This is a genomic window from Pseudomonas sp. R43(2017) (genome assembly GCF_002112345.1).
Taxonomy (GTDB): Bacteria; Pseudomonadota; Gammaproteobacteria; order Pseudomonadales; family Pseudomonadaceae; genus Aquipseudomonas; species Aquipseudomonas kribbensis.
In genome coordinates, this window is the sequence record NZ_NEHJ01000008.1 from 229,346 (window position 1) to 284,660 (window position 55,315).

Annotated in this window: 52 protein-coding genes, 4 tRNA genes and 1 pseudogene (1 of these 57 only partly in view); 32 read left to right on the plus strand and 25 right to left on the minus strand. The window is 60.6% G+C overall.

Features of this window, described 5'->3' with window-relative positions; genetic code table 11:
• Positions 1-180: pseudogene (locus CAG02_RS22510) on the minus strand (AAA family ATPase); its annotated part reaches 954 nt to the left of the window's first position; the annotation flags it as partial.
• 543 nt (positions 181-723) lie between these two features.
• Between CAG02_RS22510 and CAG02_RS22515 the strand changes: the two are divergent.
• Entirely contained in the window at positions 724-996 is a 273-nt protein-coding gene (locus CAG02_RS22515; RefSeq protein WP_085712585.1) for a hypothetical protein, read from the plus strand.
• A 61-nt stretch (positions 997-1,057) separates the two neighbouring features.
• On the opposite strand, the gene ampC is transcribed toward CAG02_RS22515, so the two are convergent.
• Entirely contained in the window at positions 1,058-2,224 is a 1,167-nt protein-coding gene (gene ampC / locus CAG02_RS22520) for a class C beta-lactamase (RefSeq protein ID WP_085712496.1), read from the minus strand.
• A gap of 160 nt (positions 2,225-2,384) precedes the next feature.
• Here ampC and CAG02_RS22525 point away from each other — a divergent pair, with 160 nt between their 5' ends.
• Entirely contained in the window at positions 2,385-3,260 is an 876-nt protein-coding gene (locus CAG02_RS22525; RefSeq protein ID WP_085712495.1) for a LysR family transcriptional regulator, read from the plus strand.
• On the opposite strand, the gene gudD is transcribed toward CAG02_RS22525, so the two are convergent.
• Both gudD and CAG02_RS22535 read right to left on the minus strand, forming a co-directional pair.
• On the minus strand, positions 3,257-4,600 hold the full coding sequence (gudD, locus tag CAG02_RS22530; protein WP_085712494.1) for a glucarate dehydratase: 1,344 nt from the start codon (positions 4,598-4,600) through the stop codon (positions 3,257-3,259). The two genes, CAG02_RS22525 and gudD, sit on opposite strands and share 4 nt — an antisense overlap.
• Positions 4,601-4,614: 14 nt before the next feature.
• The gene (locus CAG02_RS22535) at positions 4,615-5,961 is read right to left on the minus strand and encodes an MFS transporter (RefSeq protein ID WP_085712493.1); all 1,347 of its coding nucleotides are present in this window, start codon (positions 5,959-5,961) and stop codon (positions 4,615-4,617) included.
• Between the two features lie 366 nt (positions 5,962-6,327).
• Between CAG02_RS22535 and CAG02_RS22540 the strand changes: the two genes are divergently transcribed.
• Complete coding sequence (locus CAG02_RS22540) at positions 6,328-7,044, plus strand: FadR/GntR family transcriptional regulator (protein WP_085712492.1); 717 nt, start codon at positions 6,328-6,330, stop codon at positions 7,042-7,044.
• A gap of 9 nt (positions 7,045-7,053) precedes the next feature.
• Here the strand turns inward: CAG02_RS22540 and CAG02_RS22545 are convergent, their stop codons facing one another.
• On the minus strand, positions 7,054-7,947 hold the full coding sequence (locus CAG02_RS22545) for a DMT family transporter (RefSeq protein ID WP_256576934.1): 894 nt from the start codon (positions 7,945-7,947) through the stop codon (positions 7,054-7,056).
• 101 nt (positions 7,948-8,048) lie between these two features.
• Here CAG02_RS22545 and CAG02_RS22550 point away from each other — a divergent pair, with 101 nt between their 5' ends.
• On the plus strand, positions 8,049-8,912 hold the full coding sequence (locus tag CAG02_RS22550; RefSeq protein ID WP_085712490.1) for a LysR family transcriptional regulator: 864 nt from the start codon (positions 8,049-8,051) through the stop codon (positions 8,910-8,912).
• Between the two features lie 6 nt (positions 8,913-8,918).
• On the opposite strand, the gene yegQ is transcribed toward CAG02_RS22550, so the two are convergent.
• A complete protein-coding gene (gene yegQ, locus CAG02_RS22555) occupies positions 8,919-10,247 on the minus strand; it encodes a tRNA 5-hydroxyuridine modification protein YegQ (RefSeq protein WP_085712489.1) in 1,329 nt (442 codons plus the stop codon).
• Between the two features lie 156 nt (positions 10,248-10,403).
• On the opposite strand from yegQ, the gene CAG02_RS22560 reads away from it, so the two are divergent.
• The gene (locus tag CAG02_RS22560; RefSeq protein ID WP_085712488.1) at positions 10,404-11,465 is read left to right on the plus strand and encodes an AI-2E family transporter; all 1,062 of its coding nucleotides are present in this window, start codon (positions 10,404-10,406) and stop codon (positions 11,463-11,465) included.
• On the opposite strand, the gene CAG02_RS22565 is transcribed toward CAG02_RS22560, so the two are convergent.
• From CAG02_RS22565 to CAG02_RS22575, 3 genes are all read right to left on the minus strand, one after another.
• Positions 11,462-11,644: a hypothetical protein gene (locus tag CAG02_RS22565; RefSeq protein WP_085712487.1), complete on the minus strand. Its 183-nt coding sequence runs from the start codon at positions 11,642-11,644 to the stop codon at positions 11,462-11,464. The genes CAG02_RS22560 and CAG02_RS22565 overlap by 4 nt on opposite strands.
• A 102-nt stretch (positions 11,645-11,746) precedes the next feature.
• Entirely contained in the window at positions 11,747-11,941 is a 195-nt protein-coding gene (locus tag CAG02_RS22570; RefSeq protein ID WP_085712486.1) for a hypothetical protein, read from the minus strand.
• 244 nt (positions 11,942-12,185) lie between these two features.
• Entirely contained in the window at positions 12,186-12,530 is a 345-nt protein-coding gene (locus CAG02_RS22575) for a hypothetical protein (protein WP_025108898.1), read from the minus strand.
• 254 nt (positions 12,531-12,784) lie between these two features.
• Here CAG02_RS22575 and CAG02_RS22580 point away from each other — a divergent pair, with 254 nt between their 5' ends.
• Positions 12,785-13,603, plus strand: coding sequence for a shikimate 5-dehydrogenase (locus CAG02_RS22580; protein WP_085712485.1), 819 nt, complete (start codon positions 12,785-12,787; stop codon positions 13,601-13,603).
• 85 nt (positions 13,604-13,688) lie between these two features.
• On the plus strand, positions 13,689-14,207 hold the full coding sequence (locus CAG02_RS22585; RefSeq protein WP_085712484.1) for a cupin domain-containing protein: 519 nt from the start codon (positions 13,689-13,691) through the stop codon (positions 14,205-14,207).
• Positions 14,208-14,223: 16 nt separating this feature from the next.
• Here the strand turns inward: CAG02_RS22585 and CAG02_RS22590 are convergent, their stop codons facing one another.
• Positions 14,224-14,871: a YceH family protein gene (locus CAG02_RS22590; RefSeq protein WP_085712483.1), complete on the minus strand. Its 648-nt coding sequence runs from the start codon at positions 14,869-14,871 to the stop codon at positions 14,224-14,226.
• A 124-nt stretch (positions 14,872-14,995) separates the two neighbouring features.
• Between CAG02_RS22590 and CAG02_RS22595 the strand changes: the two genes are divergently transcribed.
• On the plus strand, positions 14,996-15,505 hold the full coding sequence (locus CAG02_RS22595; protein WP_065259353.1) for a DUF1993 family protein: 510 nt from the start codon (positions 14,996-14,998) through the stop codon (positions 15,503-15,505).
• Between the two features lie 64 nt (positions 15,506-15,569).
• Here CAG02_RS22595 and sstT read toward each other — a convergent pair whose 3' ends face one another.
• A complete protein-coding gene (gene sstT, locus CAG02_RS22600) occupies positions 15,570-16,802 on the minus strand; it encodes a serine/threonine transporter SstT (protein WP_085712482.1) in 1,233 nt (410 codons plus the stop codon).
• A 336-nt stretch (positions 16,803-17,138) separates the two neighbouring features.
• Between sstT and CAG02_RS22605 the strand changes: the two genes are divergently transcribed.
• On the plus strand, positions 17,139-18,299 hold the full coding sequence (locus CAG02_RS22605; RefSeq protein ID WP_085712481.1) for an MFS transporter: 1,161 nt from the start codon (positions 17,139-17,141) through the stop codon (positions 18,297-18,299).
• Here the strand turns inward: CAG02_RS22605 and nhaR are convergent.
• On the minus strand, positions 18,296-19,195 hold the full coding sequence (nhaR, locus tag CAG02_RS22610) for a transcriptional activator NhaR (RefSeq protein WP_085712480.1): 900 nt from the start codon (positions 19,193-19,195) through the stop codon (positions 18,296-18,298). The genes CAG02_RS22605 and nhaR overlap by 4 nt on opposite strands.
• 144 nt (positions 19,196-19,339) lie before the next feature.
• Between nhaR and CAG02_RS22615 the strand changes: the two genes are divergently transcribed.
• A complete protein-coding gene (locus tag CAG02_RS22615) occupies positions 19,340-19,582 on the plus strand; it encodes a hypothetical protein (protein ID WP_085712479.1) in 243 nt (80 codons plus the stop codon).
• Between the two features lie 28 nt (positions 19,583-19,610).
• Positions 19,611-20,360 carry a TerC family protein gene (locus CAG02_RS22620; RefSeq protein ID WP_085712478.1) on the plus strand — a complete coding sequence of 250 codons (750 nt, stop codon included), beginning with the start codon at positions 19,611-19,613 and terminating at the stop codon, positions 20,358-20,360.
• Between the two features lie 73 nt (positions 20,361-20,433).
• Here CAG02_RS22620 and CAG02_RS22625 read toward each other — a convergent pair whose 3' ends face one another.
• A complete protein-coding gene (locus CAG02_RS22625; protein WP_167443780.1) occupies positions 20,434-20,601 on the minus strand; it encodes a hypothetical protein in 168 nt (55 codons plus the stop codon).
• Positions 20,602-20,832: 231 nt separating this feature from the next.
• Between CAG02_RS22625 and CAG02_RS22630 the strand changes: the two genes are divergently transcribed.
• The gene (locus CAG02_RS22630; protein ID WP_085712476.1) at positions 20,833-21,504 is read left to right on the plus strand and encodes a peptidase C39 family protein; all 672 of its coding nucleotides are present in this window, start codon (positions 20,833-20,835) and stop codon (positions 21,502-21,504) included.
• Between the two features lie 97 nt (positions 21,505-21,601).
• Complete coding sequence (locus CAG02_RS22635) at positions 21,602-21,808, plus strand: hypothetical protein (protein WP_085712475.1); 207 nt, start codon at positions 21,602-21,604, stop codon at positions 21,806-21,808.
• 54 nt (positions 21,809-21,862) lie between these two features.
• Here CAG02_RS22635 and pbpG read toward each other — a convergent pair whose 3' ends face one another.
• Positions 21,863-22,801, minus strand: a complete 939-nt coding sequence (gene pbpG / locus CAG02_RS22640) for a D-alanyl-D-alanine endopeptidase (RefSeq protein ID WP_085712474.1) — start codon at positions 22,799-22,801, stop codon at positions 21,863-21,865.
• 228 nt (positions 22,802-23,029) lie between these two features.
• The gene (gene folD / locus CAG02_RS22645) at positions 23,030-23,884 is read right to left on the minus strand and encodes a bifunctional methylenetetrahydrofolate dehydrogenase/methenyltetrahydrofolate cyclohydrolase FolD (protein ID WP_085712473.1); all 855 of its coding nucleotides are present in this window, start codon (positions 23,882-23,884) and stop codon (positions 23,030-23,032) included.
• Between the two features lie 274 nt (positions 23,885-24,158).
• On the opposite strand from folD, the gene CAG02_RS22650 reads away from it, so the two are divergent.
• The 10 genes from CAG02_RS22650 (at position 24,159) to CAG02_RS22695 (ending at position 33,558) form a co-directional block, all read left to right on the plus strand.
• Positions 24,159-24,235, plus strand: a tRNA-Arg gene (locus tag CAG02_RS22650).
• A 32-nt stretch (positions 24,236-24,267) separates the two neighbouring features.
• Positions 24,268-24,343: transfer RNA gene (locus CAG02_RS22655), tRNA-His, on the plus strand.
• Positions 24,344-24,401: 58 nt separating this feature from the next.
• Positions 24,402-24,486, plus strand: a tRNA-Leu gene (locus CAG02_RS22660).
• Between the two features lie 76 nt (positions 24,487-24,562).
• Positions 24,563-24,638: transfer RNA gene (locus tag CAG02_RS22665), tRNA-His, on the plus strand.
• A 400-nt stretch (positions 24,639-25,038) separates the two neighbouring features.
• A complete protein-coding gene (gene tig, locus CAG02_RS22670; RefSeq protein ID WP_085712472.1) occupies positions 25,039-26,349 on the plus strand; it encodes a trigger factor in 1,311 nt (436 codons plus the stop codon).
• Positions 26,350-26,441: 92 nt separating this feature from the next.
• Positions 26,442-27,077, plus strand: a complete 636-nt coding sequence (clpP, locus tag CAG02_RS22675; RefSeq protein ID WP_053161532.1) for an ATP-dependent Clp endopeptidase proteolytic subunit ClpP — start codon at positions 26,442-26,444, stop codon at positions 27,075-27,077.
• 112 nt (positions 27,078-27,189) lie between these two features.
• A complete protein-coding gene (gene clpX / locus CAG02_RS22680; protein ID WP_016775335.1) occupies positions 27,190-28,473 on the plus strand; it encodes an ATP-dependent Clp protease ATP-binding subunit ClpX in 1,284 nt (427 codons plus the stop codon).
• Positions 28,474-28,636: 163 nt separating this feature from the next.
• A complete protein-coding gene (gene lon, locus CAG02_RS22685) occupies positions 28,637-31,033 on the plus strand; it encodes an endopeptidase La (protein WP_085712471.1) in 2,397 nt (798 codons plus the stop codon).
• Between the two features lie 147 nt (positions 31,034-31,180).
• Positions 31,181-31,453, plus strand: a complete 273-nt coding sequence (locus tag CAG02_RS22690) for an HU family DNA-binding protein (protein ID WP_002552737.1) — start codon at positions 31,181-31,183, stop codon at positions 31,451-31,453.
• A gap of 233 nt (positions 31,454-31,686) precedes the next feature.
• Positions 31,687-33,558 (plus strand): SurA N-terminal domain-containing protein, encoded by a 1,872-nt coding sequence (locus tag CAG02_RS22695; RefSeq protein WP_085712470.1) that lies wholly within the window; start codon positions 31,687-31,689, stop codon positions 33,556-33,558.
• Between the two features lie 60 nt (positions 33,559-33,618).
• On the opposite strand, the gene CAG02_RS22700 is transcribed toward CAG02_RS22695, so the two are convergent.
• Positions 33,619-34,824: an MFS transporter gene (locus tag CAG02_RS22700; RefSeq protein ID WP_085712469.1), complete on the minus strand. Its 1,206-nt coding sequence runs from the start codon at positions 34,822-34,824 to the stop codon at positions 33,619-33,621.
• Between the two features lie 121 nt (positions 34,825-34,945).
• Between CAG02_RS22700 and CAG02_RS22705 the strand changes: the two genes are divergently transcribed.
• The 3 genes from CAG02_RS22705 to CAG02_RS29845 all read left to right on the plus strand — a co-directional run bounded on the left by CAG02_RS22705 (position 34,946) and on the right by CAG02_RS29845 (position 37,121).
• Positions 34,946-35,845 (plus strand): LysR family transcriptional regulator, encoded by a 900-nt coding sequence (locus CAG02_RS22705; RefSeq protein ID WP_085712468.1) that lies wholly within the window; start codon positions 34,946-34,948, stop codon positions 35,843-35,845.
• Positions 35,846-35,937: 92 nt separating this feature from the next.
• A complete protein-coding gene (locus CAG02_RS22710) occupies positions 35,938-36,810 on the plus strand; it encodes a DUF2242 domain-containing protein (protein WP_085712467.1) in 873 nt (290 codons plus the stop codon).
• 161 nt (positions 36,811-36,971) lie between these two features.
• Positions 36,972-37,121, plus strand: coding sequence for a hypothetical protein (locus CAG02_RS29845; RefSeq protein ID WP_170929600.1), 150 nt, complete (start codon positions 36,972-36,974; stop codon positions 37,119-37,121).
• Between the two features lie 4 nt (positions 37,122-37,125).
• Here CAG02_RS29845 and CAG02_RS22715 read toward each other — a convergent pair whose 3' ends face one another.
• Positions 37,126-38,166, minus strand: coding sequence for an AraC family transcriptional regulator (locus CAG02_RS22715; protein WP_085712466.1), 1,041 nt, complete (start codon positions 38,164-38,166; stop codon positions 37,126-37,128).
• Between the two features lie 3 nt (positions 38,167-38,169).
• A complete protein-coding gene (locus tag CAG02_RS22720) occupies positions 38,170-39,300 on the minus strand; it encodes a carbon-nitrogen hydrolase family protein (protein WP_085712465.1) in 1,131 nt (376 codons plus the stop codon).
• Positions 39,301-39,505: 205 nt separating this feature from the next.
• On the opposite strand from CAG02_RS22720, the gene CAG02_RS22725 reads away from it, so the two are divergent.
• Entirely contained in the window at positions 39,506-41,542 is a 2,037-nt protein-coding gene (locus tag CAG02_RS22725) for an NADPH-dependent 2,4-dienoyl-CoA reductase (RefSeq protein ID WP_085712464.1), read from the plus strand.
• Between the two features lie 174 nt (positions 41,543-41,716).
• Positions 41,717-42,631, plus strand: coding sequence for a 1-aminocyclopropane-1-carboxylate deaminase/D-cysteine desulfhydrase (locus tag CAG02_RS22730; RefSeq protein ID WP_085712463.1), 915 nt, complete (start codon positions 41,717-41,719; stop codon positions 42,629-42,631).
• Here CAG02_RS22730 and CAG02_RS22735 read toward each other — a convergent pair.
• The 3 genes from CAG02_RS22735 to CAG02_RS22745 form a co-directional block, all read right to left on the minus strand.
• On the minus strand, positions 42,622-43,176 hold the full coding sequence (locus CAG02_RS22735) for a cytochrome b (RefSeq protein WP_085712462.1): 555 nt from the start codon (positions 43,174-43,176) through the stop codon (positions 42,622-42,624). The genes CAG02_RS22730 and CAG02_RS22735 overlap by 10 nt on opposite strands.
• A 190-nt stretch (positions 43,177-43,366) precedes the next feature.
• The gene (phnX, locus tag CAG02_RS22740) at positions 43,367-44,194 is read right to left on the minus strand and encodes a phosphonoacetaldehyde hydrolase (protein WP_085712461.1); all 828 of its coding nucleotides are present in this window, start codon (positions 44,192-44,194) and stop codon (positions 43,367-43,369) included.
• Between the two features lie 57 nt (positions 44,195-44,251).
• Positions 44,252-45,361 carry a 2-aminoethylphosphonate--pyruvate transaminase gene (locus CAG02_RS22745; RefSeq protein WP_085712460.1) on the minus strand — a complete coding sequence of 370 codons (1,110 nt, stop codon included), beginning with the start codon at positions 45,359-45,361 and terminating at the stop codon, positions 44,252-44,254.
• A gap of 113 nt (positions 45,362-45,474) precedes the next feature.
• Here CAG02_RS22745 and CAG02_RS22750 point away from each other — a divergent pair, with 113 nt between their 5' ends.
• A complete protein-coding gene (locus tag CAG02_RS22750) occupies positions 45,475-46,335 on the plus strand; it encodes a LysR substrate-binding domain-containing protein (RefSeq protein WP_085712459.1) in 861 nt (286 codons plus the stop codon).
• 103 nt (positions 46,336-46,438) lie between these two features.
• Here CAG02_RS22750 and CAG02_RS22755 read toward each other — a convergent pair whose 3' ends face one another.
• On the minus strand, positions 46,439-47,311 hold the full coding sequence (locus CAG02_RS22755; RefSeq protein ID WP_064380790.1) for a LysR family transcriptional regulator: 873 nt from the start codon (positions 47,309-47,311) through the stop codon (positions 46,439-46,441).
• Positions 47,312-47,600: 289 nt separating this feature from the next.
• Between CAG02_RS22755 and CAG02_RS22760 the strand changes: the two genes are divergently transcribed.
• Positions 47,601-48,926 carry an MFS transporter gene (locus CAG02_RS22760; RefSeq protein ID WP_085712458.1) on the plus strand — a complete coding sequence of 442 codons (1,326 nt, stop codon included), beginning with the start codon at positions 47,601-47,603 and terminating at the stop codon, positions 48,924-48,926.
• Positions 48,927-48,991: 65 nt separating this feature from the next.
• The gene (locus CAG02_RS22765) at positions 48,992-50,389 is read left to right on the plus strand and encodes an FAD-dependent oxidoreductase (protein WP_139831905.1); all 1,398 of its coding nucleotides are present in this window, start codon (positions 48,992-48,994) and stop codon (positions 50,387-50,389) included.
• A gap of 3 nt (positions 50,390-50,392) precedes the next feature.
• Here the strand turns inward: CAG02_RS22765 and CAG02_RS22770 are convergent, their stop codons facing one another.
• Entirely contained in the window at positions 50,393-51,799 is a 1,407-nt protein-coding gene (locus tag CAG02_RS22770) for a type VI secretion system Vgr family protein (protein WP_085712456.1), read from the minus strand.
• 219 nt (positions 51,800-52,018) lie between these two features.
• Here CAG02_RS22770 and CAG02_RS22775 point away from each other — a divergent pair, with 219 nt between their 5' ends.
• Entirely contained in the window at positions 52,019-52,723 is a 705-nt protein-coding gene (locus CAG02_RS22775; protein ID WP_085712455.1) for a YebC/PmpR family DNA-binding transcriptional regulator, read from the plus strand.
• Between the two features lie 57 nt (positions 52,724-52,780).
• Here the strand turns inward: CAG02_RS22775 and CAG02_RS22780 are convergent, their stop codons facing one another.
• Together CAG02_RS22780 and zapE are read right to left on the minus strand one after the other, a co-directional pair.
• Positions 52,781-54,094: a protein kinase gene (locus CAG02_RS22780; protein WP_085712454.1), complete on the minus strand. Its 1,314-nt coding sequence runs from the start codon at positions 54,092-54,094 to the stop codon at positions 52,781-52,783.
• Between the two features lie 64 nt (positions 54,095-54,158).
• Entirely contained in the window at positions 54,159-55,289 is a 1,131-nt protein-coding gene (gene zapE, locus CAG02_RS22785) for a cell division protein ZapE (RefSeq protein ID WP_085712453.1), read from the minus strand.
• Positions 55,290-55,315 lie beyond the last annotated feature (26 nt).

Sequence of the window (55,315 nt, forward strand, 5' to 3'; positions counted from 1 at the left end):
AATTCTCGCTATCAGCCAGCTCAGGCAGGTGGTGAGCGCTTTCAGCAGAGTGGTTTTGCCTTCGCCATTGATTCCCACGAATACGGTGACGCGGGAAGGGGATCCGGAAAGAGGAGCCAAATGAACGGTGATGTCATTGAACCGACCGACATTTGTGAGTTTGAGGCTGTTGATCTTCACTAATCCCCCTCTGTTTTTCAGTCGCTCAGATGTTTGGCGAAAGTCATCTCATCCGCGATAACCGGGTAATGCGATGCAGTTTAGATGCATCTCTTTCAGCCGGTCACCTTTGAGAATCATTGCTGAATGTGCCCGGAAATTTACGCGGTAACACCCTTCAAAACCGTCGGACGTTTCCTTCAAAGCGCGGTGGCGTTGGTGAACTGGTGGCTTGAGTCGTACGCCGATAACCTCATTGGGCCGCTGCAAAATCAGCGGTCGGATGTGGAAGTCCGGTGAATCCCGAAAGCGCATGTGCGCCTGTAAACACTTGTTGGCGCCTTTTATGCCAACATTGTTTGCTTATGGCAGCTATGCGCAGGAGCACTCTTGAGTGCACCGGGTTTTTTCGGGGTCCCGGACTTCCACACCTGCGCAAAGCTGCCACCCTCTCGTGGAAGGGAGCTCGGCAGTTTTTTCTCTAACTGCACGAGATCTTCACATATGAAAAAATTTGATTCGAACGGACCCGAAACTTCCGCGAACCCAGAGTCCCCCGAACACATCGCCAACCCCAAACCCCGCTACATCCCCATCACCGGCATCGACTGCCAGATCCCCTGTCTCCTGATCGACCGCGAAGCCCCGGTAGACGTACTCCACGGCACCGCTGCATACCGATTACGTAGCGTGACCCAATTGCTGGAAACCATTTCGCTCGGAGAAGGCACCGGCCACGACGCCTTGTTGCTGCAGGACTTCGCCCGGGTGTTGGCAATCCCTCTGCGCGACAGCTGCGACCTGATGGATGTACTGGGCTGGAAGCTACAGGCGTAGTTTTCAAACCCTCAAACAAAAACGGGCGACCTTCTCAGGTCGCCCGTTTTTTATGGCGTGATTACCGGGTCAACTCACCCAGAATCCTGTGCGCGATTTTCACCCGCTCACCATTCGGATAATTGCGGTTGGCCAGAATCACGATCCCGACGTTCTTCGACGGCACGAACGCCACATATGCGCCGAAGCCACCGGTAGCGCCGGTCTTGTTCAGCAGCACATTCGCCGGCTCAGGTTGTGGCGGATTCAGCCATTTGACCTTGTGCGGTTCCATGGCCATCGGCGTCGAGTTGCCGTCCAGCAGGCGTTCGAGGCTGATCGGGTAGGCGTAGCGTTCCCAGCCCAGGCCCTGGGTCATGTCGCCGACGGTGTAGTAGCCGGTGTGGGTGAGGGCGATGGCTTTTTGCAGGGGTGTTTCGAGTTTGGCGCTGTCGAGGTTGGCCTGAACGAATTGCAGCAGATCTGAGGTGCTGGTTTTCACACCGTAGGCTTCGGAGTCGAGGGCGCCGGGGCTGACTCGAATCGGTTTGTTGTTCTTGTCATAGCCCTGGGCATAGAGCTTTTGTTCAGACGCGGGCACCGACAGGAAGGTGTGCTTGAGTCCGAGTTTCGGCAGCAGGGTTTCGATCATGATCTGATCGAACGGCTGGCCGAGGCTTTTCGCCGCCAGGAAACCGAACAGGCCGATGCTCGGGTTGGAGTACAGGCGCTGGCTGCCGGCCGGATAAGTCGGTTTCCACTGTTGGTAATAGCCGAGCATCTTGTCGGAAGAATCTGCGGCATCCGGGAATTGCAGCGGCAGGCCGCCGGCGCTGTAGGTGCCCAGTTGCAGCAGGCTGATCTGGTCGAAGGCACTGCCTTTCAGCTCGGGCCAGTGCTGGCTGGCCTTGTCGGAGAATTCCAGTTTGCCGCTGGCCTGGGCGTAGGCGCCGAGGGTCGCGGTGAAAGTTTTGCTCACCGAGCCGATTTCGAACAGGGTGTTTTCACTCACCGCTTGCCCGGTGCTCTTGTCGGCAACACCGTAGTTAAAGTAATGCGCCTTGCCATCGACGGTCACGGCCACGGCCAGGCCCGCGATATCCTGTTTCTGCATGACCGGTGTCACGGTGGCCTTCACCAGCGCCTGCAACTGATCGTCGGTTTGCGGGGCGGCCAGGCAGGTGGCGGCACTGAAGAAAAGTCCGAAAGCGCAGAGGGACTTGAGTTTGTTCAGGTTGATCGAAAACATGCTTGGGCCACTCTCCATGAGTGTTGATGGTGTTATCCCGCTACACTGCGAGCGTTTTCCGTCGGGCCGGCTGATCGGCGCCGCCAAATCTAAGCAGTCCGGCGTCTTTCGACAAACGATGAAAACTCGGACGAGCCATTAGAAAAATTTGGGACTGGGCATGATTCGACCTCAATTGCCTTTGAATGCATTACGCGCCTTCGAAGCTTCTGCGCGTCATTTGAGCTTCACTCGCGCCGCCGTGGAGCTGTGCGTGACCCAGGCCGCCGTCAGCCATCAGGTCAAAAGCCTGGAGGCGCAACTCGGCGTGATCCTGTTCAAACGCCTGCCCCGTGGGCTGATGCTGACCGGCGAGGGCGAAACCCTTCTGCCGGTGCTGACCACGTCGTTCGATCATATCGCGCAGATGCTCGAGCGTCTGGCGGGCGGGCAGTATCGGGAAATGCTCACGGTTGGTGCGGTGGGTACTTTCGCGGTGGGTTGGTTGTTGCCGAGGCTGGCGGACTTTCAGGCGAAACATCCGCTCATAGATTTGCGGCTGTCGACCAACAACAACCGGGTGGACGTCGCCGCCGAAGGGCTGGATTACGCGATCCGGTTTGGCGCCGGGGCGTGGCACGGTATCGAGGCGACCCGGTTGCTGGAGGCGCCGTTGACAGTGCTGTGTGTGCCGGAAATCGCCCGGCAACTGCACACGCCGGGGGATCTTTTGCAGCAGCGTCTGCTGCGATCCTATCGCACTGATGAGTGGCCGGAATGGTTTCACGCGGCCGGTCTGGCGACCCATGCCGCCCCGCCCCAAAGCATCGTGTTCGACTCGTCGCTGGCGATGATGGAGGCGGCGTTGCAGGGCGGCGGGGTGGCACTGGCGCCGCCGTTGATGTTTGCCCGGCAACTGGCGGCGGACCTGATCCGCCAACCCTTTGCCATCGAAATCACCACCGGCAGCTATTGGCTGACGCGATTGCAGTCACGGCCGGAGACCTCGGCTATGGCGGCGTTCAGACACTGGTTGCTGGAGGCCGCGCAGGCTTAGCGCACCAGACACGGACGCTTGTTATCGAACGTCCAGCCCGGAATGAGAAACTGCATCGCCACGCTGTCATCCCGCGCGCCGAGTCCCATGCCTTTATAGAGTTCGTGGGCCCTGGCCACCTGATCCATGTCCAGTTCCACGCCCAGCCCCGGTTTCTTCGGCACCTGCACGCAGCCGTCGACGATTTGCAGCGGCGCCTTGGTCAGGCGCTGGCCGTCCTGCCAGATCCAGTGGGTGTCGATGGCGGTGATGTCGCCCGGCGCGGCGGCCGCCACATGGGTGAACATCGCCAGGGAAATATCGAAATGGTTGTTGGAGTGCGAGCCCCAGGTCAGGCCCCATTCGTGACACATCTGCGCCACGCGCACCGAGCCCTGCATGGTCCAGAAATGCGGGTCGGCCAACGGAATGTCCACCGACTGCAACTGGATTGCGTGGCCCATTTCGCGCCAGTCGGTGGCGATCATGTTGGTGGCGGTTTTCAGGCCGGTGGCGCGGCGGAATTCAGCCATCACTTCACGGCCCGAATAACCGTTTTCCGCGCCGCACGGGTCTTCGGCGTAGGCCAGCACATGATGCTGGTCGCGGCACAGACGGATCGCTTCTTTCAGTGACCAAGCGCCGTTCGGGTCGAGGGTGATGCGGGCATCGGGAAAGCGCTCGGCCAGTGCGGTCACCGCTTCGATTTCGGCATCGCCGCTGAGCACGCCGCCCTTGAGCTTGAAGTCCTTGAAGCCATAGCGCGCATGGGCAGCCTCGGCCAGACGCACCACGGCGTCGGCGGTCATGGCTTTCTCGTGACGTACGCGGAACCAGTCGTTGTCGGCATCCGGTTCGCTGCGGTAGGCAAGGTCGGTTTCCCGGCGGTCGCCCACGTAGAACAGATAACCGAGCATCTTCACTTCGTCGCGCTGCTGGCCTTCGCCGAGCAATGCCGCCACCGGCACGTCGAGGTGCTGGCCGAGCAGGTCGAGCAGGGCGGCTTCGAGGCCGGTGACCGCGTGAATGGTGATGCGCAGGTCGAAGGTCTGCAGGCCACGGCCGCCGGCGTCACGGTCGGCGAAGGTCTGGCGGACCTGATTGAGGATCTTTTGATATGTGCCGATCGGGCTGCCGACCACCAGGCTGCGGGCGTCTTCCAGCGTCTGGCGGATACGTTCGCCGCCGGGCACTTCACCGACGCCGGTGTGGCCGGCGTTGTCCTTGAGAATGACGATGTTGCGGGTGAAAAACGGCCCGTGGGCGCCGCTCAGATTGAGCAACATGCCGTCGTGGCCGGCCACCGGGATGACTTGCATTTCGGTGATGATCGGGGCTTTGGCGATGTCGTGTGCGGTCATTTGGCGTTGTCCTTTCAAGCGTGTTTCGGCGCGGCATCGGCCACGGCGACGTCAGGTGCGGATTTGGGTGTCATGCGAGCGGCGAACACGATGATCGCGGCGATGATCGAGGTCGCGGCCAGGCCATAGAGGCCGCCCTGGATCGAACCGGTGTGTTGTTCCAGCAAGCCGAACGTGGTGGGGGCGACGAAGCCGCCGAGGTTGCCCACCGAGTTGATCAACGCGATCACGGCGGCGGCAATCCGCGCATCGAGATAGGCCTGCGGGATCGGCCAGAACAGCGACGATGCGGACTTGAAACCCAGTGCGGCAAAGCAGATCGCAACGAAGGCAAAAATCGGCCCGCCGGTGGTGGACATGAACATCCCCGCCGCCGCAATCAACAGCGCCGTGGCCACCCACGCCTGCTGGTGTTTCCACTTCGCCGAGAACGAGGCGAACGCGTACATGCCGATGATCGACAGCAGCCACGGAATCGAGTTGAACAGGCCGACCTGGAAGTCGCTCATTTCGCCCATCTTCTTGATGATGCTCGGCAGCCAGAACGTCGCGGCGTAGATCGTCAATTGAATGAAGAAGTAAATCAGGCAGAACAGAATGATCTGGCGATCCTTGAGTAGTTTGCCCAGCGACGGCCGGACCGGCGTTGCGGCTTCGCGGGCCTTCTGTTCGTCGTCGATGGCTTTGACCAATGCATCCTGCTCGGCGCGGGTGAGCCATTTGGCGTCGTGGGGTTTGGCGTCGAGCCAGAACCACACGAACACGCACAGGCCGACCGAGAACATCCCCTCAATGAAATACATCCACTGCCAGCCGTGCAGGCCCAGCCCTTCGATCTGCAACAGCAGGCCGGACAACGGGCCGGAAATCAGCGAGGCCACGGCCGAACCGCTGAGGAAGATCGCAATCGCCTTGCCGCGCTCGGCCCCCGGCAACCAGCGAGTGAAGTAGTAGATCACCCCGGGAAAGAACCCGGCCTCGGCCACGCCGAGCAGAAAGCGCAGGATGTAGAAGTGGGTTTCGTTCTGGATGAACGCCATGCCGGCGGCCACCAGACCCCAGGTGAGCATGATGCGGGTCAGCCAGATTCGCGCGCCGACCTTTTGCAGCAGCATGTTGGAAGGGACTTCGAACAGCGCGTAACCGATGAAGAACAGCCCGGCACCGAACCCATAGGCAGCGGCACCGATGCCGAGGTCATGTTCCATGTGGGTGCGGACGAAGCCGATGTTCACCCGGTCAATGTAATTGACGATGAACATGATCACGAACAGTGGCAGGACGTGGCGTTTGACTTTGGCAATGGCGGAGGACAGCACCGAATCGGCGCCCTCGTTCATCCCGGCAATGGATGATTTCACTTGGTTTTCTCCCACTCGTTATTTTTATGCGGGGTGTGGCTGGGTGCTGCGTTGTTGATAGACATCATACAACTGCATTTTTTTGTCCTACAAGTGGGAGCGCTCAATCAAATTTATCTACGGCGAAGGTTTTTTATGCTTTTCTGGATTTGAAGTGCCGTATTTGTTGGGTTGTAAAGGGTTGTTTCGGGCCGACGTGCAGAGTGACAGGCCGGTAAAGGTGGAGTGCTGGCGTGAAGCTATTCACAGTTTTCTAACGAGAAATCGCTTGTTGTCATACAAGTTTCTCGCCTGAAATCATAGGAGCTCATACAAGTCATCGCCTGCAGTGCTACGATCGGCTTGCCCCGTTCACCGGATCCGACCATGCAAGAAGATCTCGACGCACCTGCTCGCAAACGCGCCCACAACCTGGCCCACGATCTGGTGGAAAAACTCACCCAGAGCATCCTGCTCGGCCAGATGCTGCCCGGTGACAAGTTGCCTTCGGAAAACTCGATCGTTCAGGAACACGGCGTCAGTCGCACCGTGGTGCGTGAGGCGATTTCCAAGTTGCAGGCGTCGGGGCTGGTGGAAACGCGACACGGCATCGGCACGTTCGTGATCGAACGCGCGCCGGAGCAGGGGCTGCGGCTGAATGTCGACACCGCGCTGGGCGTGCGCAGCATTCTCGAATTGCGCATGGGACTGGAGACGCAAGCGGCGGCATTGGCCGCGCAACGTCGCAGCGAACAACAACTGGTGCAGATGCGTCAGGCGCTGGACGACTATCAGCGTCTGTTGGCCAACAACGACAGTTGCGTCGAGGCCGACCGGCGCTTTCATCTGCTGATTGCCGAAGCCACCGGCAATGTCTGCTTCACCGAAATCATGCAGCACCTGGGTAGCGCGATGATTCCGCGCACCCGGGTCAATGCGGCCGAGCGCGGGGCGGTGGATTTGAGCAAGCTCGGGCAATTGGCGAACCTGGAGCATGAGGCGATTTTCAACGCGATCAAGCGTCAGGATCCGGAAGCGGCGCGGGCAGCGATGTGGCTGCACCTGAGTAACAGCCGCGACCGGTTTTCGGCGGGCGGCGCCTGACGCTGCGACTCAAGTCTCAATGGCCCGGACCACCGCCGGCCGCTCCAGATTCAACGCCAGCACGCTGATCAGCACCACCGCCGAACCCACCAGCACCAGCAGTGTCGGGCGTTCGCCCAGACCCACCGAAGCAATCCCCATTGCGGTCGGCGGAATCAGATACAGCGTCATCGTCGCCCGGCTCAGATCGACATGCTTGAGCACGAACGCCCACGCCAGATAGGCAAGGGCGCTGGGAAATACCCCCAGAGCGAGCACCGCCCATTGCACCCGCAGCGGCGCACTGGCCACGCTGTCGGCCAGCCCCGGCAAGTAGATCAACAGCAACAGCGTGCCGGACCACACCGTGTAGCAAACCAGCGTCAGCCCGTCATAGCGCCGGGCGTGGTGTTTTTGCAGAGCGAAGTAAACGCTCCACGAAACGGCGGCCAGCAGGATCAATAAAGCGTGGGCGTCGATACTGCCGAGGCCGCGATCGCCGCTGACCACAATCACCACGCCGACGAATCCCGTCAGCACACAACCCCAACGCCAGACGCTGACCCGATCCTTGAACAGAAACCGCACCAGCAGCGTGCTGAACAGCGGCGTCGATTGCGCCAGCACACTGGACGCGCCGGCGCTGACGCTTTGCTGGCCGATGTTCAGCACCACGTGATGCAGGCTGACGGCAAAGAAGCCCAGGGCCAATAACAGTGGCAAATCCTGTATGCGCGGCAGATGAATGCCTTTGAAACCAGCAATCACCGCCATGAACAGCGACGCCAGCAGAAACCGCAGCAACGCCAGATGACCCGGATCGTAGGCTTGCAGGCCGATATGGATGCCGGTCGGCGAATAGGCCCAGCAGCCGACGACGAAGGCCATGGCCAGCAGGATTTTCAAAGGCGAAGTGGAAGGCATGAGCGAGGCACCGAGAGGGTTGATGCGCCGAGTATCCGGGTGGCTAATCATTCGCCACAACTGACTTATACTGCGCTAACCGTTCACTCAGAGTGATGATTATGGAGCTGGCACAGATCCGCATGTTCAAGACCGTGGCCGAGGTCGGCAGCATCGCCAAAGCCGCTGAAAAGCTGTTTTGCGTGCCGTCGAATATCACGGCGCGGATCAAGTCCCTGGAAGCGGAGCTAGGGGTGGCGCTGTTTCTGCGCGAAGGACGCGGGCTGCGGATCAGTCCTGCCGGGCAGACCTTTCTGGCTTACGCGCAGAAGATTCTGGCGCTGACAGCTGAAGCCAAAAGGGCGGTCGATCCCGCCGCCGAACCGTCCGGGCCGCTGCGCATCGGCGCCATCGAGTCTTCGGCCACCGGGCGTCTGCCACGCCTGCTGGCGAAATTTCACAAGCGCTATCCCAACGTGGCACTGGAACTGACTACTGGCACCTGGGGCCAGTTGCTCGACGATACCGTCAGCCATCGTCTGGACGGCGCGATCGTCGCGGTGGACGTCGAGCGCTCCCAGCTCAAGCGCACGCCGATGTATCGCGAAGAATTGTTGCTGATCGCTTCGACTTCTTTCGGGCCGATACGCAACCTCGACGACTTGCAGGACAAAAACGTGTTCATGTGGCCGCAAGGCTGTCCGTATCGCGCCGCGCTGGAGCACTGGCTGTTGCGTCAGGGCCTGGCGTTGCCGATTGTCAGCCTGGCCAGTTACGGGGCGATTGTCGGTTGCGTGAGTGCCGGCGCCGGTGTGGCGCTGGTACCCAAAGGCGTGTTCGAGCAGTACGCCAAAGGCGCGGGGTGTGCGGGTTACGAATTCCCCGAACTGACGGCCATCGATAACTTGTTCTACTGGCATGAAAACGCCGGGGTGCACCCGGCGCGTGAGGCGTTTGTGGCGATGTTGCGCGAGGAGTTTGTCTGAGCCGGATCAGGTCCCGCTCACGTCGCGCATCAACAGGCCGAAGCGCAGATCCACCGCATCCGGAATCGGCAGGTACACGGTGTGCCCGTCCCCCGGCGCCACATCGATGGCCTCGCCCTTGAGGCTCTGCAATTCATGCAGATCAAAATGGAAATTGCCCTTGGGCGTCATCAGTTCCAGATGATCGCCCAGAGCAAAGCGGTTCTTCACTTTGACCTCGGCCAGCCGATCCCGGCGCTCGCCGGTCAGCTCGCCAACGAATTGCTGACGCTCTGACACCGAACTGCCGTTCTGATAGTTCTGGTATTCGTCATGCACGTGCCGGCGCAGGAAGCCCTCGGTGTAGCCGCGTTGGGCGAGGGATTCCAGATCGGTCATCAAGCTGCGGTCGAATTCGCGACCGGCCACTGCATCATCAATGGCCCGGCGATAGACCTGAGTGGTGCGGGCGCAATAGAAGTGGGATTTGGTCCGGCCTTCGATTTTCAGCGAGTGCACGCCCATGCGGGTCAGACGCTCGACGTGCTGCACGGCGCGCAGGTCCTTGGCGTTCATGATGTAGGTGCCGTGCTCGTCTTCGAAGGCCGGCATCATCTCGCCGGGACGGTTGGCTTCCTGCAACAGGAACACCTGATCGGTGGGGGCGCCGAGGCCGAGGGTCGGCTGCGGTTCGAAGGTCTGTACGATTTCGCCGAGCTGATTTTCCGTGGCTTCCTGCGCCGAATATTTCCAGCGGCAGGCGTTGGTGCAGGTGCCCTGATTGGCGTCGCGCTTGTTCATGTAGCCGGAGAGCAGGCAGCGGCCGGAATAGGCCATGCACAGCGCGCCGTGAACGAACACTTCCAGCTCCATGCCCGGCACTTGCTCGCGGATTTCGCCGATTTCTTCGAGCGACAGTTCCCGGGACAGGATGATCCGGCTCAGCCCCTGTTGCTGCCAGAACTCGACGCTCGCCCAGTTCACCGTGTTGGCCTGCACCGACAGGTGAATCGGCATCTGCGGAAAGTGCCGGCGCACCAGCATGATCAGGCCGGGGTCGGACATGATCAGTGCGTCCGGAGCCATCTCGATCACCGGCGCCAGATCCTTGAGGAAGGTCTTGAGCTTGGCGTTGTGCGGCGCGATGTTGACCACCACGTAGAAACGCTTGCCCTGGGCCTGGGCTTCACGAATGCCGAGGGCCAGATTGGCGTGGTCGAATTCGTTGTTGCGCACCCGCAGGCTGTAGCGCGGCTGGCCGGCGTAGACCGCATCGGCGCCGTAGGCGAAGGCGTAGCGCATGTTTTTCAGGGTGCCGGCGGGGGCGAGCAGTTCCGGGGTGAAGGAGGGCGTCATGGCGGTGTCGGTCGCAAAAGCGCGGAAGGGTAAACGAGGCGCGGCGAGGGTTTATTGATCTGGATCTATGCTCCATGAACAAAGATGGCACTCGCGCGGGCGTGGGCTGACTAAGTTGGGCGGGTGCGCGTGGCGCCTGACTGACATGGACCGGACATGAACCAAAAGAGTCTGCAATTCAAATCCCTCACCGTGCTGTTGCTGCTGGTGACAGTGGCCTTCATCTGGATCCTGCTGCCGTTCTACGGCGCGGTGTTCTGGGCGGTAATCCTCGGCATTGTGTTCGCACCGATGCAGCGCCGGTTGCAGCAGAGGTTCGGCTGGCAACGCAACCTGACGTCACTGTGCACCTTGAGTGTCTGCGTGGTGATCGCGATTCTGCCGGTGATCGTCATCAGCGTGTTGCTCGTGCAGGAAGGGGCGACGCTCTACGACAACATCGAAAGCGGCAAGCTCGATATCGGCGCGTACCTGGCGCAGTTCAAGCACAGCTTGCCGCCATACTTTCAGCATCTGCTCGACCGTTTCGGCATGGGCGAACTCAATGCCTTGCGCGAGAAGATCGTCAAGGCGGCGATGCAGGGCAGTCAGGTGCTGGCGACCCAGGCGTTCAGTTTTGGCCAGGGCACCTTCGATTTCGTGGTGAGTTTTTTCATCATGCTGTACTTGCTGTTCTTCTTTCTGCGCGACGGCGCCGAACTGGCACGCAAGGTGCGCACGGCGGTGCCGCTGGAAGAGCATCACAAGCGTCGGCTGCAACTGAAGTTCAACCGGGTAGTACGCGCCACGGTCAAAGGCAACCTACTGGTGGCCATTACGCAAGGTGCGCTGGGCGGGGCGATTTTCTGGTTTCTCGACATACCCAGCGCGTTGCTCTGGGCGGTGTTGATGGCGTTTCTGTCGCTGTTGCCGGCGGTAGGGGCCGGGATCGTCTGGGCGCCGGTGGCGGTTTACTTCCTGCTCAGCGGGATGATCTGGCAGGGCGTGGTGCTGGGGCTGTTCGGGGTATTCGTGATCGGCCTGGTGGATAACGTGCTGCGTCCGGTGCTGGTGGGCAAGGACACGCGCATGCCGGACTACATGATCCTGATCTCGACGCTGGGCGGGATGGCGGTGTTTGGTCTCAATGGTTTCGTGATCGGGCCGCTGATCGCTGCATTGTTCATGTCGAGCTGGGCGCTGTTCGTCGAAACCAGACCGAAAGTGCAGTTGCCTTAAGCCTTGAACGGGCCGTTGATCAGTCGTTGCGACAGCGCCTGGGCGGCTGGCAAAGAGGTAAGCGGGCCGCTGACCGGTTCGCCGTCGCGCACCAGATACCAGCAGGCGAGCAGTCCAAGCTCTCTGAGGGATGCGGGAACCGCGCTGCCGACAACGGACATGATTTGAACCTGTGCCATGAAAAGTACCTCCATCAATCTATGGAGCTACCTTAGGGACTTGGCCGTTTCAGGGACAATCAACGCTTTCGATAGTGGACATTGATGCCGTTGAGGGCCGGCTCAGTCGACCACCTGATCGAGCATGTGCACGATCTCGTGCTCGTTGAGCAAACCCTTGCGCACCAGGTTTTCCGCCAGCAGCGACACAAACTTCGCCGTGCGGTGGCCTTCCAGGTGCTTGAGCTCGGTCAGGGCGTTGTACACCTTGCTCGAGGTGCATAAACCGACGATGCGGTGCGGATTCTGTGTTGGCATTCCAGTCGTCCTTGTTTTTATCAACCTGTTGTATGCGGACGGATTCAGATTGCGGTTCCGTCATGACAAATAGATGACCGTTTTGTGTTTCGGCCCGACGGTCGAGTCCATCATGCCGACTTTAACGGGTGAAACTGTCCCCACAGCGACCTTGGCGAGATTTTTTCAGACGTTGGCCGACGGACGGTTGGCTTTCTTAAGGCCAAAAAAAGCCCCGCTGTAAAGCGGGGCTCTGTCTGTGTGCTTACCAGCGACCACCGTAGTAGTGCGGGTGGCCGTAATAACCACGGGGCGGACCGTAGTAGACCGGGCCTGGTACATAAACCGGTTGTTGTACGTAAACCGGGGCCGGCTGGTAGTAGACCGGTGGTGGCGGTTGTTGCACGTACACCGGCGCCGGTTGAGCGTAAACAGGCTGTTGAACATACACCGGACGATCCTGGTTGATGAGCGCCGAGCCGATGATGGCCGAGCCGACGATCGCACCAAATACCGCCGGGCCCTGCCAGCCACCGCCGTGGGCTTCTGCCTGACCTGTGATCGCGAATGCACCAATCAACAAGGCCACGATGGGGAGTTTACGAATCATGATTAATCCTCGGTTCTTCGACCCGGCGTCCGGGCCTGCAACAGGCTCGGGATAGCGCGGGGATACTTCTAAGACAGCAACATTTGGAAAAACAGCACGGCGGCTGGGTAAATTTTGTGTAAGGTCTGTACCGGCTTGCTTACCGGGTTTCAGGCAACGGCTGTGATGCCCGGAACAGACCGCCTTATGATCGTTCAGAACCCGATGGTCTGGCTAATCCCGTCCATCCGAAAGTGCATTCGAAGGAGCCTCCCATGCAGATGAACCCCAACAAAGACACCCAATTGTGCATGTCCCTGTCTGGGCGTCCCGGGAATTTCGGTCTGCGTTTTCATAACCATTTGTACGAACAACTGGGCCTGAATTTCTACTACAAGGCCTTCAGCAGCCAGGATCTGCCGGGTGCCGTCGGCGGGATCCGGGCGCTGGGCATCCGCGGTTGCGGGGTGTCGATGCCGTTCAAGGAGGCCTGCATTGCCCTGGTCGACGAGCTGGATGCCTCGGCAGCGGCGATCCAGTCGATCAACACCATCGTCAACACCAACGGCCATCTCAAGGCCTACAACACCGATTACATCGCCATCGCCCAGTTGCTGGAAACCCACGCGGTGCCGAAGGACTCGACTTTCGCCCTGCGCGGCAGCGGCGGCATGGCCAAAGCCGTGGCCAGTGCCTTGCGCGATGGTGGTTACAAGAATGGTCTGATCGTGGCCCGCAACGAGCGCGCCGGCCGTGCACTGGCCGATTCCCTGGGTTATCGCTGGCAGGCGGAATTGGGCGACGAGCGCCCGCAGATGCTGATCAACGTGACGCCGGTTGGAATGGACGGTGGTCCGGAGGCAGGGCAATTGGCATTTGAAGTCGACGTGATCAAATCTGCCGATACCGTGTTCGATGTGGTGGCGATCCCCTCGGAAACCCCGCTGATCGTGCGCGGCCGCGCCGAAGGCAAAAAAGTCATCACCGGGCTGGAAGTGATCGCGATCCAGGCGCTGGAGCAGTTCGTGCTGTACACCGGCGTGCGGCCGACGGTCGAGCAGTTCGATGCAGCGGTGGCGTTTGCCCGCAGCTGATTGATCTCGGTGTCGGGGTTGGTCATTGCCTATACTGCCGGATCAGCAGGCACAGACTTGCCCCACGACAAAAACCGAGGTTTGCATGCACCCGCCCATTCTCAACCTGAATGATGTCGAACTCGAACCGTTGCCCGAAGCCCTGGCCCCTGAAGGCGAAACCGCCGGGCGTTATCAGCAGCGGTTCGCCCGCGTCGGCCAGCAACTGGGCGCGCAAAAGCTCGGTTATCGGCTGTATGCGCTGCCGCCGGGCATGCGCGGCAGCCCGTTTCACAGTCATCGGGTCAATGAGGAAATGTTCTACGTGGTGGCCGGGGAAGGGGAGGTGCGCTTGGGCGCCGAGCGTTTCCCGATCCGCGCCGGCGACGTGATCGCCTGCCCGCCGGGCGGCCCGGAAAAAGCGCATCAAATCATCAACACCAGCTCGCAGGAGCTGCGTTACCTGGCGGTCAGCACCCAGCAGCAGCCGGACATCTGTGAATACCCGGACTCGAACAAATACGCGGTGATGGATAACTTCAGCATCGATGCCGAGGGCAATGCTTCGGGGTTCGTCGCAGTGGCGCGGCAGTCGGACGGGGTGGATTACTGGGACGGCGAGTAACGCCGCCCCATTACGCTTATTCGAGGCGGGCCAGACGCTCTTCCAGCGCTGCAATCCGCGCTTCCAGCTCTTCGATGCGCTCCACTGACACACCGCTGGCAGCACCGCGATCACTCGGATTCTGTCGTGCCGCGATAATCGCCTCGATGTCCGCCGGATCGCCCAATGCATGGGTGTAGCGATCTTCGCGCTGGCCGGCCTGACGCGGAATCAGCACCGCCAGATCCCGGGCGATCAGGCGTTCCAGTTGATGCACCACTTGTTCGGCGTCTTCGAATTCATGCATGCGCCCGCTGCGGGTCAGCAGTTCGTTGACGGTCTGCGGGCCGCGCAGGAACATCAGCCCGGTCAGAATCATCTGTGCCGGCACCAGCTCCAGCGCCTTGTCGACCTTGTGCTCCCAGCGGTCGGCGCGGCTGCCCATGACCAGTTTCGCAAAGCCGCGACCTTCGAGGGCGCGCAGGCTCTGGCCGACCTGGCCCTGGGTCAGGTTCATCACAGGTTCCCGGCTGGTTTTCTGATTGCAGGCCAGCACCAGCGCGTTGAGGGTCAGCGGATAGGTTTCCGGGCTGGTGGCCTGTTTCTCGATCAGCGAACCCAGAATGCGGATTTCCGTGGCGTTGAGCCGTGGTTCGTTGACGTTGGTTTCAAGTTCTGTGGACATCGCGCGTTCCCTCTGCAGTCGAAGGCGCCTAGCCTAATCCTTGCTGGATAAAAGACAAGTCGCGCGGCCCGCGAGCATGGCTATAATCGCCCCACGATTCACCCAGCCACCACGTGAGACTGCCATGACCATTTCCCTGTACGCCGCATCCGTTCCGGTTTTCCAACAAATGCTCAACGCCCTGAGCGATGTGCTGAAAAAAGCCGAAGCCCACGCCACCGCGAAAAACATCGACCCGAACGCCTTCCTGCAAGCGCGTCTGTACCCGGACATGTTCCCGCTGGTGCGTCAGGTGCAGATCGCCGTGGACTTCGCCAAAGGCGTTTCCTCGCGTCTGGCTGAAGTCGAAATCCCGAAATACGACGACACCGAAACCACCTTCGCCGAGCTGCAAGCGCTGATCGCCAAGGTTCTGGCCTTCATCGGTGAGATCAAGCCTGAGCAAATCAACGGCAAGGAAGGCATCGAGATCGTGACCCGTCCGGGCACCCCGAAAGAGAAGCGCTTCAGTGGCCAGGCTTACCTGCTGAGCTACGGCCTGCCGCAGTTCTTCTTCCACGTGACTACTGCTTATGACCTGCTGCGTCACAACGGTGTTGAAATCGGCAAGCGCGATTACATGGGCGCGTTCTAAACCCGACGCATAAAAAAGCCCGCCAAGGTTTGCGCCTTGGCGGGCTTTTTATTGCGCTCGGTTTTTACGCCGGACGCTGGGCTTTTTGTTCTTCGCCCAGGCAAGCCGCAGCGGTGAACAGCACGTCGGTGGAGGAATTCAGCGCGGTCTCGGCCGAATCCTGCAGTACGCCGATGATGAAGCCGACCGCCACCACCTGCATGGCGATTTCGCTCGGGATGCCGAACAGGCTGCACGCCAGCGGGATCAACAGCAACGAACCACCGGCCACACCCGACGCGCCGCAGGCGCAGATTGCCGCGACGACGCTGAGCAGGATCGCGGTCGGGATGTCCACGGCGATGCCCAGGGTGTGCACGGCGGCGAGGGTCAGCACGGTGATGGTGATCGATGCACCGGCCATGTTGATGGTCGCGCCCAGCGGAATCGAAACCGAATAGGTGTCTTCGTGCAGGCCCAGGCGTTTGCTCAGTTCCAGGTTGACCGGAATGTTCGCCGCCGAGCTGCGGGTGAAGAACGCGGTGATGCCGCTTTCACGCAGGCATTTCAGCGTCAGCGGGTACGGGTTGCGGCGCAGTTTCCAGAACACGATCAGCGGGTTCATCACCAGTGCCACGAATGCCATGCAGCCCAACAGCACCGCCAACAGGTGAGCGTAGCCGACCAGTGCGCCAAAACCGGAAGTGGCCAGGGTCGATGCCACCAGGCCAAAAATCCCCAGCGGCGCGAAGCGGATCACCACGCGCACGATCAGGGTCACGCCGTTGGACAAATCGCTGACCACTTCCCGGGTGGTATCACCGGCGTGGCGGATGGCGACGCCCATGCCGATGGCCCAGGCCAGAATGCCGATGAAGTTGGCGTTCATCAGTGCGGTGACCGGGTTATCGACCACGCTCAACAGCAGACTTTGCAGGACTTCACCGATGCCGCCCGGTGCCGTCACGGCGACGTTGTCGGTGGACAGCACCAGATGCGAGGGGAACAGGGTGCTGGCAACCACGGCCACCGCCGCAGCGCCAAAAGTGCCCAGCAGATAGAGGAACAGAATCGGCCGGATATGGGTTTCCTGGCCGTGCTTGTGGTTGGCAATCGAGGCCATCACCAGTACGAACACCAGAATCGGTGCCACGGCTTTGAGCGCCGAGACGAACACCTTGCCGATGAAGGCGGTGCCTTTGGCCGCTTCCGGCGCGAACAGCGCCAGGGCGATGCCGGCAATCAGGCCGATCAGGATCTGCGTGACCAGGCTGAGGCTTTTCAGGCGTTGCAATAGAGAAGGGGATGAAGCGGTCATAACGGCATCTCTGCTTTTTATAGGGTGCAAGGTTGCGTGATCCGGGCGATGAATCGGGGGCAGGCCACAGACACGAACCGAAAGGAATGACGCGACAGCCACGCCGTTAAACGGGCGGCTGAACAGGGTGTACGTTTTTCAGGGCGCGGACTTTATCACAGCGTAGGCCTTATCCTTCAGGCCTGTGACGATCTGCCACCGAAACGTTCGGCAACATAGACAGGTTTGTGCAAGTCACTCGGGAAACACTCTGTTAAGATTGCGCATCCTTATTTTCAAGTTCTGCCGGCGGGCCCTCGGGTCAGCGCTGGTGTCGTCGTTTTGCTGGAGTTCCTCATGCTGTTGCCCATCCTTCTGTTGTCTGCCGCCGGATTCACGGTGCTGACCACGGAGTTCGTCATCGTCGGTCTGTTGCCGGCGATTGCCCGCGACCTGGCCGTCACCATCCCGCAAGCCGGGTTGCTGGTGACTCTATTCGCTTTCACCGTGGCCATGTTCGGTCCTTTCTTGACCGCATATTTCGCCCGTTTCGAACGGCGCAAACTGTTTATCACCATCCTGATCATGTTCGGTCTGGCCAACACCGTAGCGGCATTGGCGCCGAACATCTGGGTCATGGCCATTGCCCGGTTGATCCCGGCGCTGGGGTTGCCGGTATTCTGGGCCCTGGCCAGTGAAACCGCCGTGGACATCGTCGGCCCGGACTTCGCCGGTCGCGCCATTGCCAAGATCGGCTTCGGCATCGTCTGCGCCACTGTGTTCGGCATTCCGGTGGGTACGCTGATTTCCGATGCATTCGGCTGGCGCAGTGCATTCGCCATTCTGGCGGTGATTGCGTTCGCCAAGGCCTTGCTGCTGTTTGTCTACCTGCCGAAAACCAGCCTGCACCAGCATCAGGTCAGCTTCGCTTCTCAGTTCAAGATCCTGCGCAGCCCGCTGATGCTTGGCCATGTGTTGCTGTCGATCCTGGTGTTCAGCGGCATGTTCACGGCCTACACCTATCTGGCGGACATCCTTGAGCGTCTGGCTGGCTTCAATGGCACCGTGGTCGGTTGGTGCCTGATGGGCTTTGGCGCGGTCGGGCTGATCGGCAACTCGCTGGGCGGTCGCGCGGTGGACCGTCACCCGCTGATGGCCTCGGTGATGTTCTGCGCGTTCATGATCCCCGGGATGGTGGCGCTGGTGCCCAACATCAATTCGTCGCTGGGTCTGGCGGCGGCGATGGGCATCTGGGGTGTGACGCAGGCGGCGCTGTTTCTTGTCAGTCATGTGCGTTTGATGAAAGCGGCACCGGAAGCACCGGCCTTTGCCGCGTCGCTGAACATTGCCGGGGCCAACCTCGGGATCGGTCTGGGTGCGATCATTGGCGGTCGGGTGATCGACAGCGCCGGTCTGGGTTTTGTGGGTTTCGCCGCAGCCGGATTCATTCTGCTGTCGATTTTCCTCGCCATGGTGTTGATGGTGCTCAAGCCGCGCGAGGTCTGCGCGCAGGCTTAAAACTCGGTAAACAGCTCGCGTCGGGCACCTTCGGTAATCGCTTTGATGCCGGGGTGCTTGACCTTGCGCTCCACCGAAATCGCGTAGAACGACTCGCTCACCGCATCGGTCTGGCCGATCAACTCGACGCCGTACTGGCGCTTCACCTCATCGGCAATCACGCTCGGCCCGATGAAGATCCCGCTCCCGGATTGGCCGAACGCCTGCATCAGGGCGCTGTCATCGAACTCCCCGACAATCCTTGGCTGAATCTGCTGCTCGGCGAACCAGCGCTGCAAACGGCTGCGCACAACGGTCTCCGCGCCGGGAATCAGCAGCGGCGCGCCGTGCAGGCTGCGCGGAAAATCCTGACCGTATAACGCCGCCAGCTCGGCGGTGGCAAAGAAACTGATCCCGCATTCCCCGAGTTTCTGGCTGTAGCCCTTGATGTCCAGGTGCGAAGGCATCGGGCTGTCGGAGATCACCAGGTCCAGGCGCTGGATCGCCAGGTCCGCCAGTAATCGCTCGAGTTTGTCTTCGCGGCAGGTGATGCGCAGCGGTTCGCTGAGCTCCATGGTCGGTGCGATCAGGCGATAGACGATGGATTTGGGCACCACGTCCGCCACGCCTACGCGAAACAGGATCTGCTGTTCGTTGGGCTGGGCGCGCAGCATCAGTTCCAGTTCGCCGCCGAGCTGGAACATCTGCTCGGCGTAGGGCAGGGCCTGGCGCCCGGCTTCGGTGAGTTCAAGTTGCCGGCCGACTCGCTGGAACAATTCGATGCCGTAGGTCTGTTCCAGCAGGGAAATCTGCCCGCTGATGGTCTGCGGCGTGAGGTTCAGTTGCTCGCAGGCGCGCACGATGCTGCCGGTCTTGGCCACCACCCAGAAGTAATGCAGTTGTCGGTAATTGAGCATGGGGTTTGATCCGTCAAATACAGTTCGTATAAATCGAAGTATAGCCGCTAAAAATACGAATTTTCCTGAAGTGTTTGTCTCCCTAGAATGCCCAGCCATCGACGGGCGGTCTGCGACCCTGTCTGTTCATTCGAAGGAAGCCTTATGAAATACACAATCCCGGCACTGATGTTTACGTCTTTACTGCTAATGACCGGTTGCGACCAGGCCGAAAAAAGCGCCCAGCAATTGATGGGCAAGGCCGCCGAAAGCGCCAAACAAGCGATCGACGACACGCACAAAGCCGCCGAGCAGGCGCTCAGCGAGGCCACTGGCAGCCTGATCGAGAAAAAAGAAGCCCCGGAAAAAGATGCGGAAAAAACCGAATCTTCCTCCAAGACCATCTAAATCGTCTTACAAGAGTCAGGACTGACCCATGGAATACCTGTTAGAACTCGCTTCCAGCCCGACGGCCTGGATTGCCTTGGCCACACTGGTGGTGATGGAAATCGTGCTCGGCATCGATAACCTGATCTTCATCTCGATCCTGACCAACAAACTGCCCGAGCAGTACCGGCAGAAGGCCCGTCGCCTCGGTATCGGTATGGCGCTGATCATGCGTCTGGCGCTGTTGAGCACCATCGCCTTCATCGTGCAGTTGACCGAGCCGGTCATCGAGATCCTGGGCCAGGCGTTCTCCTGGAAGGACATGATCCTGATCGCCGGTGGCCTGTTCCTGGTGTGGAAGGCGACGACCGAAATCCATCACAGCATGGACCCGGTGCCGGACGATCCGAAGTCGGCTACCTCGACGGTAACCCTGGGCTTTGCCGCCGCCATCGGGCAGATCCTGATGCTGGACATGGTGTTCTCGATCGACAGCATCATTACCGCTGTCGGCATGACCGAACACTTGCCGATCATGGTGATCGCGGTGGTGGTTTCGGTACTGGTGATGCTGTTTGCGGCTGACCCGCTGGCCAAGTTCATCAACGACAACCCGTCGGTGGTGATGCTGGCCCTGGGCTTCCTGATCATGATCGGCATGACGCTGATCGCCGAAGGTTTCGGCGCCCACGTACCGAAAGGTTATGTGTATGCCGCCATGGCGTTCTCGGCTGCGATCGAGGTGTTGAACATGATGTCCCGTCGCGCCAAGCAGAAGAAACTGGCTGCCCAGGCGTAACCGCTGGAAAAGCGAAGGCCGCGTCACTCGCAAGAGTCACGCGGCCTTTTTCGTTTGAATCGGTTGAAAGACGTCAGTGCGCGGTGGCGTGACGGGCGCTGTGTTTTTCGATCTTCTTGATCGGTGCAGGTTGCACAGGGTGGTGATGGCGGCGGGAAATCCGCAGCACGCCCCACAACATGGCGGCGGCCACGGCCAGCCAGCCGGCAATCAACATCACAATGGTCATGGTCAGGCTCATCGGTGCCTCCTCTTTGCCCTGCATCGGGCGCTCACTCTTTTGCTGTCTTTCGAGTGACAGTCTAGTCGCTGGCGTGTTTCAGGCTATTGACCAAAGGTCGGTGGTGACCAATCACTTCGCTCTATGCAGCCGATGCATCTGCCCCTTTGGGCTATACCGCAGCGTTGTGCCGTCCTATGATCCTCGACCAAGCCGGAACACGATGACCGGTAACTGATCAAGAGAGTGACGATGGTGCAGCTATTTTCCCGGATTCGCATGGCACTGCTGGTGGCCGGTTGCGTGACAGCTTTGGTGGGGTGTGCGGGCAGTGTGGCGCCGGAAGTCCAGCGCCTGCCGGAGCGCGTTGAGCTCAGCGGCACCTTCTATCGGGGCGAAGCCAATCAGAGCGGGCCGCAGGTGTTGGCCAGTCTGCTGTCGCAGCAAGGCATCGTGATCACCCCGGGTTTGCTGGAAAAGCCTCTGCACCTGCCGGGCGCCGAGGACAAGCTTCAGCAGAATATGCAGAACCTGGCCCGCGAATACGGCATGGTCGTGTACCCGGTAGATGCCCGTTTGCCGGCGTTGCTGACCCAGGTCGCGGCGGGTTACCCGGTGATGGTGCGTTTCAGCGAAGGGTCGGCGTTCTGGGCCGAGCCGCGGTACGCGATCCTTTCCGGCTATGACCGCAAGAAGCAGAAGGTTCTGCTGCGCGCCGGGATGAATCGTCGTGAGCTGATGAGTTTCAGTTCTTTCGAGTCCGCGTTGGAGAAATCCGGCGGTTGGGCAGTGCTGATTCAGAAACCGACCCAGATCCCGGCTTCCGTAGATCGTCAGCGCTGGCTGAAGGCCGCTGATGAACTGGCGCAGTCTGGCCAGGAACGCGAGGCGGCACAGGCCCGCAAGGCGTTGGCGGGGCAGTGAGGTTCCGTCCGTCTCCTGACGGGCACCCTGGCGCGCAGCTAAGCTCTTAAGGGTAACGCCCGGTTTTTTCGGGTGATTACCCGAATGAGAGGTGCGTATGAGTACCGATTCGAGCTTCGACGACCATAAACCAGAGAATGTGCCGACCACGCCGGAGCCGGAAGTTGATCCAGTGCTGGATCCGGACAGTCCGCTGCGCGATCCATTGGCCCGTCCTGCGGTAGTAACCCCGGAACATCGGCGCGACCCCAGTGCCGGCGACGGTATCCCCGATGATGACCAGATGCCGCTGCCCAACGACTGAACCGGCAGGCGAAAAAAAGCCCCGAATATTCGGGGCTTTTTCTTGTGTCGCGATTTACTTGGACGCTTCGACCACGCCGCTCTGGCGACCCTTGAGGTTTTTCTCGGCCTTGTATTGCTGGGCCACTGCCGGAACGTTGGTGCTCCGACCGGTTTCCACCCAACTGCGGATGCGGCTGGCATCGGCGAAGTGGGTGTACTTGCCGAACGCATCGAGAATCACCAGGGCAACCGGGCGGTTGCTCATCCGGGTCACGAGCACCAGGCAATGGCCGGCCGGATTGGTGAAGCCGGTCTTGGTGATCTTGATATCCCAGTCGGCCTTGTTCACCAGGTGGTCGGTGTTGCGGAAACCCAGGGTGTAATTGGGTTTGCGGAACGAGACGGTTTTTTCCTTGGTGGTGGTGAGTTCGGTCAGGATCGGATGCTTTTGCGCAGCCATCAGCAACTTGCTCAGGTCGCGGGCGGTGGAAACGTTGCGCTCCGACAGGCCTGTCGGTTCCACAAAGTGGGTGCTGGTCATGCCCAGCGCCTTGGCCTTGGCGTTCATCGCCGCGATAAAGGCTGCATAACCGCCCGGATAGTGATGGGCGAGACTGGCGGCGGCGCGGTTTTCCGAGGACATCAAAGCGATCAGCAGCATCTCCCGGCGCGGCAGTTCGCTGCGCAGTTTGACCCGGGAAAACACGCCTTTCATTTCCGGGGTGTGGCTGATGTCGACGTCAATCCATTCGTCCATGTTCTGGTGGGCTTCAACCACGACCAGGCCGGTCATCAACTTGCTGACGGAAGCGATCGGCACGATCACGTCCGGATTGCTGGAGTAGATGACTTTGTTGGTCTGCAGATCCATCAGCAGGGCGCTGCCGGAGGCAATCTTCAACTGTGAAGCGTCTCGTGGGGCAGCGGTGGTTTCGGCGGCGTTGACCGTTGGCGTGAGGAGCGTGCCTGAAAATGCAAAAACCAGGCTCAGGATGGACAGACGAATATTCACGCGGGCGAACTCATGAAGGTTGGAAATGCCGTTTTTTGTAACGGACTGTGTCGTAAAACGACGCATTCTAGGAGTATGGCTGAAGATCTGTCGATGGTTGTTTGAAGGGCATGAAAAAGTCGTGAAAAGCCCTGTAAAAATAGGGGTTTCCGGCGAACGGTAAAGGTTTTTTCGAGGATACGAAAAAACCCGCACTAGGCGGGGTTCTTCTGGAGCGGAAAAAGCGCTTTAAGCGTGCAGGGTTTCTGCCGCGTAGAGGGTGTTTTCCAGCAGGCAGGCGCGGGTCATCGGGCCGACGCCGCCCGGTACTGGTGTGATCCAGCCGGCGCGCGGCAGGGCGGTTTCGTACACGACGTCACCGACCAGTTTGCCGTCGTCCTGACGGTTGATGCCGACGTCGATCACGATCGCGCCTTCCTTGATCCACTCGCCCTTGACCAGGCCTGGCTTGCCGGCGGCAACCACCACCAGATCGGCGCGGCCGACGTGGCCGGCCAGGTCCTTGGTGAAGCGGTGGGTCACGGTCACGGTGCAGCCGGCCAGCAGCAGCTCCATGGCCATCGGGCGACCGACGATGTTGGAAGCGCCGACGACCACTGCATCCATTCCGTACAGATCGACACCGGTGCTTTCCAGCAGGGTCATGATGCCTTTCGGCGTGCATGGACGCAGCAGCGGAATGCGCTGGGCCAGGCGACCGACGTTATAAGGATGGAAACCGTCGACGTCCTTGTCCGGGCGGATGCGTTCCAGCAGTTTGGACGCGTCCAGGTGCTCAGGCAGAGGAAGTTGAAGCAGAACGCCGTCGATTGCCGGGTCGTCGTTCAGTCGATCGATCAGATCGGTCAGTGCTTCCTGAGTGGTTTCGGAAGGCAGGTCGTAGGCTTGGGAGAGGAAGCCGACCTCTTCACAGTCTTTACGCTTGTGCGAGACATAAACCTGAGAGGCAGGATCGCTGCCGACCAGGATCACCGCGAGGCCGGGAGTGCGCAAGCCTTGCTCGCGACGTTCGGCTACCCGTTGGGCGATCTGCTGGCGCAGGCTGGCGGCGATTGATTTGCCGTCGATTAGTTGTGCAGTCATTGCGCGTGATTAACCATCGAGAGGGGAAAAAAAGAGAACGCATTCTCGCATGTCAAACGGTGAGGGCAAAGGCGCTTGGTCAGCAAATTCCCCTAAGCCCTTTAATTAAATGAATTTTTTTCAAAAAGGATTTGACGACCTGCAGGTCGCTCTATACTATTCGTCGCACTTGTCGGGCACAGCCTAGCACTGGTTAAGAAGGTCGAGCGAAATCAAGGTTTTGCGAGACTGGAAAGCACTTAGTTTGTAGTCCTTCAAGGGTACAGCTAACAAGGCGCCCGTAGCTCAGCTGGATAGAGCATCCGCCTTCTAAGCGGATGGTCGCAGGTTCGAGTCCTGCCGGGTGCGCCATTAGGCAGCTTTGGCACAAGTAGCGCGATATGGTGGGCGTAGCTCAGTTGGTAGAGCACGGGATTGTGACTCCCGTTGTCGTGGGTTCGATCCCCATCGTCCACCCCATATTTCGAAAGGCGCCAGATGTAACAGTCTGGCGCCTTTGCTTTAAAAAGCTTCATCCGCGGATGTGGTGGAATTGGTAGACACACTGGATTTAGGTTCCAGCGCCGCGAGGCGTAAGAGTTCGAGTCTCTTCATCCGCACCAATCAAAGCTTCATTCATGCCGTTGGTAGGGTGAGGTTCTACAAAGAAGTTGTTTGGCTTCTTTGGCACGCAATATGGTGGGCGTAGCTCAGTTGGTAGAGCACGGGATTGTGACTCCCGTTGTCGTGGGTTCGATCCCCATCGTCCACCCCATATTTCGAAAGGCGCCAGATTTAACAGTCTGGCGCCTTTTTTGTTTTACGGTTTCGAGATTTCGGCGACTGCCGGTTTCGGGTCGCAGGGCAGGGCGCTTCGTCGTATCAATGTTGCTCGATGATGCCGCACTGCCCGTCGACCTTGCTTGCGAGGTCGGCTGTCAGGGAGATAATTCAACCGCCTCTATATATAGAAGAGGTTGGCGCAGGGCCCTGGCTTGATTGGCTGTATTTGCTAACAGGGCGAGGCGCAACCGTTTGTCCCCGCCTTCAATTTGCCTGCTGTTTTTTTACCCGTTTTCAGTAGGGTGACTTCTTGAGTTTGACCTACTAGAATGCTTGCCCTTGATTCTTGGGTCGGAAACGGCCGGCTAACGTCTGTGCAACGAGGAATATCCATGCAAGTTTCTGTTGAAAATACTACTGCTCTTGAGCGCCGCATGAGCATCACCGTGCCGGCTGAGCGCATCGAGACTCAGGTCAACAAGCGTCTGCAGCAGACTGCCCAGAAGGCCAAGATTGCTGGCTTCCGTCCAGGCAAAGTGCCTATGAGCGAAATCAAGCGCCGTTTTGGTGCTGATGCGCGTCAGGAAGCGATCGGCGACGTGATCCAGTCCTCCTTCTACGAAGCTGTGGTTGAGCAGAAGCTGAACCCGGCCGGTTCGCCGTCGATCGAGCCCAAGTCGCTCGAAGCTGGCAAGGACCTGGAATACGTAGCCGTATTCGAAGTGTTCCCTGAGTTCACCGTTGCCGGTTTCGAAGGCATCACCGTTGAGCGTCTGAGCGCTGAAGTGGCTGACGCCGATCTGGACAAGATGCTGGACATCCTGCGCAAGCAGAACACCCGTTTCGAAGTGGCCGATCGCGCTGCCCAGAACGAAGACCAGCTGAACATCGATTTCGTTGGCAAGGTTGACGGCGAAGTGTTCGCTGGCGGCTCCGCCAAGGGCACTCAGCTGGTGCTGGGTTCCGGCCGCATGATCCCTGGCTTCGAAGAAGGCCTGGTTGGCGCCAAAGCCGGCGAAGAGCGCGTTCTGAACCTGACCTTCCCAGAGGACTATCAGAACCTGGACCTGGCTGGCAAAACCGCCGAGTTCACCGTTACTGTAAACACCGTTTCCGAGCCTAAACTGCCAGAGCTGAACGAAGAGTTCTTCGCCCAGTTCGGCATCAAGGAAAGCGGCATCGACGGTTTCCGCACCGAAGTTCGCAAGAACATGGAGCGTGAACTGCGTCAGGCCATCAAATCCAAGGTCAAGAATCAGGTAATGGACGGTCTGCTGGCCACCAACCCGATCGAAGTGCCAAAGGCTCTGCTGTCCAACGAAGTTGACCGTCTGCGCGTGCAGGCTGTTCAGCAGTTCGGCGGCAACATCAAGCCTGACCAACTGCCGGCCGAGCTGTTCGAAGAGCAAGCCAAGCGCCGCGTTGTCCTGGGTCTGATCGTGGCTGAAGTGGTCAAGCAATTCGACCTGAAGCCAGACGAAGCCCGCGTTCGCGAAATGATTCAGGAAATGGCTTCGGCTTACCAAGAGCCTGAGCAGGTCGTGTCCTGGTACTACAAGAACGAGCAGCAACTGAACGAAGTCCGTTCGGTTGTGCTGGAAGAACAAGTTGTGGATACTGTTCTGCAGAAAGCTAGCGTGACCGACAAATCGGTCTCTTACGAAGAAGCGGTCAAGCCGGTAGAAGCTCCAAAAGCCGACTGATTGTTTCTGCGTTAGAAGCACACACCATAAGCCAGCCTTCGAGCTGGCTTATGCGTATTCAAGACATGACTATTTGGGAGTGACTGCAGAGCATGTTCCGTAATTCCTATATTCAGCAGAACTCTGATATCCAGGCCGCCGGCGGCCTGGTCCCGATGGTTGTCGAGCAATCTGCTCGTGGCGAGCGCGCCTATGACATCTACTCGCGTCTTCTCAAGGAGCGAGTAATCTTTCTGGTGGGTCCGGTAGAGGACTACATGGCCAACCTGATCTGCGCGCAATTGCTGTTCCTTGAAGCGGAAAACCCGGACAAGGACATCCATCTTTACATCAACTCCCCGGGCGGCTCGGTCACTGCAGGCATGTCGATCTACGACACCATGCAGTTCATCAAGCCAAACGTGTCGACCACCTGCATCGGTCAGGCCTGCAGCATGGGCGCATTCCTGCTGACCGCAGGTGCGCCGGGCAAGCGTTACTGCCTGCCGAACTCGCGAGTGATGATTCACCAGCCACTGGGCGGTTTCCAGGGCCAGGCGTCGGATATCGAAATCCACGCCAAGGAAATCCTCTTCATCCGCGAGCGTCTGAACACGCTGATGGCCAAGCACAGCGGTCGCACTCTGGAAGAAATCGAGCGCGATACCAACCGCGACAACTTCATGAGTGCAGAAGCTGCGAAGGAATACGGCTTGATCGACGAAGTGATCAACCAGCGTCCAGCTTAAAATAAGCAGCTCAAAACAGGCCTGATCGGCTGGTCCGATCAGTGGCGGGCTTGAAAAAGCCCGCAATAGCCTTCATCTTGTGTTGCAAGCCTATCGGATTTGGATCGAACGAATGACTGACACCCGCAACGGCGAGGACAACGGCAAGCTGCTCTATTGCTCCTTCTGTGGCAAAAGCCAGCATGAAGTGCGCAAATTGATTGCCGGCCCCTCGGTCTTTATCTGCGACGAGTGCGTCGACCTGTGCAACGACATCATCCGCGAGGAGGTGCAGGAAGCACAGGCCGAAAGCAGCGCGCATAAATTGCCTTCGCCTAAAGAAATCAGCGGCATCCTTGACCAGTATGTCATTGGTCAGGAGCGTGCGAAGAAGGTTCTCGCGGTAGCGGTGTACAACCACTACAAGCGTCTGAACCAGCGTGACAAAAAGGCTGACGACGTCGAACTCGGCAAGAGCAACATCCTGCTGATCGGCCCGACAGGCTCCGGTAAAACCCTGCTGGCCGAAACCCTGGCCCGCTTGCTGAACGTTCCGTTCACCATCGCCGACGCAACCACCCTCACCGAGGCGGGTTACGTGGGTGAAGACGTCGAGAACATCATTCAGAAGCTGCTGCAGAAGTGCGATTACGACGTGGAAAAGGCTCAGATGGGCATTGTCTACATCGATGAAATCGACAAGATTTCGCGCAAGTCCGACAACCCGTCGATCACCCGGGACGTTTCCGGTGAAGGCGTGCAGCAGGCCTTGCTCAAGTTGATCGAAGGCACGGTCGCTTCCGTTCCGCCGCAAGGTGGCCGCAAGCATCCGCAGCAGGAATTCCTGCAGGTCGACACCCGTAACATCCTGTTCATCTGCGGTGGTGCGTTCTCCGGTCTGGAGAAGGTGATTCAGAACCGTTCCACCAAGGGTGGCATCGGTTTCAACGCAGAAGTGCGCAGCAAGGAAGAAGGCAAGAAGGTTGGTGAATCCCTGCGTGAAGTCGAGCCTGACGATCTGGTCAAGTTCGGTCTGATCCCGGAATTCGTCGGTCGTCTGCCGGTTCTTGCGACGCTGGACGAGCTGGATGAGGCTGCATTGATGCAGATTCTCACCGAGCCGAAAAATGCCCTGACCAAACAGTACGCCAAGCTGTTCGAGATGGAAGGCGTGGATCTGGAATTCCGTTCCGATGCGCTGAAATCGGTCGCCAAGCGTGCCCTGGAACGTAAAACCGGTGCCCGTGGCCTGCGTTCGATTCTCGAAGGTGTGCTGCTCGACACGATGTATGAAATCCCCTCGCAGTCCGAGGTGAGCAAAGTCGTGATCGATGAAAGCGTGATCGAAGGCAAGTCCAAGCCACTGTATATCTACGAAAACAGTGAGCCGACGGCCAAGGCAGCGCCGGACGCGTAAGTGTCCACCCTGCCGGAACAAAGAAGGGGCCTTCGGGCCTCTTTTTTTTTATGTCGTTTTTTACATCCGCTTTGCGCTTGTTTTTTTTCAAGGCAGCCCCCATCTTGGTTTCAAGCTTAATTCCATCTGATTACGGCCATATGGCCGCCGTAGAGGCGAAATCATGAAGACCACCATCGAATTGCCTCTCCTGCCATTGCGTGATGTCGTTGTGTATCCGCACATGGTTATCCCGCTGTTCGTGGGGCGCGAGAAATCCATCGAAGCCCTCGAGGCCGCGATGACGGGTGACAAGCAGATCCTCCTGCTGGCCCAGAGAAACCCGGCTGACGACGATCCCGGAGAAGACGCTCTGTATCGCGTCGGTACCATTGCCACCGTTCTGCAACTGCTCAAGCTGCCTGACGGCACCGTCAAGGTTCTGGTTGAAGGCGAGCAGCGCGGTACTGTCGAGCGTTTCAGCGAGGTCGATGGCCACTGCCGTGCCGAAGTCTCCCTGATCGACGAAGTCGACGCCGCCGAGCGCGAATCCGAAGTCTTCGTGCGCACGCTGCTGTCGCAGTTCGAACAATATGTTCAGTTGGGCAAGAAAGTCCCGGCTGAAGTCCTGTCGTCGCTCAACAGCATCGATGAGCCGGGCCGTCTGGTAGACACCATGGCCGCGCACATGGCGCTGAAGATCGAGCAGAAGCAGGAAATCCTCGAAATCATCGACCTGGCTGCCCGGGTCGAGCACGTTCTGGCTCTGCTGGACGCCGAAATCGACCTGCTGCAGGTCGAAAAGCGCATCCGCGGCCGCGTCAAAAAGCAAATGGAGCGCAGTCAGCGCGAGTACTACCTGAATGAGCAGATGAAGGCCATTCAGAAGGAGCTCGGCGACAGCGACGAAGGCCACAACGAAATCGAAGACCTGAAAAAGCGCATCGACGCTGCCGGTCTGCCGAAAGATGCCCTGGCCAAGGCCACCGCCGAGCTGAACAAGCTCAAGCAGATGTCGCCGATGTCGGCCGAAGCCACCGTCGTGCGTTCCTACATCGACTGGCTGGTGCAGGTGCCGTGGAAGGCCCAGAGCAAGGTGCGTCTGGATCTGGCCCGTGCTGAAGACATTCTCGACGCCGATCACTACGGCCTGGAAGAGGTCAAGGAACGCATCCTTGAGTACCTCGCCGTGCAGAAACGCGTGAAGAAAATTCGTGGCCCGGTGTTGTGCCTGGTCGGTCCTCCGGGCGTGGGTAAAACCTCGCTGGCGGAGTCGATTGCCCATGCCACCAACCGTAAATTCGTGCGCATGGCCCTCGGTGGCGTGCGTGACGAAGCGGAAATCCGTGGTCACCGTCGGACTTACATCGGTTCGATGCCAGGAAGATTGATTCAAAAGATGACAAAAGTGGGCGTCCGCAATCCGCTGTTCCTGCTCGATGAAATCGACAAGATGGGCAGCGACATGCGTGGCGATCCGGCGTCGGCGTTGCTGGAAGTGCTCGATCCGGAGCAGAACCACAACTTCAACGATCACTATCTGGAAGTCGATTACGACCTGTCGGATGTGATGTTCCTCTGTACCTCGAACTCGATGAACATTCCGCCGGCGCTGCTGGACCGGATGGAAGTGATCCGTCTGCCGGGCTACACCGAAGACGAAAAGATCAACATCGCCGTCAAGTACCTGTCGCCAAAGCAGATTGCCGCCAACGGCCTGAAGAAAGGCGAGCTGGAGTTCGACGAAGAAGCGATCCGCGACATCATCCGTTACTACACCCGCGAAGCCGGTGTGCGTGGCCTCGAGCGGCAGATTGCCAAGGTCTGCCGCAAGGCAGTCAAAGAGCATGCGCTGGAAAAACGTTTCTCGGTGAAAGTGACAGCTGATCTGCTGGAGCACTTCCTTGGCGTGCGCAAGTTCCGCTACGGTCTGGCCGAGCAGCAGGATCAGATCGGTCAGGTGACCGGCCTGGCCTGGACTCAGGTCGGCGGTGAATTGCTCACCATCGAAGCGGCCGTCGTGCCGGGTAAAGGTCAGCTGATCAAGACCGGTTCGCTGGGTGACGTAATGGTCGAATCGATCACTGCGGCCCTGACCGTTGTGCGCAGCCGTGCCAAGAGCCTGGGCATTCCCCTGGACTTCCACGAGAAGCGCGACACCCATATTCACATGCCGGAAGGTGCTACGCCGAAGGATGGTCCGAGCGCCGGTGTAGGCATGTGCACCGCACTGGTGTCGGCTTTGACGGGTATTCCTGTGCGCGCCGATGTCGCCATGACCGGCGAGATCACCCTGCGTGGTCAAGTCCTTGCCATTGGTGGCCTGAAGGAAAAACTCCTCGCCGCACACCGTGGTGGAATCAAGGTCGTGATTATTCCGGAAGAGAACGTGCGTGATCTGAAGGAGATTCCTGACAATATCAAGCAGGATCTGCAGATTAAACCGGTTAAATGGATTGACGAGGTCCTGCAAATTGCGCTGCAATACGCGCCGGAGCCCTTGCCGGATGTGGCTCCGGAGATTGTCGCGAAGGATGAAAAACGCGAGTCCGATTCCAAGGAAAGAATTAGCACGCATTAATACGTCTTTGGCTGGGGGGCTTGTTGACAGTTTTTTAGAGCCCTTGTTATAAAGCGGCTCTTAAGTGTCTGTAGGCCATTCAGCACTCGTTTTTGCTTTCACCAAAAAACTTAGAATCATCTCAAAATAGATATAAGGGGACTTAGAGTGAACAAGTCGGAACTGATTGATGCTATCGCTGCATCCGCTGATATCCCGAAAGCTGCTGCTGGCCGTGCGCTGGACGCTGTAATCGAATCCGTCACTGGCGCTCTGAAGGCTGGCGACTCCGTAGTTCTGGTAGGTTTCGGTACTTTCTCGGTAACCGATCGTCCAGCTCGCATCGGTCGTAACCCACAGACCGGCAAGACTCTGGAAATCGCGGCAGCCAAGAAGCCAGGTTTCAAAGCCGGTAAAGCCCTGAAAGAAGCCGTCAACTAAGTTTGATTCAGGTTTTTACCCATCCGGGTCGGGGTCATGCCTGACTTGGCAGCGGAGCGGTAGAGCAGGCAGTCTGGAATAATTGCCTGCTACACCGGGATCGAGGGTTCGAGCCCTGTCCGCTCCGCCAGTTACGAGAAGGCGCATCCTCGGATGCGCCTTTCTTCTATCCGGATTCTACCCACGCTCCACGGTTGCCTAATTTTTGAAGTTCAACCGTTTCTGGGGGACGCATGCTGCAGAATATCAGGGACAATTCACAAGGCTGGATTGCCAAGACCATTATCGGGGTCATCGTTGCACTGATGGCCCTGACCGGTTTCGATGCCATTTTCAAGGCCACGACTCACACCAACGAGGCGGCCAAGGTCAATGGTGAAGAAATCAGCCAGAACGAGCTGAGCCAGGCCGTTGACATGCAACGCCGTCAGCTGATGCAACAGCTGGGCAAGGACTTCGATGCTTCCTTGCTCGACGAAAAAATGCTGCGCGAATCGGCCCTCAAGGGTCTGATCGATCGCAAGCTGCTGCTGCAAGGCGCAGAAAAATCGAAGTTCGCCTTCTCCGACGCGGCGCTGGACCAGGTGATCCTGCAAACGCCTGAATTCCAGGTTGATGGCAAGTTCAGCTCCGACCGTTTCGACCAGGTGATCCGTCAGCTGGGCTACAGCCGTATGCAATTCCGCCAGATGCTGGCTCAGGAAATGCTGATCGGTCAGCTGCGCGCTGGCGTAGCCGGCAGCGGTTTCGTGACTGACGCTCAAGTACTGGCGTTTGCCCGCCTGGAAAAGCAGACCCGTGATTTCGCCTCGCTGAACATCAAGGCTGACCCGGCCGCCGTCAAGCTGACCGACGATGAGGTCAAGGCTTACTACGACGAACACGCCAAGGAATTCATGACCCCGGATCAGGTGGTCATCGATTACCTCGAGCTGAAGAAGGCTTCGTTCTTCGATCAGGTTGCCGTCAAGGACGAAGACCTGCAGGCGGCGTATCAGAAAGAAATCGCCAACCTGTCGGAACAGCGTCGTGCGGCGCACATTCTGATCGAAGTGAACGACAAGACCACCGAGGCCCAGGCCAAGGCGAAGATCGAAGAAGTCCAGGCACGTCTGGCCAAGGGCGAGAAGTTCGAAGCCCTGGCCAAGGAGTTCTCGCAGGATCCGGGCTCGGCCAACAACGGCGGTGACCTGGGTTATGCCGGTCCTGGCGTCTACGACCCGGCCTTCGAGAAAGCCCTGTATTCGTTGAACAAGGATCAAGTGTCCGAGCCGGTTCGCACCGATTTCGGTTTCCACCTGATCAAGCTGCTGGGCGTCGAAGCGCCGGAAGTGCCGACCTTCGCCAGCCTGAAAGACAAGCTGACCCACGAGCTGAAAGCCCAGCAGGTCGAGCAGCGTTTCGTCGAGGCGACCAAGCAGCTGGAAGACTCCTCGTTCGAGGCGTCTGACCTGGCGCAGCCGGCGCAGGATCTGAAACTGACCGTGCACACCTCCAAGCCGTTTGGCCGTGAGGGTGGCGAAGGTGTTGCGTCCAACCGCGCCGTGGTCACTGCCGCGTTCAGCAACGAAGTGCTGGATGATGGTGCCAACAGCACCGCCATCGAACTGGATCCGGATACCGTGATCGTGCTGCGCGCCAAGGAACACCTCAAGCCTGCGCAACTGCCGCTGGAAGCCGTGGCGACTGCCATTCGCACCCAGTTGGCCAAAGAACACGCCAGCGCGGCTGCCAAGACCAAGGCGGAGCAACTGATCGCCGGTCTGCGTGACGGCAAGACCCCGCTGGACAAAGCCATCGACGGTCAGAACTGGAAAGTCACCCAGGCCGCCACCCGTGCCCAGGAAGGTGTTGATCCTGCAGTGCTGCAAGCGCTGTTCCGCATGCCGAAACCGGCAGCCAAGGACAAGCCGACTTTCAGCAGCGTGACACTGCCTGATGGCAGCCTGACCATCGTGCGTCTGAACGCTGTGAACGAAGCCGCTGCGCCGACCGATGAAGAGAAAGCGCAATACCGTCGCTTCCTCGCTTCGCGTGAAGGTCAGCAGGACTTCGCGGCGTACCGCAAGCAGCTGGAAAGCGAAGCGGACATCAAGCGTTTCTGATGCCTGACTGAGCGATACAAAAAGAGCCCCGGATGAAAGTCCGGGGCTTTTTTTTGCCCGCTATTCAGCGCGTGGGAATCCATGTTGTCGGGCATTCGCGGTCGCCCAGAGGGTCAGAATCAACAAGCCCGCAACGATCCAGGGAAAGGCACTGACGCCCGGATTCGCCAGCAACAGACCACCTGCCAGTCCGCCACCGGCAATGCCGACATTCCATAGAGTCACCAGCATCGATTGCGCGGTGTCGGCGGCGTCCTTTGCAGTTTTCGCCGAGGCCGTCTGCAGCAATGAAGGCATTGCGCCGAAAGCCAGCCCCCATACCGCCGTGGCGGCGTAGACCACGCCGGGCATTTCCCGCCACAGGGCCAGGGCAATAGCGGAAAGCATGAACAATGTGGTGCTGATCAGAACCAGCTCCCGCAGCCAGCGATCAATCAGGCTGCCGACGATCCACAGGCTCAACACTGACGCCAGGCCGAACACCAGTAATACGCGGTCGATTTCGGCACCGAGCCCGGAGGGTTCGAGGAACGGCGCGATGTAGGTGTACAGAAGGTTGTGAGCGACCACGTAGGACAGCGTCACGAACAGCACGGATCGCACGCCCGGCAGGGTAAACACCTGACGCAGGGGCAAACGCTTTCCGGCGCGCTCACCGGCAAAGTCTGGCACTTGCCAGCGTACCCAGATCACCAGCAGCACGGTCATTGCGCTCATGATCGCGAAGCTCAGTCGCCAGCCGACCACAGTACCCAGCAGCGTACCCGCCGGTATGCCCAGCGAAAGCGCGAGAGGGGCGCCGAGCATGGCCACGGTAATGGCGCGGCCCTGCAGATGCGGGGCCACCATGCGGCTCGCATACCCCGCCAGCAACGCCCAGAGCAATCCGGCAAACACGCCGGCAATGAAGCGTGCTATCAGCGTCAACCAATACAGCTCCGACAATGCGGTGATGCTGTTGGCGATGGCAAAACCGCCAATGGCCGACAACAGCAGCGGTCGGCGACGCCAGCCTCGGGTGGCGATGGTCAGCGGAATGGCCGCCAGCATCGATCCGATGGCGTACAGCGTGACCAGTTGCCCGATCAGTGCCTGAGAGACGTCGAGACCCGCGCTCATCTGCGGTAACAGGCCAGCGGGCATGGCTTCGGTCAGCACGGTAATGAATCCGGCGGTGGCCAGTGCGAGCAGGGCACCCAACGGTAATCGTTCTGCGGGTTCGACCGGGTTGGCAAGCGTTGCAGAAGTGAGTTGTGCATCGTTCATGAGCCAGCATCCATTTTGCCGAGGGAGATGAAGGCCACAGGGTAGGGCGCTGCACATTCGGGAAAAACAGGTTAGGGTTCCGAACATCTCGGACAGGAATGTCGTGAATCAGGGGGGAGGAATGGACAGTCTGGGCAGCATTTCGGTGTTCGTGCAGGTGGCGGAAACCCGCAGTTTTACCGAGGCGGGCCGCTTGCAGGGCGTGTCATCTTCGGCGGTGGGCAAGAGCATCGCGCGGCTGGAGGCTCGGCTTGGGGTCAGGTTGTTCCATCGCACCACCCGCAGCATCACGCTCACCAGTGAAGGCGCGCTGTTTCTCGAACGCTGCCGCAAGATTCTCGCCGAGGTCGAGGCGGCTGAATTCGAGTTGTGTGATGCCGCATCGGCGCCTCACGGCAAGTTGCGGGTCAGCTTGCCCCAGGTGCATGAACTGGTGATGCCGGTCATGAATGAATTCATGGCGCTGTACCCGCAGATCGAGCTGGATCTGGACCTGACAGATCGCATGGTCGATGTCGTCGAGGAAGGCTTCGATGCGGTCATCCGCACAGGAAAACCTCGGGATTCTCGGCTCATGGCCCGGCCTTTGGGGAAATTTCACATGGTGCTGGTGGCTAGCCCCGGGTATCTGTGCGAACGCGGAGTGCCGCTGATCCCCGCCGATCTGGCGCAGCACGCCTGTTTGCGCCATACGTTTCACGCCACGGGCAAACTGGAACCCTGGCCGCTGAAGCGCGAGGAGGGCGTTCCCGAGCCGAGCTTGCCGACACGTCTGGTCAGCACATCAATTGAAGCGGTCAGCCATGCGGCACTGGCCGGCCTGGGTATTGCCTGCCTGCCGGACTTCATGACCCATGAGGCGCAAAGGCAGGGGCGCCTGCAGCGGGTGCTGGATGAGCATCTGGAGCATGTCGGACAGTTCTGGGTGCTTTGGCCATCAAGTCGCCATGCAACCGCCAAATTGCGGGTGTTCATTGATCATTTGTCGGCGCGACTTTTTCCGGTCGCCGAGGGTCAGTAGAGTTGTAACTGTTTTAAGACACTAATCCGTACGCCGCGGGGCAGCGATCTGTTGCACAATACGCCCCGGACCGTTTTCCCTCAGGATGTTTAATGTTGAATTCTATTCCCGTGCGTTTTTTCGGGTTGGCGTTGTTGCTGACCGCCGCTGCCGGCTGCTCCAAGGACAAGCCTATCTACGAGCATGAGAACTTCGACGACTCCGGCACCTTTTCGCGCAACTATCCGGTCACCGATGCCGCCAGCTGCGAAGCGGCGCGCCGTGCGTTGCTCAGCCAGGGCTACATCATCACCAGCAGCGACCCGAAACTGGTCAGCGGGCACAAGAGCTTCCAGCAGACCGGTGAAACCCACATGGAGATCAGCTTCAACGTGGTGTGTACCGATGACGGCAGCTCCGCGCACCACGCGACCGTGTTCGCCAACGCCCTGCAGGACCGCTACGCGCTGAAGAAGACCAACAACTCGGCCAGCCTCGGGGTTGGCGTGCTGGGCTCGGTGTCGATGCCGATCGGCTCCTCTGACGACTCGATGGTGAAGGTGGCCAGCGAAACCGTGTCTTCGCAGAAGTTCTACGAGCGCTTCTTCACCCTGGTCGAGCTGTTCCTGCCGGCCGATGCGAAGAAAGCCGCCCACATCACCGAGAAGCCGAAGGCCGATCTGGGCGTACCGGAACCCAAGGCTGCGCCGGCCGCGCTGGCCCCGACGCCAGCGGCCGAGCCGACTCCGGCTCCCGCCCCGGCCGCCGAACCTGCCGCGGCCCCGGCGCCTGCCGCCGCCGAGACTACTCCGGCCAGCTCGGAACCGGTCGTTCCACCTGCCGAGGCGGCGCCGATCACCCCGGCCCCGGGTTCGGAGCTGGTTCCAACATCAGCGCCGGCACCGGAAGTCATCACGCCACCGGCCAATCCGACGGACTTGCCGCCACCGTCCGAGCCGATCCCGGCGATGCCAAGCGGGCATTGACCGGTTGTGGGAGCGACGCAACGTCGCTCCCGCTTCGTTTCCTGTGTGAGCTGAAATGTCGGTTCACACCTTCTGAAAAAATCCCCGCGATAAATCCCTGACCGCCTGCTACGTTTATTTCATGAAGGCCGTGTTTCATTTTTCCTTCATACGGGCACTTTATGCTCGAGGCACTGGTCATTTGCTCCAGGCCATTTCAGCAAAGCAGTGAGGGGGATTACACGATGGATGACTATCAAGAAGAACTGCTTGAATTCCAGGCCTACGAACTGGATTCGCCGGAGCCTGCGGAAGACGCCACCGAGCTCTGAGGCTTCAGCCCGTCTTGCGGTGACTGCGGCGGAACTCGCCCGGTGTCTGGCCGTTCCAGCGCTTGAAGGCGCGCTGGAAAGCTTCGGCCGAGGCAAAGCCCAGCAGGTAGGCGATTTCACCGAACGCCAGTTCAGTGTCGCGGATGTAGGTCATCGCCAGATCACGGCGGGTGTCGTTGAGGATCGCACGAAACTGCGTGCCTTCTTCGGCCAGCTTGCGCCGTAACGTCCAGGTCGGCAGCTTCAGGCGCGCCGCCACTTCTTCCAGGTCGGGTTCCCGGCCGCCATTGAGCAACGGCCCGAGCAATTGCGTGATGCGCTCGCGCAGGCTGCGGGTGCGCGTCAGTTGTTCCAGTTCCCGCTCACACAATTGCAGCAGATGTTTCCAGGTGCTGGGGCAGTGTTGTGGATTGCGTTGGGCCAGGCTGGCGAGGCTCAGGCGCAATTGATTGTGTTCGGCGCCGAACTGGATCGGGCATTCGCCGAGCACGGCGTAGGCGTCGCGGTAGTCCGGGGTGTCGAACTCGATTTCGATTCGTTCCGCGCGCAGCGCTTCGGGGCTGATGCTGGACAACTGATGCAGCCAGCCGGCGATGATCGAATCCACCACAAAGCGGTTATAGGCGTTGTACGGGCTGATCGAGTAGAACCGCAGCCACGCGCCGCTGGCGTCTTCGTGGAAACTCGACTGGCCACGATAATTGGAGCCGTACAACGGTTCGAAGCGCGTCAGGCAGCGGGCGGCCTCGCGCACCGTCGGCGCCTGCGCTGCCGTGACGCCCGCCAGTCCCGCCTGACTCAGACGACTGAGCTGGCCCATGCGCAAACCCAGCGCCGGATCGCCGGTCAACTGGATCGCACCATGACCCAGGCGCATGTAGCGCGGGATCGACAGGCGTGCGCCGGCCTCGGCCAGTCTTGCGGTGTCGAGCCCATATTGTTCAAGTAACGGCTGCGGGTCGGCGTCATGGCTGCGCACGGCATCGGCCAGGCTATGGACGAAGCCCACCGACAGATCTCCGAGACGCATCGGCAGCGGCTTCATGGTCTACAACCAGAGATTGAGCAGGCGCGCGCCACGAGCTTCGCCGTCGGCGAACTGCTGGCCATTGCTGCTGAGGAAGCTCTGTCCGGAACTCGGTTTGTCCCAGAACTGCCCGCGCAGGAACACGCTCATGCCGGCAATCGCCCGGCTGCCCGGCGGTTGTGCCGTAAGGGTCAGGCGATGCCAGGCCTGGCCCTCGCTGACCTCTCCCGGTTTGAGGCTGACCGAGTCCGGCACGTTCATGCCCCGGTAACCCTGCCAGGGCTGATCCCACACACCATGCCCGATGACGTACGCCGGCACCGCGATCAGTTGCGCACCTTGCGCGTCAAGCCTGCGATAGTTGTCCGGATACCAGCTGTCGTTGCCGATCAGCACACCGAGGCGCCCGGCGGGGGTGTCGACCACATTGATCTGTGAAGCCTCGCCGGTGCCGGCCGCTTGATCCTGATCGAAGATCGGGCGCATCTGCCGCTGCGGCTGGCCGAGCGGGGCGCCGTCACGACCGAACACCACACTGGTGTTGTACAGCGCGCCGCTGCCGGCCTTGAGTCGGCCGTCGATGATGTTCGGTTCCGGCAGCACGATCGAGCCAGCGACCAGAGTGATATGGAATTCCCTGGCCAGGCCGCCGAACAGCAGCTGATAGTCCTTGGCCATGTCTCGGGATTTCATCCGCAGGTGGGCGTCATCCAGACGGCTGCTGCCCCTGGCGGTGAGCCAGGCGCGGGCAAACTGCAACGGGTTGCTGGCGGCCAGCCAGTTCATCGCCTCTTCGAGGGTGGGGGCCTGGTACAGCTCGTCTTTCTCGCCGCTGATCATCAGCCAGGTGCCGACATGCTCGGGCAACACCACGATGGTTTTGTCATTGAGCAGACCCTGATCCTGCGCCTGCTGCAAATAAGCCGCGAGTTTGCGGTGCAGGCGCTCGGAGCTTTGGTAGTCGGTGGGGAACAGCTCGGGCTGGATTCCCAGCAGATTGCCACGATCGGCGCGGGTGCCCTGATCGACCGCCAGTTTGATCCGCAGGTCCGACAGGTAATGACCGGCCGGGCGGTCAGCCGCCCACATGGCGTAGAAGGTGAGCGCGGCGACCAGCGCCATGGAAAAGGTCAGGTACAGAAGTTTGCGCATGAAATCCAACAACAGCCGGGTACAGAGTGTGGGACTAGGGTAGGGCCCATGCCTGCGCTTGCCAAGGGGCGCTGCGCATTTGGATCAATAACTTGTCAGTTACGGTCATTGAGTGACAGCGATGCGACTCTTAGGCTGTCGAACATGACTGACGGGGGACGCAGAGCTCCCGCATTTTCCGTGATCGCTCGCTGTGGAGTTACCGATGACCGCCACTTACCCGCACCTGCTGGCCCCGCTGGACCTGGGATTCACCACGCTGCGCAACCGCACCCTGATGGGCTCGATGCACACCGGCCTGGAAGAGAAACCGGGTGGTTTCGAGCGGATGGCGGCGTATTTTGCCGAGCGCGCCCGTGGCGGCGTCGGCCTGATGGTGACCGGCGGTATCGGCCCGAACGATGAGGGCGGCGTGTATTCCGGTGCCGCCAAGCTGACCACCGAGGAAGAAGCCCTCAAGCACCGCATCGTCACCCGTGCGGTGCATGACGCGGGCGGCAAGATCTGCATGCAGATCCTCCACGCCGGCCGTTATGCCTACAGCCCGAAACAGGTCGCACCGAGCGCGATTCAGGCGCCGATCAACCCGTTCAAGCCCAAAGAGCTGGACGAGGAGGGCATCGAGAAACAGATCCGCGATTTCGTCACCTGCTCGGTACTGGCCCAGACCGCCGAGTATGACGGCGTGGAAATCATGGGTTCCGAAGGCTACTTCATCAACCAGTTCCTCGCGGCCCACACCAACCATCGCACCGACCGTTGGGGCGGCAGCTACGAAAACCGCATGCGCCTGCCGGTGGAAATCGTTCGCCGGGTGCGTGAAGCGGTCGGTCCGAATTTCATCATTATCTTCCGCCTGTCGATGCTCGATCTGGTGGAAGGCGGCAGCACCTGGGAAGAAATCGTCACCCTGGCCAAAGCCATCGAGCAGGCCGGTGCGACCATCATCAACACCGGTATCGGCTGGCACGAAGCGCGGATTCCGACCATCGCCACCAAAGTGCCGCGTGCGGCGTTCAGCAAGGTCACGGCCAAACTGCGCGGTTCGGTGAGCATTCCGCTGATCACCACCAACCGCATCAACACCCCGGAAGTCGCCGAGCAGATCCTGGCCGAAGGCGACGCCGACATGGTGTCGATGGCGCGGCCGTTCCTCGCCGACCCGGACTTCGTCAACAAGGCTGCCGAAGGCCGCGCCGACGAAATCAACACCTGCATCGGCTGCAACCAGGCCTGCCTCGATCACACCTTCGGCGGCAAGCTCACCAGCTGTCTGGTCAACCCGCGTGCCTGCCACGAGACCGAACTCAACTACCTGCCGGTCAAGCAGATCAAGAAGATTGCCGTGGTGGGTGCCGGCCCGGCGGGCCTGTCCGCTGCCACCGTGGCTGCCGAACGCGGGCATCAGGTGACGCTGTTCGATTCGGCCAGCGAAATCGGTGGCCAGTTCAACGTCGCCAAGCGCGTGCCGGGCAAGGAAGAGTTCTACGAAACCCTGCGTTACTTCAAACGCAAACTGCAGACCACCAACGTCGAGGTGTGCCTGAACACCCGCGTCGATGTGGCAAAACTGGTCGAGGGCGGTTACGACGAAGTCATCCTGGCCACCGGCATTGCGCCGCGAGTGCCGGCGATTCCGGGTGTCGAGAACGCCAAAGTGTTGAGCTACCTGGATGTGCTGCTCGAGCGCAAACCGGTGGGCAAGCGTGTGGCGGTGATCGGCGCCGGCGGTATCGGTTTCGACGTCTCGGAATTCCTCGTTCATGAAGGCGTGGCCACCAGTCAGGATCGCGCCGCGTTCTGGAAAGAGTGGGGCATCGACACGAACCTGGAAGCCCGTGGCGGCGTGGCCGGGATCAAGGCTGCACCGCACGCACCGGCCCGTGACGTATTCCTGCTGCAACGCAAGAAATCCAAGGTCGGCGACGGTCTGGGCAAAACCACCGGCTGGATTCACCGTACCGGTCTGAAGAACAAGCAGGTGCAGATGCTCAACAGCGTTGAATACCTGAAGATCGACGACGAAGGCCTGCACATCCGCATCGGCGAAAACGGCGAGCCGCAAGTGCTGCCGGTGGACAACATCGTCATCTGCGCCGGCCAGGATCCGTTGCGCGAGTTGCACGACGGTCTGGTGGCAGCCGGGCAGAACGTGCACCTGATCGGCGGCGCCGATGTCGCGGCCGAGCTGGATGCCAAACGTGCGATCAATCAGGGTTCGCGTCTGGCCGCCGAGCTGTAACGCTGCAACCAGGTCCAGCGTGCCAGCGACCATCGCGAGCAAGCTCGCTCCCACAGGTTTTGCGTCGTTCACAGATGTTGTGAGCTGCACAAAGCCATGTGAGAGCGAGCTTGCTCGCGATGGCGTCTTTAGAGCCACTACAATGCTGGCTTTATTTAGATTGATAATTCGCCAATGCTTCTTCCCCCCGCTGACTGGCTACCTCAAGCCCCTCTCGAACCGCTTCATCTGGGCTGGCTCACTGCCGCCGGCATTGAAGTGGCGATCCTGCGTCTGGACCGGATCGACCCGCTGATCAGCGGCAACAAATGGTTCAAACTTGTCGAACATCTCAAAGACGCCGACCGTGCGAGTGCCGAAGGCATCATCAGCCTGGGCGGTGCGCACTCCAATCACCTGCATGCGCTGGCCGCTGCGGGCAAACGACTGGGATTCACAACGGTCGGGCTGTTGCGCGGGCATCCGCAGGACACGCCGACAGTCAGGGATCTGCAGGAGTTCGGCATGCAGTTGCACTGGCTCGGTTATGGCGGTTATCGGGCGCGGCACGAGCCTGGATTCTGGCAGCCGTGGCGGGAGCAATACCCGACGCTGCATCCGGTGCCCGAAGGTGGCGGCGGGTTGCCCGGTGCACAGGGTTGCGCATCACTGAAGGATCAGGTCAGTCAACAACTCGGCAAGCTCGGCTGGGACAACCATGACGGCTGGTGGCTGGCCTGTGGCACCGGCACCACGCTCGCGGGACTGGTGCTGGCAGAGGCGGGTGAACACCCGGTGTTTGGCGCAATGGCCGTGCCCGATGATCACGGCGTCGCGGCCAATGTCGAGGCGATTGTCGGTGATATCGGCGGCTACGAGCTGATCGGCGCCAGCCGTGGCGGCTTCGCCAAAGTCGATGCGCCGTTGCTTGAATTCGTTACGCAAACCGAACAGGCCAGCGGCGTTCCCCTCGAACCGCTGTACACCGGCAAGGCCTTGCTCGCGCTCAAACAACAAATCGAGGCCGGCCGTTTCAAGCGTGGAACGCGCCTGATCTTCATCCACACCGGCGGCTTGCAGGGCCGGCGTGGATTCGACGGTCAACCCTGATTGCGCTTGGGCATCATCCGCAACAGCGTGTTATCGCCCACCACGTAATGGTGATACAGCCCGGCCAGCGCGTGCAGGCCGATCAGCCAGTAGCCGATGTTGCCGATCAGTACGTGCCAGTGTTCAACCTGCTTGGCGAAGGCTTTGTCCTCGTGCACCAGCAACGGCAGGTCGAAACCGTAGAACATCACTTGATGGCCCTCGGCGCTGGTGATCAGCCAGCCCAGGATCGGCATGGCGATCATGAACAGGTACAACACCCAGTGCATCAGCCGGGCCAGTGCGGTCTGCCACTGCGGTGAAGCGGGGAAGATCTTCGGCGCCGGGCCGATGCTGCGGGCCAGCAGGCGAAACCACACCAGCACGAACACGGTCAGGCCGAGCATGTAATGCACTTCGCGGATCAGCGAGCGGCCGCCACTGCCCTTGGGAAAGATGCCTCGCAATTCCATGCTGGCATACACCAGCACCAACAACACCAGCATCAACCAGTGCAACAGGACTGACACGGTGCTGTAGCGTGATTCGGAACTTGTCCACGGCATACGGTATTTCCTCACGGATCAGGGTCGAAACGTGCCGTTCTTGAGCGACGGCATGCTTTAACTGTAATCCGCTTTGGCCGAATTGCCCGCGTCTAAAAACTCTTTCATTGCGCGAAATCAGGGGTTTGCCCAAAAAAAAACGCCAGTGTCGGGCAGACACTGGCGTTTTTGTTTGCTGCAGGCGGCGTTATCAGCTGCTTTGCGGCATCTCACCCTTGGCCAGGCGCTTGTTGATGTCGGCGATCACTTCCGGCAGGTCGGTGATGGTGTCGATCATGTAGTGCGGACGCGAGCCTTCGAACAGGGCGTGGATACGCTTGCGCTCGCTGGCCAGGGCGTCGCTGCCCAGTGCGCGGTAGCCTTCGTAATCCAGGCCCAGCGCGTTGCCGGAACAGATCAGCGCCACGGTCCACATCCCGGCGCGTCGACCTTCAAGAATCCCCGGCACGGTGTCGTCGATCTTCACGCAGGCAGCGACATCGTCGATGCCCAGCGCAATCACGTTGGCCAGGGCCTGGGCCGGCCATGGGCGGCCGTTCGGCACTTCGTCGGTGGCTACCACGTGGTCGGCGATGTAGCCGTTGGTGGCGGCCAGTGCCACGACCTTGTCCATCACCTGCTTCGGATAACCGGAGCAGGAGCCGATCTTGATCCCTTGCTGGCGCAGGTTGGCGATGGTCTCCAGTGCGCCGGGAATCAGTGCCGAGTGCTCGGCGATTTTTTCGATCTGCAGCGGCATGAAGCGGTTGTAGATCGCGGTCACGTCATCGTCGGTCGGGGTGCGGCCGAACGCCTTGCGATAACGCTCGGCAACCTGCGGCTGGTCACACAGGGTGCGGATGTGATCCCATTTGCCCATGCCCATCGGGCCCCGGGCTTCTTCGATGGAAACCTGGACATCGAATTCGGCGAAGGCTTCGACGAAGATCTGGGTCGGCGCGAAAGAACCGAAGTCGACGACGGTACCGGCCCAGTCGAGGATGGCGGCTTGCAGCTTGCTTGGGTTGTTGTAGTTCATGCTGGTCAGAATCCTGTGTTGGCAATGCAATTCAAATAAGGGAGCGGGCCGGGTGAATCAGATGTCGAGCACTTCCATCTCGCGCAGTACTTCGCCCACGGCCGCGACGGCTTCGCGCATCTGCGCCGGGGTGACGTGGCCGATACAGCCGACGCGGAAGGTTTCGACCTGGGTCAGCTTGCCGGGGTAGAGGATGTAACCCTTGGCCTTGACCCGTTCGTAGAAGTCCTTGAACTGGTAGCGCGGATCTTTCGGTGCGTGGAAGGTCGCGATGATCGGCGCCTGGATCGCGGCGGGCAGGAAGCTGCGCAAACCGAGCTTGCCCATCTCTTCCATCAGCGCCTGGCAGTTGGCGGCGTAACGCGCATGCCGGGCCGGCAGGCCGCCTTCTTCGTTGTATTGCAGCAGGGCTTCGTGCAGCGCGGCGACCACGTGGGTCGGCGGGGTGAAGCGCCACTGGCCGGTCTTCTTCATGTAGCTGTGCTGGTCGAACAGGTCCATCGCCAGCGAATGGGAGTTGCCGGCGGCAGCCGCCAGGGATTCCTTGCGGGCAAACACGAAGCCCATGCCCGGTACGCCTTCGAGGCATTTGCCGGAAGCGGCGATCAGCGCATCGAACGGGACTTTCTGCGCATCCACCGGCAACGCGCCGAAGGAACTCATGGCATCGATGATCAGGCGTTTGCCGTGCTGTTCGACGACCTGGGCGATTTCCGGCAGCGGGTTGAGGATGCCGGTGCTGGTTTCGCAGTGGATCAGCGCGACGTGGGTGATGTCGCTGTCGGCGCGCAGCAGGCGGTCGACGTCGGCGGCGGTGGTCGGTTCGTCTTCAGCGGTTTCAAAGGTGCTGAACGAGCGGCCGAGGACTTCGCAGATCTTCGCCAGACGCTTGCCGTAGGCGCCGTTGATCAGCACCAGCACCTTGCCGTCGCGAGGGACGAGGGTGCCGATGGCAGCTTCGACGGCGAAGGTGCCGCTGCCCTGCAAAGGCACGCAGTGGTGGCTGTCGGCGCCGTTGATGATGGCCAGCAGTTGCTCGCAGAGGCTGGCGGTCAATTGATTGAAGCGGTCATCCCATGAACCCCAGTCGACCATCATCGCCTGACGGGTGCGGGCCGAGGTAGTCAACGGGCCGGGAGTGAGCAGGATGGGTGCGGCAGTACTCATTCGTGTGTCCTCGCGATAGCGCTGTGGGATGAAGCTACGGGGCATACGTTGCAATTCGGCGGATCATCAATCAAATTGTTTGTTGTTATGCCAGCCATCAGTGAGGGTTATTCATGAACCTGTTCCAGCTCCGCGCCTTCGACGCCGTGGCCCGGGAAGGCAGCTTCACCCGTGCCGCCGCGCGGTTGTTCATCAGCCAGCCGGCGGTCACCGGGCACATCAAGGCGCTGGAGGAGCATTACCAGATCACCCTGTTGCGACGGACGGCGCGCCGGGTCGAGCTGACCGAGGAGGGCACCAAACTGGCGGCGATCACCCGGGCGATGTTCGGCATGGCCGAAGAGGCCCAGGCGTTGCTCGAAGCCAATCGGCAGTTGCTGACCGGGCGTCTGGAGGTCGCGGCGGACGGCCCGCACATGGTCATGCCGATGCTTGCCAGCCTGCGGGCGCGGTATCCGGGGATCACGGTGAATTTGCGGTTGGGCAACGCTCAGGAAACGTTGGCGGCGTTGTTGTCCGAGCACGCTGATGTGGCGGTGCTGACCGAAGTCGAGCCGCGCAAGGGCCTGCACCTGCAAGCCCTGAGCGAATCGCGGATCTGCGCGCTGGTGCCGGCCGGGCATCCCTGGGCGACTCGCAGTGGCGAGGTCAGGCTCAAGGAGCTGGATCAGGTGATCATGGTGTTGCGCGAGCCGAGTTCGATTACCCGACGCACCTTCGATCAGGCCTGTGCCCAGGCGTCAGTCAATCCACGGGTGTTGCTGGAGCTGGACAGCCGTGAGGCGGTGACGGAGGCGGTGGCGGCTGAGTTGGGGGTTGGCGTGGTGTCATCGGTGGAAGTCAGCCACGATCCCCGTGTCGTCGCGATCCCCATCGCGGGAGAAGGGTTGGTGAACCGGCACATGATCGGTTGCGTGGAGCGGCGGCGAGAATTGCGGCTGATTCAGGCGTTTTTTGGATTGGCTCCCAACTGATAACCGTATCGCGGCCATTCGCGAGCAAGCTCGCTCCCACAGGATTTGTGCACGTCGCGGCTCCAGTGTGGGACCGAGCTTGCTCGGGAAGGGCCGGAACTGACTACACAAGACTTTCGCGCACCATCTCAAGAAACGTCGCCACCACCCGCCGCGAACTCTGCTCACGCAGGCACACCAGTGTCTCGGTCAACCGCCGGGTGCAATCGGTGATCGGCAGCGCGCAAACCCGTGAGTCCGCACCAAACTCCGCCGCCGACACCACGCCCACGCCAATCCCCACCACCACCGCTTCCCGCGCCGCTTCCCGGCCTTCGACCTGGATCGCCGGGCGGATGCGGAAACCGGCGCGGGCCATTTCTTCTTCCAGGGTCTGGCGGGTGACCGAGCCGTGTTCGCGCAGCACCAGTGGCGTGTCGTCCAGATCTTCAAGGCAGATCGATTCGCGCTCGGCCCACGGATGATGACGCGACACGAACGCCACCATCGGATCGTTACGCAACGGCACGCACAGCAGGCGTTCATCGCTGACATCGCGCCCGAGCAACGCCAGATCGGCCTGATAGTTGAACAAGCGGAACAGCGACTCATCGGTATTGCCGGTTTCGATCTTCACACTGATCCCCGGGTAGCGCTCGCAAAACCGGGCGATCTGCGGCAGCACGTGCACCGGCGCGTCCACCGCCAGAATCAGGCTGCCGGTCTGCAGGGCCTGGGACTCCTGCAATAACTCCTGGGCTTCGGCCTCGACCACAAACAGGCGCTGGGTGATTGCTAGGAGGCGCTCGCCCAGATCCGTCAGGCGCACCGAGCGTTTGTTGCGATGGAACAGCAACACACCGAAGCGCTCTTCCAGCTTGCGCACCTGATCGGAAATCGCCGGTTGCGTCAGATAAAGCCGCTCGGCGGCCTTGGTGAAGCTTCCGTGCACGGCCACGGCGTGAAAGGCTTTGAGCTGGGCGTGGGAAACCGACATCGCTGATTCCTCATTGACGGATGGCGTTAAGTAACAAGCTGAGCTTATGTGTGAAATACGATAAATCGATTTTATTTATTAAACAGTAATTGCTTTGATCCGCTCACGCCAACGCTGACTGCCCGGTCGGGCAGTAACGCTGGCCATGAGCCTGTGCGTGCAACAGCAGGACTCATCTGACCGGTATCGCCGAAGGGACGGGGTGATATCGCAGTGCTCAACAATAAAAAACACAGGCGTTTACTTAACGATTCTGCCGGCACACTCACACCCTGAGGTCAGAACCACAATGAACAAGCACATCGGCACCATTGCGCGTTGGCGCATGCAGATCTTCGCTGTCACCTGGCTCGCTTACGCCGCGTTCTATTTCACCCGCAAAGCCTTTTCGGTGGCCAAACTGGGCATCGCCGAAGACCCCACCTTCATGCTCGACAAAATGGCCATGGCCAACCTCGACGCGATTTATCTGGCGGCCTACGCCATCGGCCAGTTCACCTGGGGCATGCTCGCCGACCGCTTCGGCCCTCGGGTCGTGGTGCTCGGCGGTTTGCTGATTTCCGCCGCTGCCGCGCTGGTGATGGGCAGCTTCGCGACTCTGCCGATCTTCGCCACCTGCATGCTGATTCAGGGGCTGGCGCAGTCCACCGGATGGTCGGGGCTGTGCAAGAACCTCGGCAGTTTCTTCCCCGCCGAACAGCGCGGACGAGTGCTCGGGTTGTGGAGTTCCTGCTACGCGTTTGGCGGCCTGGTGGCGTCGCCGTTTGCTGGTTGGTGGGCGTACACGCTGATCGGTTCGTGGCATGCGGCGTTCATTTCCAGTGCGGCGGTGGTGGCCGTGGTGGCGCTGTTGTTCTTTATCTTTCAGCGCAACAAACCGGAAGACGTGGGCCTGCCCGCCGTGGAGCCGGAGCCGGTCATCAGTGCCGAAGAAGCCGAAGCCAACAGCAAACTCAGCGTCTGGGAACCGCTCAAGGAAATCCTGCGCAACCGCACGGTGCTGGTGCTGGGTCTGGCGTACTTTCTGTTGAAACCGGCGCGTTACGCGATTCTGTTGTGGGGCCCGGTGATCGTATTCGAGCAGATGCCCACGGTCGGCAAGGTCGGGGCGGCGATCATTCCGACTGCGTTCGAACTGGCCGGGCTGCTCGGGCCGATCATGATCGGCATGGCCTCGGACAAACTGTTCGGCGCACGACGCATGCCGGCCTGCGTCCTGAGCTTGCTGGCGCTGACCGTGACCCTCGCGCTGTTCATGGGCGCTTTGCACACCGGCAGCGTGATGCTGGTAGTCGCGTTGTTGTTCGTGATGGGCCTGACCCTGTACGGCCCGGACTCAATGATCAGCGGCGCAGCCGCCATCGATTTCGGCAAGGCCAAGGCCGGTGCCACCGCCGCCGGATTCGTCAACGGCTGCGGTTCGGTCGGCGCGGTGCTGGGTGGCTTGCTGCCGGGCTACTTCGATTCGGTGACAGTATTCATCGTGTTCGCCGGTTGTGCGTTGTTCTCGGCGCTGGTGCTGATACCACACTGGAACAGCCGCCCGGTCGGCGTCATGGAACCCCGTGCCTCGGTGCCCAATCGGGCCCTGACCATCAAACCTCTGCGTAACTGAAAAACCTGCCTCGCGGCCTGCTGCGACATTCGCGGCAGGCTGTGCCGTGGCCGATTGACTGGAGAATGTTCATGAGACCGTTTTGGCTGGAGCAGGCCTTACAACTCGATTCGTCCGAACCGTGCCCGCCGCTGCAAGGCGAAGTGCGCACCGACGTGTGCATCGTCGGGGGTGGTTACACCGGGTTGTGGACGGCGATCATGCTCAAGCAGCAGAACCCCGAACTCGATGTGTTGCTGATCGAGGCCGACATCTGCGGCGCCGGCGCCAGTGGGCGCAACGGTGGTTGTGCGCTGTCGTGGTCGGCGAAGTATTTCACCCTGGAACGGTTGTTCGGCGTCGAAGAGGCGGTGCGGCTGGTCAAGGAGTCCGAGCGCAGCATCCACGCCATCGGCGAGTTCTGCGAGCAGTACGGCGTCGATGCCGATTACCGGTTGGACGGTACGCTTTACACCGCCACCAACCGCGCGCAGTGCGGCTCGACTGATGCGGTGATTGCCGCGCTCGAGCGCAACGGCATCAACTCGTTCACCCAGCGTCCCGTTGCCGACGTGCAGCGAATGGCCGGTTCAGACAAGCATCTGGAAGGCTGGTTTTCGCCGGCCGCCGCCAGTGTCCAGCCGGGCAAACTGGTGCGTGGGCTGCGGCGAGTCGCATTGCAACTGGGCGTAAAAATTCACGAGAACACGGCGATGACCGGATTGGAGGAAGGGCGTCCGGTACGCATTCAGACGGCTAGCGGCAGCGTAGTCGCCGACCGCGTGGTGCTGGCGATGAATGCGTGGATGGCCCGGGCCTTTCCGCAGTTCGAGCGCAGCGTGGCGATCGTTTCCAGCGACATGCTGATCACCGAACCGCGCCCGGAGCTGTTGCAGGAAATCGGCTTGACCAGCGGCGTGACGGTGCTCGATTCGCGGATCTTCGTGCACTACTACCACAACACCCCGGACGGCCGGATCATGCTCGGCAAAGGCGGCAATACGTTCGCTTACGGCGGACGGATGCTGCCGGTGTTCGACCAGCCATCGCCTTATGCCGGATTGCTCAAGCGCAGCCTCGACGATTTCTTCCCGGCCTTCGCCGATGTGAAAGTCGACGCAACGTGGAACGGCCCGTCGGACCGTTCGGTCACCGGCCTGCCGTTTTTCGGCCAGATGAGTGCCAGCGGCAATGTGTTCTATGGTTTCGGTTATTCCGGCAGCGGTGTCGGGCCGTGCCACATGGGCGGGCAGATTCTCGCCTCGCTGGTGCAAGGCCTCGACAACCCTTGGACGCGCTCGCCGCTGGTCAACGGGCCGCTGGGGTATTTTCCGCCTGAGCCGATCCGTTATCTCGGCTCGCTGATGGTGCGCAACGCCATTCGCCGCAAGGAGCGCGCCGAGGATCACGGGCGGCGGCCACGGCATCTGGATGTACACCTGGCGAAATTCGCCGCCGCTGCCGGCAAGGCCGACAAGGGTTGAACATCAGGACGAAGGCGGGGCGCGGTTGAGCAGCCAGTCGAGCAACAGACCGTTGTCGGACGGTTCCGGGGTTTTGCGTGCCGGGCGAGGCTGGCTGACGTCCAGGCACAGGATCGGTCGATCCGGGTCACTGTCGAGAAAACTCACCCACACTTCGTTGCCGGCTCGGGGCAGCGCTTCCCTGTTGATCCGGCCACCGCTGCCGACCACGGCAATCGTCAGCCACAAGCCGTCAGTGTCGGCATTGTGTGTCAGCGCGGGCCATAACCGCACGACGAGTCGACCCAGATCATCCAGCTGCGCAGGTTGCCCGGGCGAGCCCAGCACTTGCGCCGGGTGATAGCCCGGAATGCTCGGACGTGGCTGTCGCAACGGCGGGCGATACTCGGTTGACCAGGGCTGAGCGGTGAAATCGTTGTGATAACGACGGGGCGTGGACATCGGATCGAGAATCGACGGCTGTTGACCCTGATGGCGCAACTCGGTGATCAGCCACTGGTCGTTGAACGCGCCCACCGGATGATCCGTGACCTGCAACAAACGGCCGCTGAGCAGTTGCAGGCAATCGCTGCGCCCCTCGATGCCGCGGTAGTGGCAGCGCTGGCGTTCCAGCTGTCGGCGGCTGCGTTGATCGGCGTAGCGTTGACCGGTTGACGGAAGTCCTCGCAGGGGTATGACGCCTGTCACCGCGTGGTTGGCCGCTTGATCATCGTTGCCGGGCTGCCCGCGTTCGCGGACGGTGGGCGACACCTGCGCCGTGACGGGGTCGTGACGCAGGAACAGCGTGCCGAGGGTGGGGGCACGTGTCGCGTTCTCCGGGCGGAAAGGCACGGGTATCGGGGGCTGCGGCAGGCTCAGGCTGTCATCGGCAAACACCACGACATGGCCATCCGGCCGGTGCTCGAAGTGATAGTGGATGCCTTCTTCTTCACACAGTCGATGCAGCAGTGCCAGGTCCGACTCGTCGTACTGGATGCAGAACGGGCGCGGCGGGTAGTACCCCACCGTCAGATCGAAGCGGAAGCCGTTCGCGGGCAGGCGATGTTCTGTCAGCAACCGTTCGAGAATGTCCGGCACGCTCAATCGGGTGAACACCCGACGTCTGGGCTGTTGCTCCAGTTTCTGCAGGTCTGGCACCAGCACCAACTGGTAACCGATCCGGTGGGCGCCGCGGTGTTCACAACCGGCGCTGTGAAGGGTGCCGTGAAGGCCATGACCTTCACTCAAATGCAGGAAGGCCGGGCGATGCAACAGACTGGCGGGAGCCATGGCCGGAGCCAGGCCAATGACTTCAATCTCGAATCGATAGGGTCGGTTCAACGCTTCGTGGCCGCTGAAGCGCAATACCGGCAGGCACAGGCCACCGTCGGTGAGTGTCAGCGTGAAGGGACTTTCCTTGTCATTGAGCATTCGCACGGGCTCTGTCGGGTAATACGGGCCACAGAGGGTACGAAACCCCAGTGCGAAATGGTCATGACAAACCGGTTTTTCAGAATCGCCCTACAAGGCGTGTAGAAGATGTCGACACGTGACGGAATTTTTGGTCGATTGCCGACTTTAGGCCGTATAAACTTGGCGCCACGCGTCGGCCAATAGATGTCTCGGCGCCACAGATCAAGAGAGTGAGTAATGGGCGCACAGTGGAAGGTTAAACACAAAGAAGCGGCAGCCAACGCCAAGGGCAAGATCTTCGGCAAACTGGTGAAAGAAATCACCATCGCTGCCCGCAACGGTGCCGATACCGCCACCAACGCACACCTGCGTCTGGTGGTCGAACAGGCCAAGAAAGCCTCGATGCCCAAGGAAACCCTGGATCGCGCGATCAAGAAAGGCGCGGGCCTGCTGGGCGAGACCGTTCAGTACCATCGCGTGACTTACGAAGGTTTCGCTCCGCACCAGGTTCCGTTGATCGTCGAGTGCGTCACCGACAACATCAACCGCACCGTGGCGGAAATCCGCGTGGCGTTCCGCAAGGGTCAACTGGGCGCTTCCGGTTCTGTAGCGTGGGACTTCAACCACGTCGGCATGATCGAAGCCTCGCCGGACACCCCGGACGCCGATCCGGAAATGGCCGCGATCGAAGCCGGTGCCCAGGATTTCGAGCCGGGCGAAGAGGGCGCGACCCTGTTCCTGACCGATCCGACCGACCTGGATGCGGTGCAGAAAGCCCTGCCGGAGCAAGGTTTCACCGTGCTGTCGGCCAAGCTGGGCTATCAGCCGAAGAACCCGGTCAGCGGCCTGAGCGACGAGCAGATGGCAGAAGTTGAAGCGTTCCTCGAAGGCCTCGACAACCACGACGACGTGCAGGAAATGTTCGTCGGCCTGGCCGGCTGATCCGCTGCGTCATAAATGCTGCCATCGCGAGCCCGGCTCGCGATGGCGGTGTAGCGTTTACAACGCTTCCAGCTGCTGCACGACCTCGCTGAACCCCGGCCGCGCCAGCACCTCCGGCTGACAGCAGCGCTGTTCCAGCGCCTCCAGCACCTCACGCCGATCCGCACTCAGCCCCGAGTCAATTCGCGCCAGCAATTCCCCCAGCAAAATCCCGAACGCTCGCACTTCGATGCGTTGCAGCGCGCGGGTTTCCAGGTTGTCGGTGGTGGCATGGAACGACGCCGCGCCAAAGTCCCCCAGCAGACAGTCGCCCTGATCGTTCAACAAGATGTTGTGCCCATAGAGGTCGCCATGGGTGATGCCTTGTTCATGCAGATGTTCGGCGACAGACGCAATCCCTTTTGCGATGCGCAAGGCGACATCGGCACTGAACCGGCAGTCATCGGTGTAGATATCCCGCGAACAGGACGCCAGGCTCGGCAACGCGGCGAGGTTGCGATAGCTCGGATCGATCAGTTGCATCACCAGCCCTTGCTGGCCCTCGGGATGGTTGCCGATGCGGCCCTCGACCCGGATCAGGTTCGGGTGCAGCCCGGCGGTGATGCAGGCGTTCATCTCGTGCAACGGTGAGCCGTCACTGGTCATCTCGCCCTTGTAGAGCTTTACCGCCACCGAACGCTCAGGCTGGCCGCCCGGCTGCCACGACGCACGGGAAATGACCCCGGACGCGCCTTCGCCCAGCCGCTGTTCGAGACGCAGGCTCGACCAGTCGATCAACGGCGTGGCTTCCAGCGCGGCGGCATCGGCTTCGGTTTCCAGCGGATTGCCGGCGTAGGCCAGCCAGGTCAGGCTCGGCAGGGTCAGCAGCCACTGGGGCAGTTCCGTCAACTGGTTGGCGGCGATGCGGATCAATTCCAGCCGATGGCACTGACTCAGCGATGGCGGCAACGCGCGCAGACGATTACCGGCAAGCATGAGTTTTTGCAGGAGCGGGCGCTCGCCCAGTTCGGCGGGCAGGGTTTCGATGAGGTTGTCGGTCAGGATCAGCCAGCGCAGCTTCGGTGGCAGGGCGGTGCCGGACACTCGGACGATCCCGTTGGCCTTGAAACCGATCATGCTCAGGGTCTGGCACTGACCGAGGCACTCGGGCAGCTCGGTGAACAGGTTGTCGGAACAGAACAGCACCCGCAGACGGGACAAACGATGCAAATCGTCCGGCAGGCTGCTCAGTTTGTTGCCGCTGAGGTTGAGTACCTCCAGCGTGTCGGCCAGGTCGAAGATCTCTTGCGGGAACTCGGTCAAGCCTTCGACCAGATCCAGCCGGGTGATGCCCGACAGTTCGCCGGCGCGCAATTGAGCAAGGGTGTGCATGTAAATAAGGTCGCTATCGAGAGGGCGCCGTGACGCCGGGAATGGCCGGCATGATAACGGTAAATCAGGCCGGTTCGCGCGCTTCCGCCAATTGCCCCAGCCGGCTGCGGGTGCGGGCCAGGTCGATGGCGTTGCCGGCCAGGCTTTCATGCAGAGGCTGGCGCCCGAGCAGCGTCAGGTGTTTGTCCTGGTCGTAGAGCACGTCGATCAGGTTGATGAAGCGCTGCTGGACGGCGATCGAGCATTCGTCCAGCTCCGGCAGTTCATCGATGATCCAGTGGTCGAAGCGCCGGCACAATTCCAGATAATCCATCACGGCCGTGGGCTGTTCGCACAGGTCATTGAAGGTGAAACCGACGCGGCGACCTTCGCACAGACGCGCCTGCAAGACCCGGTTGCCAACCGTTATCGGTTGCGGCGCGGTATTCCGTGGCGGCAAATCCAGCGCCAGCCGTTGTGCCGGTGTGGCCGGCCACACGTAATGGCCCTGGGTGAACAGCTGATGTGCGTGATTGCGCGTCTGGCTGCGATAGTCATGGGGGCCGCCGACTTCCATGACCTGCATGCGCGCGTTGATCAGGTCGATCACCGGTTTGAACCGCGCGTGATACAGCGGGTTGGGCAACAGGCCTTCCGGCGGATAGTTGGAGGTCACCAGCAACAGAATCCCACGCTGGAACAAGGCCTTGTACAACCGGGTGATGAGCATCGCGTCACCGATGTCATGTACATGGAATTCGTCGAAGCACAGCACCCGGCAGTCCAGCAGCAGTTCGTCGAGCGTGGCAGCGAGGGCGTCTTCCTGCTCGCGATGCCGGAACATCCCCTGATGCAGGCGGGCGAAGAATTCATGGAAGTGCAGGCGTTGTTTCTGCTGGATCGGCAAGGCCTGAAAAAAACCGTCGAGCAGCCAGCTCTTGCCGCGTCCGACGGCGCCGTGCAGGTACAGACTGGGCGGGGTTTGCGCGGCAGGACCGAACAACATTCCGGCCTGTTGTGCCATGCAGTCGATCACCCGCTGCTGGCTGTGGCTGAGGGTATAGCCCTGGCCATGGGCCTTGAGCCGGAAGTAATCGCGGATTGACTGGGCGCTGGCGCAATGGCCGGCACTGGCCAGATTTCGCTTGCCGAACAAACGGCGCAACCCTGAAAGGCGCTGGGACAGACGCGAACGTTCGGGCGGTCGGGCGGGCACGGTGAGGTCACTCCGTCATCGTCGGG

What these genes read in the sequence shown, in the direction of transcription:
- ampC (WP_085712496.1), bottom strand. Translation starts at nt 2,224, where the DNA reads ATGTTTTCGATCAACCTGAACAAACTCAAGTCCCTCTGCGCTTTCGGA.
- CAG02_RS22525 (WP_085712495.1), top strand. Translation starts at nt 2,385, where the DNA reads ATGATTCGACCTCAATTGCCTTTGAATGCATTACGCGCCTTCGAAGCT.
- gudD (WP_085712494.1), bottom strand. Translation starts at nt 4,600, where the DNA reads ATGACCGCACACGACATCGCCAAAGCCCCGATCATCACCGAAATGCAA.
- CAG02_RS22540 (WP_085712492.1), top strand. Translation starts at nt 6,328, where the DNA reads ATGCAAGAAGATCTCGACGCACCTGCTCGCAAACGCGCCCACAACCTG.
- CAG02_RS22545 (WP_256576934.1), bottom strand. Translation starts at nt 7,947, where the DNA reads ATGCCTTCCACTTCGCCTTTGAAAATCCTGCTGGCCATGGCCTTCGTC.
- CAG02_RS22550 (WP_085712490.1), top strand. Translation starts at nt 8,049, where the DNA reads ATGGAGCTGGCACAGATCCGCATGTTCAAGACCGTGGCCGAGGTCGGC.
- yegQ (WP_085712489.1), bottom strand. Translation starts at nt 10,247, where the DNA reads ATGACGCCCTCCTTCACCCCGGAACTGCTCGCCCCCGCCGGCACCCTG.
- CAG02_RS22560 (WP_085712488.1), top strand. Translation starts at nt 10,404, where the DNA reads ATGAACCAAAAGAGTCTGCAATTCAAATCCCTCACCGTGCTGTTGCTG.
- CAG02_RS22565 (WP_085712487.1), bottom strand. Translation starts at nt 11,644, where the DNA reads ATGGCACAGGTTCAAATCATGTCCGTTGTCGGCAGCGCGGTTCCCGCA.
- CAG02_RS22570 (WP_085712486.1), bottom strand. Translation starts at nt 11,941, where the DNA reads ATGCCAACACAGAATCCGCACCGCATCGTCGGTTTATGCACCTCGAGC.
- CAG02_RS22575 (WP_025108898.1), bottom strand. Translation starts at nt 12,530, where the DNA reads ATGATTCGTAAACTCCCCATCGTGGCCTTGTTGATTGGTGCATTCGCG.
- CAG02_RS22580 (WP_085712485.1), top strand. Translation starts at nt 12,785, where the DNA reads ATGCAGATGAACCCCAACAAAGACACCCAATTGTGCATGTCCCTGTCT.
- CAG02_RS22585 (WP_085712484.1), top strand. Translation starts at nt 13,689, where the DNA reads ATGCACCCGCCCATTCTCAACCTGAATGATGTCGAACTCGAACCGTTG.
- CAG02_RS22590 (WP_085712483.1), bottom strand. Translation starts at nt 14,871, where the DNA reads ATGTCCACAGAACTTGAAACCAACGTCAACGAACCACGGCTCAACGCC.
- CAG02_RS22595 (WP_065259353.1), top strand. Translation starts at nt 14,996, where the DNA reads ATGACCATTTCCCTGTACGCCGCATCCGTTCCGGTTTTCCAACAAATG.
- sstT (WP_085712482.1), bottom strand. Translation starts at nt 16,802, where the DNA reads ATGACCGCTTCATCCCCTTCTCTATTGCAACGCCTGAAAAGCCTCAGC.
- CAG02_RS22605 (WP_085712481.1), top strand. Translation starts at nt 17,139, where the DNA reads ATGCTGTTGCCCATCCTTCTGTTGTCTGCCGCCGGATTCACGGTGCTG.
- nhaR (WP_085712480.1), bottom strand. Translation starts at nt 19,195, where the DNA reads ATGCTCAATTACCGACAACTGCATTACTTCTGGGTGGTGGCCAAGACC.
- CAG02_RS22615 (WP_085712479.1), top strand. Translation starts at nt 19,340, where the DNA reads ATGAAATACACAATCCCGGCACTGATGTTTACGTCTTTACTGCTAATG.
- CAG02_RS22620 (WP_085712478.1), top strand. Translation starts at nt 19,611, where the DNA reads ATGGAATACCTGTTAGAACTCGCTTCCAGCCCGACGGCCTGGATTGCC.
- CAG02_RS22625 (WP_167443780.1), bottom strand. Translation starts at nt 20,601, where the DNA reads ATGAGCCTGACCATGACCATTGTGATGTTGATTGCCGGCTGGCTGGCC.
- CAG02_RS22630 (WP_085712476.1), top strand. Translation starts at nt 20,833, where the DNA reads ATGGTGCAGCTATTTTCCCGGATTCGCATGGCACTGCTGGTGGCCGGT.
- CAG02_RS22635 (WP_085712475.1), top strand. Translation starts at nt 21,602, where the DNA reads ATGAGTACCGATTCGAGCTTCGACGACCATAAACCAGAGAATGTGCCG.
- folD (WP_085712473.1), bottom strand. Translation starts at nt 23,884, where the DNA reads ATGACTGCACAACTAATCGACGGCAAATCAATCGCCGCCAGCCTGCGC.
- tig (WP_085712472.1), top strand. Translation starts at nt 25,039, where the DNA reads ATGCAAGTTTCTGTTGAAAATACTACTGCTCTTGAGCGCCGCATGAGC.
- clpP (WP_053161532.1), top strand. Translation starts at nt 26,442, where the DNA reads ATGTTCCGTAATTCCTATATTCAGCAGAACTCTGATATCCAGGCCGCC.
- clpX (WP_016775335.1), top strand. Translation starts at nt 27,190, where the DNA reads ATGACTGACACCCGCAACGGCGAGGACAACGGCAAGCTGCTCTATTGC.
- lon (WP_085712471.1), top strand. Translation starts at nt 28,637, where the DNA reads ATGAAGACCACCATCGAATTGCCTCTCCTGCCATTGCGTGATGTCGTT.
- CAG02_RS22695 (WP_085712470.1), top strand. Translation starts at nt 31,687, where the DNA reads ATGCTGCAGAATATCAGGGACAATTCACAAGGCTGGATTGCCAAGACC.
- CAG02_RS22700 (WP_085712469.1), bottom strand. Translation starts at nt 34,824, where the DNA reads ATGAACGATGCACAACTCACTTCTGCAACGCTTGCCAACCCGGTCGAA.
- CAG02_RS22705 (WP_085712468.1), top strand. Translation starts at nt 34,946, where the DNA reads ATGGACAGTCTGGGCAGCATTTCGGTGTTCGTGCAGGTGGCGGAAACC.
- CAG02_RS22710 (WP_085712467.1), top strand. Translation starts at nt 35,938, where the DNA reads ATGTTGAATTCTATTCCCGTGCGTTTTTTCGGGTTGGCGTTGTTGCTG.
- CAG02_RS29845 (WP_170929600.1), top strand. Translation starts at nt 36,972, where the DNA reads ATGCTCGAGGCACTGGTCATTTGCTCCAGGCCATTTCAGCAAAGCAGT.
- CAG02_RS22715 (WP_085712466.1), bottom strand. Translation starts at nt 38,166, where the DNA reads ATGAAGCCGCTGCCGATGCGTCTCGGAGATCTGTCGGTGGGCTTCGTC.
- CAG02_RS22720 (WP_085712465.1), bottom strand. Translation starts at nt 39,300, where the DNA reads ATGCGCAAACTTCTGTACCTGACCTTTTCCATGGCGCTGGTCGCCGCG.
- CAG02_RS22725 (WP_085712464.1), top strand. Translation starts at nt 39,506, where the DNA reads ATGACCGCCACTTACCCGCACCTGCTGGCCCCGCTGGACCTGGGATTC.
- CAG02_RS22730 (WP_085712463.1), top strand. Translation starts at nt 41,717, where the DNA reads ATGCTTCTTCCCCCCGCTGACTGGCTACCTCAAGCCCCTCTCGAACCG.
- CAG02_RS22735 (WP_085712462.1), bottom strand. Translation starts at nt 43,176, where the DNA reads ATGCCGTGGACAAGTTCCGAATCACGCTACAGCACCGTGTCAGTCCTG.
- phnX (WP_085712461.1), bottom strand. Translation starts at nt 44,194, where the DNA reads ATGAACTACAACAACCCAAGCAAGCTGCAAGCCGCCATCCTCGACTGG.
- CAG02_RS22745 (WP_085712460.1), bottom strand. Translation starts at nt 45,361, where the DNA reads ATGAGTACTGCCGCACCCATCCTGCTCACTCCCGGCCCGTTGACTACC.
- CAG02_RS22750 (WP_085712459.1), top strand. Translation starts at nt 45,475, where the DNA reads ATGAACCTGTTCCAGCTCCGCGCCTTCGACGCCGTGGCCCGGGAAGGC.
- CAG02_RS22755 (WP_064380790.1), bottom strand. Translation starts at nt 47,311, where the DNA reads ATGTCGGTTTCCCACGCCCAGCTCAAAGCCTTTCACGCCGTGGCCGTG.
- CAG02_RS22760 (WP_085712458.1), top strand. Translation starts at nt 47,601, where the DNA reads ATGAACAAGCACATCGGCACCATTGCGCGTTGGCGCATGCAGATCTTC.
- CAG02_RS22765 (WP_139831905.1), top strand. Translation starts at nt 48,992, where the DNA reads ATGTTCATGAGACCGTTTTGGCTGGAGCAGGCCTTACAACTCGATTCG.
- CAG02_RS22770 (WP_085712456.1), bottom strand. Translation starts at nt 51,799, where the DNA reads ATGCTCAATGACAAGGAAAGTCCCTTCACGCTGACACTCACCGACGGT.
- CAG02_RS22775 (WP_085712455.1), top strand. Translation starts at nt 52,019, where the DNA reads ATGGGCGCACAGTGGAAGGTTAAACACAAAGAAGCGGCAGCCAACGCC.
- CAG02_RS22780 (WP_085712454.1), bottom strand. Translation starts at nt 54,094, where the DNA reads ATGCACACCCTTGCTCAATTGCGCGCCGGCGAACTGTCGGGCATCACC.